Origin of the sequence: Ferrovibrio sp., assembly GCF_046297595.1 — a bacterium.
Lineage (GTDB): Bacteria > Pseudomonadota > Alphaproteobacteria > Ferrovibrionales > Ferrovibrionaceae > Ferrovibrio.
The window spans coordinates 160,916-214,899 of record NZ_JBKBHT010000005.1; the positions used below are offsets into that span (position 1 = coordinate 160,916).

Consider the following 53,984-nt stretch of genomic DNA (forward strand, 5'->3'; position numbering starts at 1 on the left):
GGGCGAGGATCTCGATCTGGCGGTCGTTGAGGCCGAAGCGCCGGTAGATCGCGGTGATCTGCGGTTCGATCGCGCGTTCGTTCGGCAACAGGAGCCTGGTCTGGCAGCTCTCGATGATGGCGGGCGCAATCGCCGAACCGTCGATGTCGGAGAGCGACTGGGTGGCGAAGACGACGGAGGCGTTCTTCTTGCGCAGCGTCTTCAGCCATTCGCGGAGTTGACCGGCGAAGCCCTCGTCGTCGAGCGCCAGCCAGCCTTCGTCAACGATGAGCAGCGTGGGGCTGCCATCCAGGCGATCCGCGATGCGATGGAACAGGTAGGCGAGCACGGCCGGTGCCGCGCCAGTTCCGATCAAGCCCTCGGTCTCGAACGCTTGGACCGAGGCTGCGCCAAGGTGCTCGCTTTCGGCGTCGAGCAGCCGGCCATAGGCGCCGCCGACGCAATATGGTCGTAGCGCCTGCTTGAGGTCATTCGATTGAAGGAGGACGGCAAGCCCGGTGATGGTGCGCTCGCCAACAGGCGCGCTCGCGAGCGAGGTCAGCGCCGTCCAGATATATTCCTTCACCTCCGGCGAGATCGTCACGCCCTCGTGCATCAGGATCGCGACGATCCAGTCGGCGGCCCAGGCGCGTTCCGGCACGTCGTGGATACGGCTAAGCGGTTGCAGCGACACGCTGTCGTCCGCGCCTTCGGTCAGTCCGCCGCCGAGATCGTGCCAATCGCCGCCCATGGCGAGCGCCGCCGCGCGGATCGAGCCGCCAAAATCGAAGGCGAAAACCTGCGAGCCCGAATAACGCCGGAACTGAAGCGCCATTAGCGCCAACAGCACGGACTTGCCGGCGCCGGTCGGCCCGACGACGAGCGTGTGACCGACGTCGCCGACATGAAGGGAAAACCGGAACGGGGTTGACCCTTCGGTTTTGCCGAACAGCAAGGGGGGCGCACCGAAATGCTCATCCCGTTCCGGCCCCGCCCACACCGCCGACAGCGGGATCATGTGGGCGAGATTGAGCGTCGAGATCGGCGGTTGCCGGACGTTGGCGTAAACATGGCCGGGCAGCGACCCGAGCCAGGCGTCGGCGGCGTTGATCGTCTCCGCCATCGCGGTGAAGTCGCGGCCCTGAACGATCTTCTCCACCAAGCGCAGCTTCTCGGCTGCGATGCGTGGATCGGCGTCCCAGACGGCGACCGTCGCGGTGACATAGGCCTGGCCGGCATAGTCGGCGCCGAGCTCCTGGAGCGCGAGATCGGCATCGGCCGCCTTGTTCGCCGCGTCGGTATCGATCAGCGCCGAGGCCTCGTTGGTCATCACCTCCTTGAGGATCGCGGCGATCGACTTGCGCTTGGAGAACCACTGCCGCCGGATCTTGGTGAGCAGCTTGGTGGCGTCGGTCTTGTCCAGAAGGACGGCGCGCGTCGACCAGCGATACGGAAAGGCGAGCCGATTGAGGTCGTCGAGCAGACCGGGCGTGGTCGCGGTCGGGAAGCCGACGATCGTCAAGATACGCAAGTGGGCGTCGCCCAGGCGCGGTTCCAGCCCGCCGGTGAGCGGTTGATCGGCCAGCAGCGCATCGAGATATATCGGCGTCTCAGGCACGCGCACGCGATGGCGTTTCGTCGAGACGGTCGAATGGAGATAGGTCAGCGTCTCGCCGTCATCGAGCCAGGCGCATTCCGGCATGAAATTCTCGATGAGCTGGAGCACGCGGTCGGTGCGATCAGCGAAGCCGCGCAACGCCTCGTAAGGGTCGATGCCGTTCTCGGCCTTGCCTTCATAGAGCCAGCTCTCGGCGCGGGCGGCGTCCTCCGCTGGCGGCAGATAGACGAAGGTCAGGAAATAGCTGGACTCGAAATGCGAGGCGTCTTCCTCGAAATCCGCCTTGCGTTCGGCGTCGACCAGGGCGGACGCGGCGTCGGGAAAGCGGCCCGCGGGATAGGCCCCGGCGCCATGGCGTTGCGCCTCGACGAAGATCGCCCATCCCGAGCCGAGGCGGCGGAAGGCGTTGTTCAGCCGGCCGGCCACGGCGACGAGCTCGGCGGGAACCGCAGAGTCGAGGTCGGGACCGCGAAACCGCGCGGTGCGCTGGAAGCTCCCGTCCTTGTTGAGGACGACGCCCTCGCCCGCGAGCGCGGCCCAGGGCAGGAAGTCCGCGAGGCGGCTTGACGTCCGTCGATATTCGGCGAGGTTCATCATGGGCCCACCTCAGACGTTCAGATGGCCGGGAATGCGCAGGTGGCGGCGCACGACATCGACGAATTGCGGATCGCGTTTGGCCGCCCACACGGCCGCGAAATGGCCGATCGCCCAGAGCCCGAGACCGACCAGCCAGAGGCGCAGGCCGAGGCCGAGCGCTGCCGCCAGCGTGCCGTTGAGGATGGCGATCGAACGTGGCGCGCCGCCGAGCAGGATGTGCTCGGTGAGCGCGCGATGGACCGGGACGGCGTAGCCCGGTACTTCGCCGGCGCTGTCGATCAGGCTCGCCATCAGACGAGCGCTCCACCGCCGAAGGAGAAGAAGGACAGGAAGAAGCTCGACGCGGCGAAGGCGATCGACAGGCCGAAGACGATCTGGATCAGCTTCCTTGCGCCGCCTGATGTATCGCCGAAGGCGAGTGTTAGACCTGTGATGATGATGATCATCACAGCGATGATCTTGGCCACAGGTCCCTCGATCGATTCGAGGATGGACTGCAGCGGCGCTTCCCAAGGCATGGACGAGCCGGAAGCATATGCGGCGGGCGCCATCATCATGCTGACGAAGGCGACGGCCGCCGCCGTCGAGATATGGCGGCGGAAGCGCAGGCAATGACGATTCATGGGAGATCTCCTGAGAGGGGCTGGGTTGTGGGGGTGACGCGGTAGTCGCCGTCCGGCTTGAGACCCTCGACGCGGGCGAGTTCGGCGAGGCGACGGGTCGAGCCTCGGCCGCTGAGCACCGCGACGAGATCGATGGTCTCGGCGATCAGCGCGCGGGGGACGGTGACGACAGCTTCCTGGATGAGCTGTTCGAGGCGGCGCAGCGCGCCGAGCGCGGTGCCGGCATGGATCGTGCCGATACCGCCGGGGTGGCCCGTGCCCCATGCTTTGAGGAGATCGAGCGCTTCGGAGCCGCGCACCTCGCCGATCGGGATGCGGTCGGGACGCAGGCGAAGGGAGGAGCGGACGAGATCGGAGAGCGAGGCGACGCCGTCCTTGGTGCGCATCGCGACGAGGTTCGGCGCGGCGCATTGCAGTTCGCGCGTGTCCTCGATCAGCACGATGCGGTCGGAGGTCTTCGACACCTCGGCGAGCAGCGCATTGGTGAGCGTGGTCTTGCCGGTGGAGGTGCCGCCTGCGACGAGAATGTTGCGCCGGTCGGCGACGGCCTGACGAAGGATCGCGGCCTGGTCGGCTGACATGATCTCGGCCGCGACGTAGTCGGCCAGCGTGAAGACCGCGACGGCTGGCTTGCGGATCGCGAAGGCCGGAGCTGCTACGACGGGCGGCAGCAGACCTTCGAACCGCTCTCCCGTTTCGGGCAACTCAGCAGAGACGCGCGGGCGACCGGAGTGAACCTCGGCGCCGACATGGTGCGCGACCAGGCGCACGATGCGCTCGCCATCGGCTGCGGACAGGCGCTCTCCCGTATCGGAAAGTCCCCCGGATAGGCGGTCGATCCAGAGCCGCCCGTCGGGATTGAGCATCACCTCGACGATCGACGGGTCTTCCAGGAATCCTGCGATGGCGGGGCCGAGAGCGGTGCGCAACATGCGCGCGCCGCGAAGTATCGCCTCGGATTGCTGGTGAGAAACCGCCATGTCGTCCCCGTTCCGTGCGGGACCGCCGACAAGCGGCCCTGGATCGGGGATGAGTAGAAGAGGCAGAAGTTGGGGCGTGGCAACAACCGGAATGTGGTCGTAGCACTCTGGCGTACAAAGACAGGGGAACGGCGGAACGGATGAATACTTGCGATGCCGCGAGCGATGATTATTGCGCGTCCGCGACGCCCGACACGTCTTCCGAAATTTCCTGACGCAGCTTTGGTCCCTTGGCGAGTCGCCGGCCGAGCGCAGCGACGAAGGCGTCATATCGCTCACCTGCCTGAGCACGCGCCGCGGCCTGGGCAGGTTCCGGCAACGGCGGATTGGTCGCCAACCAGAAGCGGACGAAGACGGCCAGCATTTCGACGGAGATGCCGAGGTCGCGTTCCATTCGCGTCATGCGCCGATCGACCTGGTCGAGACGCTTGGTGGTCGCTGCTTCCTGCCGTTCGGCGGCGTCGGGCGACAGGAAGGAAGCGATGGCCGCTTCGGCAATCAGGGAGCGTGATTGGTCACGCCGTGCGGCATAGACCGCCAGCGCCTTCATGACGTCTGGGTCGAGATAGACCGACAGGCGCTGCTTCTTTGATGGCTTCGTCATCGGCGCCTCACAGGTCCATGCCGTCATTGGGGTCGAGCGAGACCTGTCGGGCGACGCCCTGCATGACCTGGTTCATCCGGCTCATCCGGGCGCTGTCGTCTTCCTCGTCGTCGCCGAAATCGGCCGCGAACTCGTTGTCGATCGGCGCCTTCTTCTCGACGGTCCCGGCCTTGTTCAGCTCGGGCTGGTGGCGGCGTTCAGAGCCGGTCGGATCCTCGTCGTCGCCCTGGCCATCTTTTGCGCCGGCGCCCTCGATCTCCAGCCGCGGCGGCAGCGGCATCTTGCTCCAGTCGTCCGGCTTTGCCGCCGCTGTCTTTGCCAGCGCCGGCGGTGGCAGGATGCGTTCCTGAAACCGACGATCCTCGAAGTAGCGGGCCTTCTTCGCCCGGATCGGCGGCGTACCCGCCACCATGATGATCTCGTCCGCAGGTGGGAGCTGCATGACCTCGCCGGGCGTCAGCAGCGGCCGCGCGGTCTCAGAGCGCGAGACCATCAGATGGCCGAGCCAGGGACTGAGTCTGTGCCCGGCATAGTTCCGCATCGCCCGCATCTCGGTCGCGGTGCCGAGCGCATCGGAGACGCGCTTGGCCGTCCGCTCGTCATTGGTTGCGAAGCTGACGCGCACATGGCAGTTGTCGAGGATCGAATTGTTCGGCCCATAGGCCTTCTCGATCTGGTTCAGCGACTGCGCGATCAGGAAGCTCTTCAGGCCGTAGCCGGCCATGAACGCCAGAGCGGACTCGAAGAAGTCGAGGCGGCCGAGTGCCGGGAACTCGTCGAGCATGAGGAGCAGCCGGTGCCGCCCGCCCTTGGCCTGCAGATCCTCGGTCAATCGCCGGCCGACCTGATTGAGGATCAGCCGGATCAGCGGCTTGGTGCGCGCGATGTCGGAGGGCGGGACCACAAGGTAGAGCGTCGACGGCCGCACGCCGCCGACGATGTCGGTGATGCGCCAGTCGCAGCGGCGCGTGACGGCCGCCACGACCGGGTCGCGGTAGAGCCCGAGAAAGGACATGGCGGTCGACAGCACGCCCGAGCGCTCGTTGTCCGATTTGTTCAGCAGTTCCCGGGCGGCGGAGGCTATGACCGGGTGGGGTCCGGCCGCGCCGAGATGGGCGGTCTTCATCATGGCGGCGAGCGTCGACTCGATCGGCCGCTTCGGATCGGACAGGAAGGCGGCGACGCCTGCGAGCGTCTTGTCGGCCTCGGCATAGAGGACGTGGAGGATGGCCCCCACGAGGAGCGCGTGGCTAGTCTTCTCCCAGTGATTCCGCTTTTCCAGCGACCCTTCGGGATCGACGAGGATGTCGGCGATGTTCTGAACGTCGCGAACTTCCCATTCACCGCGACGGACTTCGAGCAGCGGATTGTAGGCGGCCGACTTCGCGTTGGTCGGGTCGAAGAGCAGCACCCGGCCATGCCGCGCGCGGAAGCCGGCGGTGAGCTGCCAGTTCTCGCCCTTGATGTCGTGGACGATGGCTGAGCCCGGCCAGGTCAAGAGCGACGGCACCACGAGGCCGACGCCCTTGCCGGAACGGGTCGGCGCGAAGCAGAGCACATGCTCGGGTCCGTCGTGGCGGAGATAGGTGCGATCGAGCTTGCCGAGCACGACGCCGTCGGGTCCGAGCAGCCCAGCGGATTTAACCTCGTCGGGTCGGGCCCAGCGCGCGGAGCCGTAGGTCTCGACGTTCTTGGCCTCGCGGGCTCGCCAGACCGACATGCCGATCGCGACCGCGATCGCGATGAAGCCGCCGGATGCGGCGATGTATGCGCCCTCGACGAAAATCGGCGGCGCGTAGGCATCGTAGAGGTACCACCACCAAAAGAAGGCGGGCGGATAGTAGATGGGCCAGCCGAACAGCTCGAACCATGGCCGACCGAGTTGCGGCTGGAAGCCGAGCTGCCAGGCCGTCCACTGCGTCGCGGACCAGGTTGTGACGAGCACGATCAGGAATACGGCGAGGATCTGGCCCCAGAGAATCTTGGTGGCGGACATTGCGGGGTCCTTTCTTCGTGAGGAGTGGTGGTCACAGGCCGAGCCCCCGCTTGCGGCCAAAGCTCCAGTCGATGCCGCCGTCGCCGCGCGCGAGGCCGGAGACATGGCGGCCGAGCTGCTTTTCGAGTGAGGGGGACCAGGGCACGAGCTGGAAGCCGAGGCCGTCGTCGATCATCGCGAACCGGCCGGAGGCGAGCGCGAAGCGCTGCCGGTAGGTGCCGGAGACATATTCGCCGGTCGAAGCGCGCGTCAGCGGCCGTCCGCTCTCCGACGCCAGCTTTTCTCCGAGCGCGTCCAGTTCGCGCCGGCGCAGGGTCTCGATAAGATTGCGGCTGAAGCTGACTCCGCGGCCCTGACGTTCGGCGAGGCCTTGCCCGATTAGATGTTCGGCGCGGCGGTTCATCGCCCCGCGCACCTCCGCGCCGAAGCCGCCACCACCGAGGGCGACCGGTTCGCGGGCAATAGCCTGACGGTCGAGCCAGGTGGCGCCGGTCGCTGTAATCTGCCGCTCGATCGAGAGGTCCGAGCGGACCGCCAGCGCCACGCGCCGCCGGCCCTGGGCGTCGTCGAACTTGCGCAGTTCGACGATCGAGCCCGGCGTGCTGTCGCCGGCGGCATCGAGATCGGGCAGCTTGATGTAGTGGGTGCGCCCGTCGGCGCCATCGACCACGGCATAGGCCGTGCCCTTCAGCTCGTCGTCAAGGCCACGAGCGACCAACCGGCCGACGACGGGATCGTCCAGGCTCTCGCCGGCAAGCACATAATTGGCCGCGCCACGCTCGATGCCCCGCTCGGCCAGGCCGCGATGAATGCGCTTGATGATGTCGCCGCGTTCGCCCAGCTCGCGCAGCGTCGCCTCAGCGTTCTCCGACATGGTCCATTGGCCGGGACCGATCTGGCTGGCGAGACCGAGCGATTCCAGCTTGCGTAGTCGCCCGACCTTGAGCGCATGGAACTCGTCGGGTTGGCGGTCGGGATACGGCGCGAGATCGATGACGCCGGTGCGGGTGCTGTCGCGCGCGAGCTGCCGGTCGAGGTTGGTCCAACGCTCGGCGGCTATCTGGCGTTCGAGCGTGCGGCGGATCTCCTGATCGGTGCGGGGGCCGAGCTCCTGGGTGATCAGGTCGCGCGCCCGATCGCGCATGCCCTCCTTGATGTAGTCGCGCGAGATAACGAGGTTCTCGCCGTCCTCGCGCACGCCACGCACGATCAGGTGGACGTGCGGATGCCCGGTGTTCCAATGATCGACGCCGACCCAATCGAGCTTCGTGCCGAGGTCCCTTTCCATCTGTCCGACGAGGTCGCGGGCGAAGGACTTGAGGTCGGACATCTCCAAGGCGTCGTCGGGCGAGACGATGAACCGGAAATGATGCCGGTCATCCTCGCACCGCTCCGCGAACGCCTGTCGATCGGCGTCGTCCGTGCCGGGGCCGAACAGCCGGGCCTTCTCTCCGTCCCGGGTGACGCCCTCGCGGCTTAGATAGCTGAGGTGGGTCGCGAGCGGCGCGCTCCGTCCGCCGTGACGGACGACACGCGCCTTGACGACGGCGCCGCGCGAGCGGAACGTGATGAACCGGTTTGCCTGCACCGATGCGCGCTGGCCTCGGCCGAACCGGGAGCGGTGATTCGGCCCGATCGTCCCCTTGCGGGAGACCGTTCCGCCGGCGCGCTGGGCCGCCGCCAGCGCCTGCGCGATGAAGGGTCGGGCGCGCTGCGCGCTCGTCGAGCGGATGCGGCCTGGCCGGATGCGGAAATCGTCCTCGCCGCTCATGGTGGCGATCCCGCACATCGCGCAACGGCACTGATTTTCTTCTGAAATTGCCGAAGCCGCAGGCTGCGCCGATCAGGCGCACCTCGCGAATTCGCTGCGCAAGCCCCTGAAAAAACACGACCGAAACGAAGCGCACATCGCGCCCCTTTATCCTGCCATCGTGCGGTCGTGTTGCCTCGCTCCCCCCTCAACGCTCTCCATGATGCGCCGGGGCACGCCAGACCGCGATCCGGTCGAGGCGCCGTCATCGCGGACCTCCAGCATCTGGTTGCACGACAAACAGGCCGGTGGACTGCGGCGTGATCGCGGAAACCTTGCGCAGCGGAGCCGCCGCCGGAGCGTCTTCAGAACGGCCCCCGGTCTGCGCCCGATCAGCAGAGGTCGTGCCATCGGCGCGCGCGATGAACAGCGGGGCGCGCGTCCACGCCAGCGGATCGGCAGTCGCGACAGTGACTGTTCCGGCGATCTCGCTGCCGCCGATGAGAGGTGCGAGGGCCGCGACATAGGCCCGCGTTTCCGCCGGCAACGCACGACCGTCCGCAAGATATTCGTCGTAGCGACCAGGACCGGCGTTGTAGGCCGCGAGGAAGCCCGGCGAGCCGTAGCGGTCGTGCATTTCGCGCAGGTAGGCCGCGCCTGCCAAGATGTTGTCGCGCGGGTCGTAGGGATCATTGCCGAGATTATGGCGGATGCGCAGCGCCGCCCAGGTATCGGGCATGATCTGCATGAGTCCCATCGCACCCGCTCGGGAGATCGCGCGCACATCGCCGGCGCTTTCGACGCGCATGACGGCGCGAATCCAGGCCGCCGGAACGCCGAAGCGTTGCGAGGCTTCGGTGACATAGGCGGCGATCGGATCGGCAGGATCGGTTCGCTCGACCGGCGCGCTCTGAGCCAAAGTAGCGGCCGGCATTCCGGCGCCGAAAAGCAGGCCGGAAAGGAGAAGGATGGCGAGATGCCGGGCGGCATGCGTCCGCCCGGTATCCACGAAACGCCTGCGCGGTGGGTGAAGCGTCCGCATGGCCTCAGTCCCGCTCGCCGCGCTTCGGCGGACGGTTCCAGTGGAGCCCCCAGGTCGTCTTGTCGTCGCCGGACTGGAACAGATTGGCGCGCACTGGCTGCGCGAAGACGGGATCGTCGAGGAGCAGCGAGACGTACTCGCCAGCCTTCTCGCCGGTCCGCTTCCAGCCGGCGCCGACCTCGGGGCCATCTTCGTCGCCGAGATGGACGCGGTAGTCCGGCGCGTTCTCGGCGTCGGAAGGTTCGGCCGGAAAGAGAGAAAGCGCGGCGTCGAGGGTGAGCGTGCGGACGTGTCCGGAATAGCCGGACTTCGTGCGGGTGAATTGACCGATCTGTGGCATGGGAAAGTTCCTTCTGCTGCATGTGGGGGAGAGGTTCGGCGCGCCCCTCAACGTGTTTGGGCGCGCCATTCGAAGTGGCCGCTGTCGTCTTCGTCGGTCCACACCGGCATCGCGCGGCCAATGATCGAGCTGGTGGGAATGGGACCGAAGTAGCGGCCGTCGAGGCTGTCACGGACGGACCAGTTCATGAGGAAAATCTCGCCGTCCGCGACGCGCCGGCAGCCCTGCCAGACGGGCAGATCACGGCCGAGGCGGTCACGCCGCAGCGCCTCTCCCATCGCGATGCCATCGACGGTGATGCGAGCGCCGGTTCGGCAGACCTGCTGCCCCGGAAGGCCGGCAACGCGCTTCATGAGCGGGACGCCGCGCGGCAGGTAGCCGCGCTCGGCCAGGAACGTGGCGAGCGGTTCGGGAGCGGCCACGGCGACCAGGTCGGTCACGTCGAGCCGGGATGATCGATCGATAGAATAGAGCCCGATCGGCGTGCTGGCCGAGGCGTTCCAAATCAGCTTCGGCGCAATGTGGATGAACGACAGGCCGCCGATCAGCATCACGGCGAAATACGTCGTCATGCCGTAACCGAAGCGGGTCATGGCTGGGCACTCCGGCGCTTCAGGAATGCCCGATGCTGCTCGAACGTGTAGGCACGAGGCTCGTAGCCTGCCGTCAGGCGGTTGTGGATGTGCCGCCAATGATCGGGCGAGACTGCTGCCGAATCGATGTTGAGCGCTTCGATGGCGTCGACGAGTTGGAGGACGTGCTCGACCTTCGGCCAGCCTTCGAGCTTGAGCAGGATGTCACCGCCCGGGCGCACGAACGGCAGCGTCTGATAGGGTTGGCGCGGCGAGACGGCGCGCACGATGTCGATGCGCGAGATGACCGTGCCGAAATCGTTGGAGGCCCAGCGGACGAACGCGAAGACGCTGCCCGGCTGGTAGGAGAGGATACGCCGGCGGCGATCCAGAATTTGCTCGTGGACGTCGTCTCCAAACCGGATCCAGTATTCGATCTTCTTCTCAATCCAGGTCAGTTCGACATGGGTCAGGTGGTCGGACGCGAGCGCGGACGGCGACGGGCCGCTGCGCACGCGCAAAGCCGCGGTGCCGGTCATGATGGGTCTCCTTCGGTCGGGGGAAATTCGCGCGTGAGCAGGTCGCGCAGCATGTCGGCGACCGTGACGCCGCGCCGGAATGCCGCGATCTTGATGCGCCCGCGCAATTCGGAGGTGACGTCGATGGTCAATCGCGCCGAGAACACGGCGGCGTCCGGGCCGCGCGCAGGCGGCGTCCCTGACGACTTGATCCAGTGTTCAGCGTCGCCGGGCCGGGCGGCGAAGCCGCGTTTCTGAGACGGCCCGGTCATAATCCGAGCCTCCCGACCTCGGCGCAAAGTGCGGCGATCTCGCGCGCGGCCGGGCTGTCGTCGTCGACCTCCGACACGAGGCGTCCGGACTGCGCCGTATCGGCGAAGGCGACGCGCTGGCCGATGGTGGATGCCAGCACCGGCGGATCGTGATCGGCGAGCGTCTCGGCTGTTTCGCGGGCGATGACGGTTCGCGCACCGCATCGGTTCAGCACGAAGCGGGCCGTGAGCTGCGGACGATAGATGCGTGCCTCACTGAGCAGTGCCAGCATCTCGGCCGAGGCCAGCCGTCGAATGGCGATGGCTGCACCGGGATCAGGATGAGATCGGCGGCGAGCAATGCGGAACGCATCAGCCCGGCGACGCGGGGCGGCCCGTCGATGACGATGTGATCGGCGTCGCGCGCCAGCTCCGGCGCTTCGCGATGGAGCGTATCGCGCGCCAGGCCGACGACGCCGAACAGGCGCGGAAGGCGCTCGCGTGCCCTTTGTTGCGACCAGTCGAGCGCCGAGCCTTGCGGGTCGGCGTCGATCACGGTGACGCGCTGACCGCGTCTCGCCCATTCGCCGGCAAGGTGCAGCGCCAGTGTCGTCTTGCCGACGCCGCCCTTCTGATTGAGGAACGCGACGATCATGACGCGCTCCCGGCCGCTGCTCGGCAGTTATCCGCAGGCGGGCAAAACGCGGGGTGCGTTAGAAAGATTCCGAAGGAATCTAGGTTAGAGAAGTTACGGACGCCGCAAGCTTTTGATTCGATGCGTGGAATCGACGATTCCGGTCCCCGATAGCACGATGATCGGGTCCCCGATGGCACGATAGGCGCGGTCCCTGATAGCACGAGGCAATTCACAGCTTATCCCCAGAGCGAGTGTTGGAACGGCGACGTCGCGGCATGCCGAGCGGCGCCGGATCGGTCGGTACGAAGGAAAGGCGTTCGGGGCCGCTGGCCGGCTGCTCGATGGTCAGCCGGTAACCGGGCAGCGCCTGGCGGCGGACGATGTCGCGCAGGTCGTAGGCGAAGTGCTTGAGCGGCGAGAGCGAGCCGGACTTGGCGTGGAGGTGGATGAAATCGAAGCTCCAGCCGAACTCCTGGCGGCCGCCATGCTTGCGCACGAGCCGGTAGAGCCAGCGTTCGAGCCCGCCCGTGAGATCGAAGTAGGCGCGGTCGATCGTCAGTACGAGCGCGTCGTCGAGGACCGCGGCGTAGAACCAGTCGGGTACGATCAGCTCGAGGCCAAGGGGCCGTCCTCGGCTGTCGGCTTTCTCCTTCCACTCGTTGATCCAGGAGAAGCGGTGCATCCGTCGCTCGGTGGGCTGGCGGATCGATGTGGCGATCGTGGTTGATTGTAGGCGGTCGAGCGCGGCCTTGAGGCGGTCGTAGTCGCGTAGCGACACGCCGCGGCCGATGAAGTTCAGGATCTCATACGGAGTGGTCCCCATGAGCCGCGACGGGCGTAGGCCGGCGTCGCGCGCTTCGACGATCTGGGAGGCTGCCCAGATCAGCACGTCCGCGTCCCAGATGGTCGCCATGCCATGCTCGGGGACGGCTTCGACGCGGATGACGATCGAGCCCGCCTTGAAGTCGATCGGCGCCAGGCGCTTCGATTTGGCGAGCGAGAAGAACGGATAGGCCATGAGGTCCTGCGCATCTCGCGGCGCGAGGTCGCCGGGCAGCGCTCGGAAGAGATCGAGCTGCTCGCGTTCGCTACTGTGATGGCGGGACGACATACCGGCACGTCTCAGCGCGCGTGGCGGCCGGATTGGACCGGCGCCGTCGGTTCATGGCGCTTGGCGGGAAGAACGGCGCCGCGGGGATCCGACGTGGATGTGACGGCGCCCCGATCGGCCCAGGCCTGCAGGTCGTCGATGGCGTAGACGACACGGCCGCCGAGCTTGCGATAGGCCGGGCCAGTCCCATAGGTCCGGTGCTTTTCCAGCGTGCGGCCGGAGAGACCTAGAAATCGGGCGGCTTCAGGAGTGCGTAGAAAGCGCGGCGGCAAGCCGGCGAGGTTGGCGGACATGATCGGGCCTCCGGGGTGTTCGTTGAGGCCGCTGGCGATCAGCGGCGGGCGAAGGCCACGGTGGCGAAGAGCTGCCGTCTGGGGGGATGGTGAAGATTGAGGGGGCTATTTCGCACCCCCCTGGATAGGCTCCGTCAGCGCCGTCTGCGCCGACGCAACAGGTCACGGTAGCCGCCATCGACCATGGCGAGGCCATCGCGAACGAGGCGAATGGTGGAATCACGGAGCGCCGATGTTTTCCAGGAGTCGGAGGCAACGCGGGACACGCCGAACATCACCTCGGCGATCTCCCGGTAGGTTGCGCGGCAAGCGCGGCCGTCGAAGGCCCGCAGCATGTGACGGAGGCGCTGCCGGCGCTGAAGCGTCACGCGCAGATCGGCGGGCGGAGGCGGCGCTTGGAGCCCGCCCCAAATGCGCGAGATGGCCTCGATCCGGTCTGGTGCATCAGTGTCCAGCGGGACGACCGCGGCTAGTGGCTGGTCGGGACCAATGCCGCCGAGCAACACGACATGGACTGCGTCGGCGCCGTCGCCATGAATTGCGTGGAGTTCGTGCGCGCTGCGGCGCGTTACGTTCGGGTCAAGCGCGGGCAGTGGTGCGCCGGCGGAGCCAAGGGATGGCGACGCGATCAGCAGAACCTTTCCAAGGTCGGCCTCCGTCGTCCAGTGAACGGGTTCCTCGATGGCGCTGTGGCTTGGGTGGGCAGGGAAATTGCAACCCCCAGCGCAGGCGGAACGACGCGGTCGCCTGCTCTGGGTCATCCATCTCTTTCAATGCTTTTGCATAGTCGCGCTGGTAGTCGACATTGCGGCGCAAGCACTCCCACGCCAGGTCGGAAATGCCGAGATCGTCGAAATAGTCGTAGCTGGTCGAAGCTCGCCACTGCGATGGGTCCGGCGCCATCGATTACCTCCTGGCTCACATGGTTCATGTATCCGGGCCGGATACGATTGCCGGTTGAGCTGGATCAGGGAAGACCCGGAAAAAGCGCCGCGTGATCGCTGCGGTGCATCGCGGACCCGTTCAGTGATGGCCGCGCCGAAGCAGGTCGCGATAACCGTGTTCGGTCATCCATCGGGCGCGCAGGAGATGGCATTCATGGATGTGCCGGGCGCGCTCGGGATCATCTCTGGGATCAATGCCGAACAGAATGGTAACCACTTCGCACCAGTCCGCTCCCTCGGCATCGGCATCGAGCAGGCGAACGTAGAGCTTCAAATGCTTGATGTCGTAGTCGGTCAGCGACGCGCCTCGGGGCGGTTCGTCAAGAAAATCCGGCGCGGTCACGATGGGTCCCCCGACACATCAATGGCGACAGCCATTCGATTCCGAGTCGATTTTATCGAAGTTTTGAATTGTCGTAAGCTGCGCGAGAAGACATCGCGTGATGCAGCGTAGACATCGCTGCGGGTCGTGCAATCAATCTTCGTCGGCGCTCTGCCGCTCGGTCCGTTCGAAAAACGCGACCGGATCGATTTCAAGCACGATCGCCAGCTTTTCCAGCATATCGATCGTCGCGGCGTGCTGTTCCCGCTCAAGCATGCCGACATAGTTGCGATTGATCTCGGCACGATCGGCAAGTTCCTCCTGCGACAAGCCCTTGGCGTGTCTCAGTCGACGCAAATTTCTGGCGACAAGCTCCCGCAATCTCATGCGGAGAGGTCGCCGTTTCCCCTAATATACTGCCACCTAGTAAACTAGGGATTCGTACATGAGAAAAGGCGCGGTGTCATTTTTCCGGGATGATCGGGAGTTTCCGGCCGGATCGCGGACTGGATTCCCACAGGCGCGATGCCCCGCCCGGCTGTCCGGGCGGGGCGTTGCTGGCGGCTCAGTCGCCGTTGCGGCGGCTGGGGCGAGACCAGATGAGGCTGAAGCCTTCGCCTTCCTCGTCGTCGAAGAGGTTGGCGTAGATCGGAGCGTTGAAGCTCGGGTCGTCCAGCTTGAGGCCGAGATAATCGCGGCCCTCGTTGGAGCGCTTGGACCAGGCGGCGCCGATCTCGGCTCGGCCGACGAAGACGCGGTGGCTGGGAGCGTTCTCGCCGGTGGAGCGGGCGTCGGGGACGATGCGGACGTTCTTGGTCTGGACGCTGAGGGTGACGATTTCGCCGGTGAACTCGTTCGAGCCGGTCTTCTTGAAGGTGCCGATGGTCGCCATGGGAAGTCTCCTTGATCACTGTCTTTCGAGCCCGCACCATTGCGGCCTCACATGAGAGATTTCCCGTCAAGGGGTGGTGAGATGAGCTGGGGCGCTCCGCCGGAAGCGGAGCGCCCACGTCGGGGTCAGCGCGACCAGATGAGCTTGTGTTCGCTCTGATCGCCCTGGATCAGGGTCGCGTAGATCGGCGCCGGGAAGGAGGGATCATCGATCTTGACCGAGAGGTATTCGGTGCCCGATTCCTTGGCCGCCTTGCTCCAGGCGGCACCCAGTTCGACGCCGTTGGCGGTGACCCGGAAGTCGGGCGCACGTTCGCTGTCCTTGGCGACGGGCTTGATGACCGCCTTGACGTTGATGTTGAGGGTGCGGATCGTGCCGGCGAAGGTGCCGTCGTCGCTGCGGGTAAAGGTGCCGATCTGAGCCATGTCGTATCTCCTGACTTTTGCCGAAGCCGCCCGATGCGGCCTCGTGGCTGTCGAGAGGCGACGGGTCGGACGGCTGCACCCAGCGGGCCGCAGCGTGAGCGAAGGACGGCGAAAGCCGGGCTTGTTGGCTCGCGAGGAATGCGGCGCAGCCGCAGGGGAAGAAGGTCGGCGAAGCCGTTGCAGGCATAGGCCGTCCCGGCGCCAGATCAGCCCCGAACAGAGGCCATCCGGCGGCTTCACCGGCACCGTCAGCCGGAACGACAATGGTCGGTACGCCTTCACAAATCAGCGGCGCGCCTTGCGTCGGTCTGCTTGAACTGACGAACTGAGGTCCGAGCCCGTCTCCTGATCCGCGCCTATGCACGTATCAACCTCACATCCGGTCGCCGCCCGTGCGGTCGAACCAATATCCCGCTTGCGGCGGCAAGGGCTCAGGAGGGCGATTCCAGACTCGATGACGGCATTGTTGCCAGGCCGCAGATACGGTCGCCCACCTCGATCCGCAGGGCTGATCAAGCCCCGACGGAACTCAAAATCTCCATTATGCGCGCACGGTGGCGCCTTCGATGACCACGCCGGCGGTGGCGTACTTCCACAGCGCCACCAGCAGCTTCCTGGCCAACGCGGTGATCATGGTCTTCTTCATGCGGCCGCCATTGCGTTCGACACGATCGCGAAACCACTTGGTGAGCTCGGAGCCCGGCTGATGCCGAATCCAGAGCCAGGCGAGCTGGATCAGCGTGCTGCGCAATCGGCCGTTGCCGGACTTACTGACGCCTTGTTCCCGGGCCACGGAGCCGCTTTGCCACGGCGTCGGCGCCAAGCCCGCATAAGCGGCGACCTGTCGTCGGTTGTCGAAGTGCCGAAACAGACCTTCCGACCATAGGACCGAGGCGAACTCGGGGCCAACGCCGACGACATTGGTGAGCATGCGGACGACCGACGTATCCTGGCATCCGTCCGTGGCAAGCATGGCGTCACGTTCGGCATCTACGGCCGCGAGCTGTTCGAGAATCTGCTCCAGCCGGCCGATCTCCCGCAAGATCTGCCGCTTCATATGCTCGGGGAGTGGACGGCCGTCGCCAGTCATAAGCGTCTCGAGGACTGTGCGCCGATCGCGGCGAAGGGGCGAATATGTCGTGATGCCCTGCGAGAACAGGAGGCCCTTGATCCGGTTGCTGTGCTGGATGCGCTCGCTCATGAGGATCTTGCGCTCGCGCCCGATGCGCCGACGATCTTCCTCTTCCGGCGTGGGCACCCGCAGCATCGGACACACGCGTGGTTCGCCGCGCTTGTAGGCGAGCAATGTCCTGACCAGCGTCTCGCCATCGACACGGTCGGTCTTTACCCGGCGTTTGCGGCGCGAGGTCGCGATCGAAGCCGCATCGACGATATGGCTCTCGACACCTTCGGACACCAGCACGCGGTGAATCCAGAAGCCGTCGAGCCCGGCCTCATGGATGGTGATGATCGGATAGTCGCGTTGCCTGAGCCGTTGGGCTTTGCTTCGCAACATAGCAAAACGCTCAAGGAGTGCCGCAATATCACCTGCCTCAACCGCATGACGCGACATCTTCTCGCCCGCTCCTGGCGACAATGATGTGATCAACCAACTGCTACGGCTCAGTTCCAGCGACACGAAGATCGCGTTCAGTTCGCCGGCAACGACATGATGCTCTCCAACCTGCATTACATGCTCCCATCAAAATCACAGAGGCCAGCCTTCTATCAAAGTCTGGCCCCGCCCATCTCCATGGGATCTCGATGGTGATCGACCGGCCGGAGGCGATCGACGGCGCACCCGCAGGGTTTCGGACAGCAAAGGAGGGACTTTCTTGTCCCGCGAGGAATGACGGCGCAGCCGGCAGGGGAAGAAAGTTTTGACGGCGCTGTTGCGCCATAGGCGATCGAGGCGAAGCCGCCCTTCGGCCAGATACACCCATCGAAGAGGCCGTTTTGGAGCGCTCGGCCGGACAGAACCGATCAATGGAGACGATAACGACCCCCTCGGTAACCGATAAAGAATCGGCTCTGTCACCGGTGCTTCTTCTCTCCCGATCCAGACCGCAACGGTCGCCCGGGGTTTTCCCACCACATGACTGAGCAGATCCCGAACCATCATCGTGGCCGGGTCATCGGCCCGCTGGTCAGGATTACTCAACGGGCCGCCGCCTTCCGGCCCGGATCTGATGGCCCATCGCCACCCTGATCCTTGTCTGCTCCGATGGCGATGCTGAGGAAGGCTTCGATACGGCCTGTGGTTCGCCGCGACATTGCCCTGCGGACGTCAGCCCCTAGCGAGGTTCCGCCCGGATCGAGCGGGCTCGGCGCCGACGATCCGAATCCAGGCCGTCGCGCCGATGGCGATTGCACCGAGCAGGGAGAAGATGAACTGCCAGGTCTCCGAAGGCATGGCGTGCTTCGCGATACCGTGAACGGCATGATAGCCGGCGACGGCCGCCGGTGCTGCGAAGACAAGCCCGATAGTCAGCCGGAGCCAGACCGGACGCACGAAGGCGAAGAGGAACTGGCCTATACCGAGCATCAGCCCGGCGGCGAGAAGCCCGACGACGATGCTGCCGGGCCAGCCCGCGCCAGTGCCATAGGCCCACGTGCCGACGGTGATGCCCGCGAACAAGGGCAGCGCGTAGATAGCGAGGGTGAAGAGCAGCCAGCAGACGACGCCGATGGCTGTGATGCTCAAGAGAATACCGAGTACCATGGTGGCGTACTCCGTGAGATGAATGTCTACGGTCGCGCCTTCCACCACCACCACGGCGCAGATGTCAGTATAGCCAAAGTTGAGTGATGGCGGCAGCGGAAATCCGTCCAGATTTCCGCTCGGCCGAGCGGACCGTCGCCCTCAAGGGGCGAATGGATCGACTTCGCGGATGATCGCCGAGGCGTCTCCGTCGTATTCGGAGGCAGGCATGACACTCATCGTGCCGTCGCCGGCTTTGAAGATGACGATCGCGACCATGAGCGTGGTGGCCAAGCTAAAGGCGAAGGCGTGAGCGTCGTTGAGGGACATTGTTCCGGCTCCTGTCTGGAGGCGGGGGACCATCCCCCGCGCGACAGGCGCCCGATGTGTCCGGCCGAGGGCCGCAATCACCGCGGAGGCGAAGCCGAAGCGGCGGCACGCACGCGTAGCCGACCCTTTACGGGTTGATGGCGTCAGGCCATCGATTGGACCAAGGATCAGCGCATTGAGAGCGGGGGTGGTGCTTCGTTCGGACAGACCCGGAAGGGGGGGTGGACTGCTGCGTGTGATGCTTACGCTTAGGCTGGCTAAATCGCGAGTGTCGCCGTCATGATGCCAGCGCGTCCAGAATCGGGCACTCTGGAACATCTTCGCCGGAGCATCGCGAGGCGGTCGCCGCCAGCACCTTTTCGATCCGCTTGAGGTCGGCGATCTTCGCTCGCACGTCCGCGAGGTGTCGCTCGGTCCGCTCCTTCACCTCGGCGCAGGTCTGGGTGCCGCCATCGACGAGTTCGAGCAGGCCGCGGATTTGCTCGATGGCGAAGCCGAGCTCGCGCGCGCGCAGAATGAAGCGCAGGCGAGAGACATGGCCCTCGTCATAGACGCGGTACCCTGATGCCGTGCGCGGCGGATCCGGCATCATGCCGATCTTCTCGTAATAGCGGATGGTTTCGAGATTGCAGCCCGTACGCCGGGCGAGTTTGGCCCGCTGCAACCCTCTGCCTGAAACGTGATCGCCCATCGCTCGAAAAAACCCCTTGAGCCTGTAGTTGCTACAGACTGTAGGCTCCGATCGAATGAAAATCGAGGGTCGAGTCGCATGAGCCATACGGATGTCGAAACAGCGCCGCTGAGCGCGGCCCAGAAAATCAAGGACCGCAGGAAGACTTGGTTCGCGGCCGGCGGCGTCATCGGCGCGATTCTGGCGTCGGCCTGCTGCATCGTCCCGCTGGTTCTGGTGACGCTCGGCATCTCCGGCGCCTGGATCGGCAACCTTACGGCGCTTGAACCCTACAAGCCCTATGTCGCGGCTGTAACGCTCAGCCTCATCGGCCTTGGCTTCTGGCATGTCTATTTCAGGCAGAAATCCGCATGCGTCGAGGGTTCCTACTGCGCGCGGCCGCAATCAGCAATCATCACGAAGTCGGCCCTCTGGATTGCAACAGCTTTGGTTCTACTGGCCCTGACGATCAATTGGTGGGCGCCCCTCTTTTACTAGGAGAAGTAACGATGAAACGAACCATCATGATTTCCGCGGCGGTGCTGGGTCTGGCAGTCGCCGGCGTCCTGTCCGCGGGCGCATTCCTTCCATCAACCGCGTTGTCCGCCTCGGCTCAGGCCGTAACCACCCAACAGCGGCAGATTTTCGCCATCGAAAACATGACCTGCGCGCTCTGCCCGGTAACCGTCAAGAAGGCCATGGAAAGCGTGCCAGGCGTGAAGTCCGTCGCGGTCGATTTCGACGCCAAGACAGCCACGGTCACGTTCGATCCTTCGACGGCGACGATTGCCGCCATCGCACAAGCCTCGACCAACGCCGGTTATACCGCGCACGCGAAAAAGGGCTGACGCGGTGAACGACCGGACGCTCCTCGGCTTCGGGATCGGCGGCGCGGCATTTGCGGCGCTGTGCTGTTTCACACCGGTGCTTGTGGTGCTGGCGGGCGTGGTCGGCCTATCCGCGATCACCGGCTACCTCGACTATGTCCTGCTGCCCGCGCTGGTCTTTTTCATCGGCCTCACCGTCTACGCCGTCTGGCGCCGGCAACGGCGCTTGACGAGATCATGATTGTCGAGCTCGGAACTGCCGCGCCGACCATGATGTGCCGACCCAATCCGATGAGGAAGAGACACGCATGAGCGACGCATATGACTTCGACCTGATAGTGATCGGGGCCGGAACCGGCGGCAACGGGGTTGCCCGGATGACCACGGCGGCGGGCTGGAAAGTCGCCAGCATCGACAGCCTGCCCTACGGCGGGACGTGCGCCCTGCGCGGCTGCGACCCCAAGAAAATGCTGGTGGCCGTGACCGAGGGCGTGGACTGGGCGCAGAACCTGAAGAGCAAGGGTCTTGAGGCTCAGATCTCTGTCGATTGGCCAGACATGATGGCCTTCAAGCGCAGCTTCACCGACGCCATGCCGCCGCGCATCGAGACCGGGCTTGAAAAAGCGGGCGTCGCGACACTGCACGGCGACGCGCGGTTCACCGGCCCCGACACGATCGAGCTGAACGGGGGAAGCCTGCGCGCGCGGCATTTCCACATCGCCACCGGCGCGCGGCCGATGACGCTGAACATCCCCGGCGAAGAGCTGTTGATCACCAGCACCGACTTCCTCGACCTGCCGGAGCGGCCGGACCTGGTCGTCTTTGTCGGCGGCGGATTCATCGCCATGGAATTCGCCCATATCGCGAAACGCGCCGGTGCGAGCGAGGTCACGGTCTTGGAGATGATGGAGCGGCCGCTCGGCAATTTTGATCCCGATCTTGTCGCAATACTGGTCGAGGCCACCGCCGAACTCGGAGTCGCTCTGCGGACCGAAGCGAAAGTGTTGAAGGTCGAGAAACGGGGCGGCGAACTCGCCGTCTCGTTCGAGACGCCGGGCGGCATCAAGGTGGTTACCTGCGATACCGTGGTCCACGCCACCGGACGTGTGCCCGATATCGACGGACTGAACCTCGCCGCCGCCGGGGTGGAGCATGGACCGCGTGGCATCAAGGTCAACGCCTCGATGCGCACCACCAATCCAAACATATTCGCCGCCGGAGACTGCGCCGACAGCGGCCCCAACCTGACCCCGGTTTCAGCCTACGAAGGCCGGATCGCCGCCAAGAACCTGCTGGCCGGCCACGACGAGCGCAGCGTGTCCTACCCGCCGATCCCGAGCGTCGTCTTCACCCTGCCCATGGTCGCGACCGTCGGACTGTCGGAGACGGCTGCGCGGGAGAAGGGGCTGAAGTTCGACACCCACTTCGAGAAGACACAGGGCTGGTATTCCTCGCTGCGGGTCGGGGCGAAATGGACGGGCTACAAGGTTCTTGTCGAACAGGAGACCGGCCGAATCCTTGGCGCGCATCTGATGGGGCCGGGGGCCGAGGAACAGATCAACCTGTTTGCTATGGCGATGGGGGCGGGCCTGACGGCCAACCAGATCAAGGCAATGATCTTCGCGTATCCGAGCTACGCCTCAGACGTCGGCTCGATGGTGTGACATATGACTTTTGGGGTATCGCCACAGTGGCGGTCCCCATGAATATAAAAGGAAAACGACAATGGACCAGCAAGTGGACACCCGTGACTGCTGCACTACCGGCGGGGCCGAAAGCCGAGCTTTCGACATCGCCGTGATCGGCGCCGGTTCGGCGGGGTTTTCCGCCGCGATCACCGCTGCGGAACAGGGTGCCAATGTCGCCCTGATCGGCCACGGCACCATCGGCGGCACCTGCGTCAATGTCGGGTGTGTGCCGTCCAAGACCATGATCCGCGCCGCCGAAGCTCTGCATGGCGCAGGCGCGGCAAGCCGGTTCGCTGGCCTCGCCGGTGAAGCCCATCTCACTGACTGGCGAGCTCTGATCGCGGCCAAGGACGATCTCGTCGGAACACTCCGGCAGAAGAAATATGTCGATCTGCTGCCCGAATATAACGGCATCGCCTATCTGGAGGGGGCAGCAAGGCTGGATAGTGCCGGTGTGCTTGTGAACGACAGCCCAGTCACTGCCGGCAAGATCATCGTCGCCACCGGCGCGTCACCGGCCATGCCGAGCATCCCCGGCATTGAGAATGTTCCCTACCTCACCAGCACCACGGCGCTGGAACTTGCCGAACAGCCGCGCTCGCTTCTGGTCATCGGGGGCGGTTATATTGGCTGCGAGTTGGCCCAGATGTTCGCCCGCAGCGGGACTGCCGTGACCATGGTCACGCGCTCGCGCCTGCTACCGGAGACGGAACCGGAAATAGCGCAAGCACTTGCTCGCTATCTGGCCGACGAAGGCATCACGGTTCGGACCGGACTGACCTATTCCAGGATCGAGCAGCAAGACGGTGAAATCACGCTGACCATTGATGTGGATGGTCGCGCCGAAATGCTCACCGCCGAGCAGGTTCTGGTGACGACCGGACGCATGCCCAACACTGCGGATCTTGGCCTGGAGGAGGCCGGCATAAGGCTGGCGCCCAATGGTGGGATCGTCGTCGATGACCGGATGCGCACCTCGAAATCCGGCGTCTATGCCGCCGGCGATGTGACAGGGCGCGATCAGTTCGTCTATATGGCGGCTTACGGTGCCAAGCTCGCGGCGCGCAATGCGCTAAACGGCGACAGCCTCGTCTATGACAACACCGCCATGCCCTGGGTGGTCTTCACCGATCCGCAAGTAGCCGGCGTCGGTTTCAGCGAGGCGCAGGCAATCGAGCGCGGAGTCGAGGTCAAGACGTCGGTGGTGTCGCTCGACCAGGTGCCGCGCGCGCTGGCTGCCCGCGATACGCGTGGGCTCATCAAGCTGGTGGCGGACGCAAAGAGCGACCGTCTCCTCGGCGGCCAGATTCTCGCTCCTGAGGGCGCAGACAGCATCCAGACCCTGGCGCTGGCGCTAAAGCACGGCATGACGGCGAAGGGCCTCGGCGAGATGATTTTCCCCTATCTCACCACCGTGGAGGGGCTGAAACTCACTGCCCAAGGATTTGCAAAGGATGTGGCAAAACTCTCATGTTGCGCCGGATAATAGTCTTCCCTTGCTGAAACAATAGCTTGTCGCAATGAGTTCCAGATTATGTCGGGACTTCGCGCCTGATATTTGCGCCGCCGTACAATTGGGACGCTTGCGAGGGCAATCCGCCGCCCTGCACGAAAGTTCGCAAACAGTTGTGGGCTGTGTTCCCGTTGTCGAATATTTGCAGGTGATGCTGGCGGCGCTTACGCGCCGCCGTTGCCGAACTTCCAGACCGGGATGCCGAGCTTGCGCGCTTTGTCGGCGAGGTTGTCCTGGATGCCGGTGCCGGGGAAGACCATCACGCCGATCGGCAAGACGGCCAGCATCTGATCGTTGCGCTTGAACGGCGCGGCTTTGGCGTGCTTCGTCCAGTCGGGTTTGAAGGCAATCTGCGGAACCTTGCGATGGTCGGACCAGCGAGCGGCGATGCGCTCCGCGCCCTTCGGCGACCCGCCGTGCAACAGCACCATGTCGGGATGCTTGGTGTGGACCTGATCGAGCTTCGCCCAGATCAGCCGGTGGTCGTTGAAGTCGAGGCCGCCGGTAACCGCGATCTTCGGACCCGCCGGGATCAGCACCTCGCTCTCGGCCCGGCGCTTGGCGGCGAGGAAATCACGGCTGTCGATCATCGCTGAGGTCATGGCGCGGTGATTGACCATCGATCCGCTGCGTGGCCGCCAGGATGATCCAGTGTGGCGCTCGAAGTGATCTGCGGCCTGATCGCGCATCAGCTCGAAGGCGTTGCGGCGCTCGATCATGGTCTGTCCTTCGGCAGTGAGACGTTCGAGTTCTACCGACTTCACCTCCGAGCCGTCCTGTTCGCGCTGGCCGCGGCGCTGCGCCTGCTCATTGTCGTCGAGTTCGCGTTCGATCCGGTCGGTGGCGCGATGGAAGAGGTTGACGGTCGACCAGAGGAGGTCATCGAGGTCGGGTTCGAGGCGGGTGTCCTCGAGGGTGGCGATCAGGGCGTCGAAGATGTCGGCGATGGCCCCGGCGACGGCGTGGCCTTCGGGAAGCAGCCTCGGATCGGGTTCGTTCTGGAAGGGACGAAAGCCGTAGAGTTGGAGTTCGGTCAGGACGTGGTCGGTGGGGGATGAGGCGTGGTGCGGTTCGAAGCCGTCGTCGTGTTCGCTCGCCATGGGATGCTCCTTCGTCGGTTTGACCGCGACCCTCGCGGCCTTCTGGCGACGAAAGCTGTCGGGCGGGCCGGACCTGCACCCGGAGCGTCAGCGCAGGGCCAAGCATCGCGCCGGATGGCGAAGGCCGGCTATTTTGTTTCGCGATGGAAAGCGCTCCTCTGGAGCGCGCCGGAAAATAGCCGGGCGCAGCCATTGTCGGTCCGGGCCGCTTGACGGCCGATCGCCCTCTCGAAGGCCGGGTCGTGGTCCTCTCCGGCGCAACGGGATGCAGCCTCGTGCGATACCGGCGACGGCTCTGCCGCTGCCCTATGCTTGCCCCTTCCGGCTATGCCGCCAGGGCGAGAAAACGGGCGACGTCCTCTGGGGCGAGTTGCTGACGGATCGCTGCCCGCAGCGCGCCGATGCCAAGGGTGCGGAGATCCTCGTTGAAGTCCCCAAGCGTTGGAGAAAGCACAATCGCCTCGATGCCGGCCGTCTGCGCCCGTTCGACCAAGCTATCGCGCGCGCCGTCACCGGCCGGATCGTCGTCGCGGGCGATGTAGAGTCGGCGAAGGGTCGCCGGGAACAGGATGGCGGAAAGGTGTGCGGCCGAGAGCGCAGCCGCCATTGGCAGGCCCGGTAGGGCCATGCGGAGTGACAGGATCGTCTCGATGCCTTCGCCGGCCGCGATCACATCGTGCGCCGTGCCGAACCGGACCGCATGGCCGAGGAGATCGCCCATTGCCCGCCGCGGTGTGTCGATTGGCGCCTTGCCGCTCCCTTCGGGGCTGAGCCAAGTGCGATGTGCGCCTGTGATCCGGCCGTCGAGATCGGTGACGGACGCGATCATCGCCGGCCAGGTCTCGGTCGGCGAATGTTCATCCGGCCGGTAGTAGCAGCGCGGATGGAAGCGGAGCGATCCGGTTCCGTGCAAAGCCGTGATGCCGCGTTTCCGTAGATACGACTCAACGACTGTGCCCGTAATCGGCTGCGACATCGCGAAGAGCCGTCGTGCGGCCTCCGGCGATCCGGCGGGCGCCGATGCCGGGCGTCGTTGGTGGTCCGGGTCTGGCTCCGGATGCGGCAGGCTCAGGAAGGTCCGCGCCTCATCGGCGACGTCCTTGAAGTCGATCAGCCCGCAGCTCTCGCGGATGACATCGAGGAGATCGCCGTGTTCGCCTGTGGCGGCGTCGGTCCATTTGCCCGCCGCACCCCTGCCAGAATCGGCCCCCTTCAGGCGGACGAACATCGAGCGGCCCGGCGTGTTGCGGACGTCGCCGACCAGCCAGTAGCGGCCCTCGCGATATCCGGCCGAGAGATAGTGCCGGCACACGGCCTCGGCCTGTCGTCCGAGACGCTGTGCCAGTTCGGATGCGTCATGACGGGCCATGCTACGCAGCCTCCCGCTCGGCGATCCGCTGGACCGGATAGCGCTCCATGACCTTCGAAAGCACGGCCGAACCACTCGCGTCCGTTGGCACGAACATGCGGAGCTTCCAGGAGATGATCTCATGGAAGAGGCCGTCAGCGCTGAGGCGCTCGCGCATCGTGTCGGTGAAGCCGGAGAGCTCGATGCGGTTGGCGCCCATGACGCGGACGCGGCGGAGTTGGAGGCCCTCGGCGAGGTCGAGGATGGTCTTGCCGTCGATCAGGGCCGCGAAGGCTTCATCCGGTGCCAGAGTGCCGGCTCCCATTGCAAGCGCGCCCGCGACCCAGGCGGGCGAAACCTTGCGGCCAATGATGCGTTCGCCGTCGTCGGTCTGGAGCCGGTAGACTCGCGTCGACTCGTTTGGCAGGCGCTTCCAGATCGGCAGCAATAGGCCCGAGACGACATGAATGGTGCTCTCGGAGAACGCCGGTACGTCGGCGACCTCGGCGTTCCACGCCGATGCGAACGCCGTGCGGTCGGCTTCGACCCAGTGGCTTTCCGCCATCATGGTCAGCGAGGCGTGATGCTGCTCCATCGGCCGGATCAGCCGGACGCGGCGCTCGATCTCGCCGTCATCCAACATCAGCGAAGACGCCGACACCTGAACGGCGGCGCGGCCGGAGCGGTCGTTGACCAGCAGCATCGCCCGCCGATCCGACAGCAGGCCCATCGCCTCGTCGAGTGTGACCGGTCGGTTGCGCACCCGCTGCGTGATCGTCAGCAGGCGGGTTTCCGCACCCGTACCCGGGTGGACATGAATAGTGCGCCGGTCGGTCACGACGAAGCTCTCCGCTCTCAGCGTTTCCAGTCCGACGTCGTAGGTGCCGCTGGTGATGGCGCCCTCGATCTTGGCGTTGAGGAGTTGCTCGAACGCAGTGAAGAGGATGCCTTGGAGTTCGATCGTCAGGGCGAGCAGGCGGTTGAGGAACGTCGTGATCGGCGGCAGCTCGTCCTTGATGCCGTTCGAGTCCATCAGCGAAAGGCCTGTCGCGTCCTCGAACATCTGGAGCGAGCAGCCCTCGACCTTGCCACGCACCAGCAGTAGGTAGAGCTGCCGCAGCGCATCGCGCGCATAATGGCTCTCCAAATTGTCCTCGGGGCGAAACAGGCCCTGGCCGCCGGTCTGGCGTTGGCCCCGCGTGATCGCGCCCAAAGTGTCGAGACGCCGGGCGATCGTGGAGAGGAAGCGCTTCTCGGCCTTCACGTCGGTCGCGATCGGGCGGAAGAGCGGGGGCTGCGCCTGGTTGGTGCGATTGGTCCGGCCGAGGCCCTGAATGGCGGCATCGGCCTTCCAACCCGGCTCCAACAGATAGTGGACGCGCAGCCGGCGATTTCGGGCGGACATTTCGGCGTGGTAGCTGCGGCCGGTCCCGCCCGCTTCGGAGAAGACGAGGATTCGCTTCACGTCGTCCATGAAGGCGGCGGTTTCGGCAAGATTGGGCGATCCCGCGCGAGTCTCGACGACGAGCCGGTCGCCTTTGCGCACGATACGACGCGAACGGCCGGTGACCTCGGCGACGATGTCCGTGCCGAAGCGCTGGACGATCTGGTCGAGTGCGCCCGGAACCGGCGCCAGCGATGCGAGATGCTCAATCAAGCGGTCGCGGCGAGCGACGGCTTCGCGGCTCTCGACGGGCTGGCCGTCGCGATAGACCGGGCGTGACGACAGATTGCCTTCAGAATCCGTGAACGGCTCGAAGAGCTGCACCGGGAAGGAATGGGCGAGATAGTCGAGCACGTATTCCCGCGGAGTGATGTCGACGCGCACATCGTTCCACTCGTCCGTCGGAATCTCCGCCAGACGGCGCTCCATCAGCGCTTCGCCCGTCGAAACGACCTGGATGACGGCGGCATGGCCCTCCGCCAGATCGCGCTCGATGGAGCTGATCAGGGTCGGCGTCTTCATGCTGGTGAGGAGATGACCGAAGAAACGCTGCTTGGCGGATTCGAACGCGGATCGAGCTGCGGATTTGGCCTGCGCATTGAGCGTGCCCTTGTCGCCCGTGATGTTGGCGGCTTCCATCGCCGCAGACAGGTTGTTGTGGATGATGGAGAACGCCCCGGCATAGGCGTCATAGATGCGCGTCTGCTCGGGCGTGAGCCGGTGCTCGACCAACTCGTATTCGACGCCATCGTAGGAGAGCGAGCGGGCGGTATATAGCCCCAGCGCCCGCAGGTCGCGCGCGAGCACTTCCATGGCCGCCACGCCGCCGGCCTCGATCGCCTCCACGAACTCGGACCTGGTCGAGAACGGAAAGTCCTCGCCGCCCCAGAGGCCGAGCCGCTGCGCGTAGGCCAGATTGTGGACAGTGGTCGCGCCGGTGACGGAAACGTAGACCACACGCGCGTTTGGCAGCGCATGTTGAAGGCGTAAGCCTGCTCGTCCTTGCTGCGATGCGGCCTGGTCACCGCGTTCACCCTTGCGGCCGGCGGCATTCTGCATGGCGTGGCTCTCGTCGAAGATGATCACTCCATCGAAGTCGGAGCCCAACCATTCGACGATCTGACGGACGCGGGAAACCTTCTCGCCACGCTCGTCGGAGCGTAGCGTGGCATAGGTGGTGAATAGGACGCCTTCCGGTAGCCGGATCGGCGTGCCCTGGCGGAAGCGCGAGAGCGGCGTCACCAGCAGCCGCTCCATGCCGAGCGCGGACCAGTCGCGCTGCGCGTCCTCGATCAGCTTGTCGGACTTCGAGATCCAGACGGCCTTGCGGCGGCCCAGCATCCAGTTGTCGAGAATGATGCCGGCGCTCTGACGGCCCTTGCCGGCGCCAGTGCCGTCGCCGAGCATGAAGCCACGCCGGAAGCGGACGGCGTTCGGGGCATCCTCGTGCGCGGCCGAGATGACGTCGAAGGTCTCGTCCACCGTCCACGATCCGGCGAGATAATCGCCGTGGGCCTCGCCGGCATAGATTACTGTCTCGACCTGGGCGTCGGACAGCAGGCCATCGGCGAGAAGATGTGCCGGCAAGCGTGGCCGGTAGCTCGGCTTGGGCGGCGCGACCGAGGCCATCGCAGCGGACTGCACCAGCTTCGTCGGATGGGCCTGAGATCCGGGAATACGGATCGACTGCAATCCGTATTCTTCATAAATCGCATCCGTGAGCCGGGTGCCCTCGGCCGGCTGCCAGTCGACGGTCTCATAGGCGAGATCGACGCCTTCGGGTTCGCTCAAAACGGTGACGTCGGGCGCTGACGAGCGTGGTTTTGCGAGGTAACCGCGCACGGTGCGGGGAACTGCGGGACGCGGCGCCGTCTGGGCCGCTGTGGATGCGGCGATCGGCAGCCGCGCTGGCATATCTCGGATCACCCAGCCGAGCAGCGTGGCGGCGTCCGGGGCGCTGCCGGCCGAGGTGGCGACGACCGTAGGATCGTCGGCTGGCCGCTTGTCAATGACAGTCAGCCGCGTGTCGATCGTCGTGCCATGCTTGGCGTAGACCGAGCCATTGATGGCGGCCGAGAACACGACGCGGCCATGCTCCTGAAGCCGAACGAAGGCCGCCGCCCACGCCGGCGCGTCGGGCGCGAAGCTGGCGCCCGTGATCGCGACGAGTCGGCCATCGTCGCAAAGACGCGCGAGCGCGGAGGCGATGTGGCGGTATGTGGCGTCGGCCATCCGGCCGGAGACGTTCGCCATCGCCGAGAATGGCGGGTTCATCAGCACCACACTCGGCACGAAACCGGCGTCGAGATGATCATGCATCTGCGCGGCGTCGAACCGGGTGACCGATGCCGAGGGGAAGAGGCAGTCGAGCAGTCCAGCGCGGGCAGTGGCGAGTTCGTTCAGCATGAGCGATCCGCCGGCAAATTCGGCGAGGACGGCGAGCAGACCCGTGCCAGCGGATGGCTCCAGAACGCGATCGGTCGCGGTGATCGCGGCGGCGGTAGCGGCCGCCAGACCCAGCGGGATGGGGGTCGAGAACTGCTGAAGGGCTTCGCTCTCCGCCGAGCGGCGGGTATGGGTCGGCAGAAGCTCCGCGATCTTCGCCAGCATCGGCAGCATGGCGGCCGGCGATGTGGCCTTGGCGCGGATTGCCGGGCCGAACTTGCGCAGGAACAGGACCGTCGCCGCTTCGCAAGCGTCATAGGCAGTTTTCCAATCCCAGGCGCCGGATGAATCGGAGGCGCCGAAGGCGGCGTCCATGGCGCCGCGCAGCGTGGGGGCGTCGATCCGCGCGCCACGTGCGAGATGAGGCAGGAGGAAACGCGCCGCTTCGGCAATACGCGGCGATGGGTCGGTGGCGGCCGCGAGTGGAAGGGCTGGAGCCAGGGCGGTTCCTGATGCGAGAAGATGCGTCATGGAGGGTCCTTCAGGAGAGCGGGAAAGGTCCGAGCCGCTCGGCTCTCTCTCTCTCGACCGCACCGGCTCAAACCCGTCCCGGCCGTCCTCTCCCTCTGATTCCAAAGGCTTGACGCGCAGCGCTGCCGCACAAACCGCTCGTTACAGCGCGACCAAGATGCGTGGGGGGTTTCGATCGTCGGGCGGCGTGACTACACTCCGTCGACAATCTCAAGGCGCGTATCCCCTTCGGCCTCCGAGGCCTGTCCGCGTCTTCGGTGCAACGCGGTCAAGGAGGCAAAGGATGAAAGCAAGCGCAGTCGGGATCGTCGCCGTGGTCGCCCTGGCGGTGGGATTTGGCGCAGGGTTCGGCCTGCGGCCGGTCTTCATGCCCACGACCTCGGCCGCCGCGGGCGTCGCACAGCCGACCGAGCAGGAAGCGACGGACGCCGTCCGGCGTCACAAGCTCTTCACGGGTACGTCGCTGGCCAACGCGACGCTGAAGCTTGGTGATTGCTCTCCGGGCGGTGTCGGCCCCGGCGTCACGTGCATGACGCAGCTTACGATGGACCCGACGCGGCCCAATGCTGCGCCCCAGAACCGCCCGATCGGGTTCGCGCGCGTCAACGGCCAATGGGAAGTGGCTGTCTGGTAGAGGGACGGCATGCCGCCGGTCGGTGGGGCGTCAGCGCCAACCGCAAACAAAGAAAAAGCCCGGCTGATCCCTGTGGCGCAGGGGGCCGGGCTCAAGTTTATCGGCATATAGGAGCTGGCAGCGATTGCCGCCGGACAGTGTCGATCATTCGGCGGCGACCAGGTGCGCTGGGTCATCCTCGCTGTCTGCCGAGGCCTCGTCGTTGCCCGCGAGGAAATCCGGCAGCGCCTCGGTTTCCCCATTGGCCTCGGCCGCCGGCCCGGTGGCCGGATCGACCTCGGCGAGGCGCAGCGGCTCGGGCAGCCAGCCGCTGTCGGCCAGTAACCGTTCGGCTTCCTTGGCCATGTCGCCCTTCTTCAGATGGTCGATGAGCTGTGCGGCCCGCTCGCCAGCCCCTTCGCGCACGGCTTCGAGGATGCGCGGCTTGGTCACGCGGCCGAGATAGTTATCGACAGTAGGCGTCCAGCCGACCTCCACCATGTCGAGCCGAACCGCACGGGCCAGCCGATCGGCCTGACCGAGGCGGCGTTCGAGGCTGTGCTGCGAGACGCCGGAGCCGCCATAGCGGTCGACCTTCTCGAACAGCGCGTTGACGCCGTAGCTGACGCAGTGGGCGAGCAGTGCCAGACGGCTGGCCTCGTCCAGTCCGTCGAGCCACTCCCACAGCGCCTGATCCTCCTGCGGGATGTCGGTCTTCCAAGCCTCCTGCCGCTCGCTGACAGCATTGGCGGATGCACTGTCCTTCAGGTCGGCGGCCTGCACGGGGAAGAAGACGTGCCGGACGCTGGCTTCCAGGCACCCGCCGGTGGTCGAGCTGCGCTGGAAAGTGTCGGTGACGAGCTTGTGCAGCAGCGCCGTCAGCGCGACATGGGGATTGTTCGCCAGTGCGTCGCGTAGTGCCAGCGTGCGATAAGCGGTCAGCTCCATCACGAGCCGCTCGGGCAAGGGCTTGATCGTCTCCTCCTCGTTATCCTCGCTCTCGGCCGACTGGCCGCCGATGGTGATCACGGCCCGCTGCGCCGACGGAGCGGCCGGATCGGAGCCCTCGGCGCCCTGGCTGGCGTCACCGCCATCGGTTTCGATGGTCACCGGCGCTTCGTCCTCCGGACGCACATGGCCGCGATCGATCGAGAGCGAGCCGTCGGCGTCGATGCTGATGAAGGTGCCGGCGCGGGCGATGTCGGCCGGATCATAGATGGCGGGCCGCTGGTCGAAGGCGTTCAGCGCCGTCTCGATCTCGCCAAGCCGCTCGTCCACATCGTCGGGCAGCTCGTCGGCGCCTTCATATTCCGCTTCCAGCCTGGCGTATTCGGCGTTGAGGGCCTCGAACGTCGTCCGTTCCTCGTCGGTCAGATCGGTAGGCGTGCCGGTGATCTCGCGCAGTCCGCGCGCGACGTCGTAGGGGTGGCTGACATCGACCTCGATCCATTTCCAGCCTTCGCCCGCAACCTCGTCGGCGATGATCTTCAGCTTCTCGGAAACCAGGCGATCGAGCAGCGCCGGGTCCTGCAGCCATCCGCCGTCGTCGGCCTGGAACAGATCGCGCATGATGCCGCCGCCGGCGGCCTCATAGGCGTCGAGCCCGACGAAGATCGCCCGCTTGTCGGACGCGCGCACGGTGCTCTCGGTCAGCATGCGACGGATCTGATAGGGCTCCTTGGACCAGGAGTTGCGGATCGACTCCCAGACCTGGACCTGACGCGCCTCGTCGGCCGAGACGGTGAAGGCCATGAGCTGCTCCAGCGTCATGCCGTCCTCGGCATAGACATCGAGGAGCGACTGCGCGACCGCGGCCAGGCGCAAGCGCTGCTTCACGACGTTGACGGGAATGAAGAAGGCCGCCGCGATGTCCTCCTCGGACTGGCCCTTCAAGCGCATGTCCTGAAACGCACGGAACTGGTCGAGGGGATGCAGCGGTGCGCGTTCGATATTCTCGGCGAGCGAATCCTCCTCGGCGAGGATGGCGGTTGAGGGATCGCGCACCACGCAGGGCACCGCGGCGGTCTTGCCCAGGCGCTTCTGCTTCACCAGAAGTTCCAGGGCCCGGAAGCGGCGGCCGCCGGCCGGGACTTCGAACATGCCGGTCTCCTGGCCCTCGGCATCGAGGACGGGGCGGACGTTGAGGCTCTGGATGAGGCCGCGGCGGGCGATCGAGGCCGCAAGTTCATCGATCGAGACGCCAGCCTTCACGCGCCGGACGTTCGACTGGCTCAGCACCAGCTTGTTGAAGGGAATGTCGCGCGAGGACGACAGGGTGATCTTCTGAACGGCAGTAGCCATGGGGATTTACTCCGCGACGGGCGGCCGAAAGCCTCTCTCTCGGCCTCCAACCCGTCACGAAAATCCCTCGGCCCTCTTCCTCTCAGGGGCTCGATGACGAGCGTCCGCCGAGCCCGGAACCATCGGGAGATGCGGCGCGGACGTCGCTCAAGAGTTCCTCTGTCGCCGTGAGCGCCTGTTGCGGCGACAAGAGCGCCGGCTCGTGCGCCGCGAGATCGCGAATACGATGACGGCAATAGTACGGCGAGAGGATCGCGACGAGTAGTGGCAGGTCTGGGGAGCTCGGATGGAAGCCGAACCGTGCGGCGGCATCCAATGCCTTGGTCAGATCGTGCCGGATTTCGAGCCGGCACCGTTCATCGCTCCAACCTCGGAATTGCAGGAAGGATTTGAGCGACAGTTCGATCGCACAGGCGATGTGGTGCAGCAGGATTTCACGGGCGTGGCGGTCATCCCGGGATAGGAGCTGGGCGCCGGCCAGAAATCTGGCGGCGTTCTCGAGCAGATGCTCGCCGCGGAATTGCGTTGTCATCAGGCCGCCTCCCGCTCATCGGTGTGGGCGGACGCTGGCACGAGCCGTTCGTCCTCGGGCAGAAAGCCGAGAATGTAGTCCGCCGCTTTGCTTGCCCGAGAGGCGGCGCGCACGATGGCGCGGTTGTCTTCGCGCAGCACCTCCAACCAGGCGGCAATGTAATCGGCATGGCGCACGGTCGGCACGATCCCGAGCGAGGCGCAGCAAAAGGCGGCGTTCATCTCGGCAATCAATTCCTCGAAGGCATATTTCTTCGAGCCGAAGGAGCCCGAGAGATCACGGCTCAGCCGGTGCGGCGCGCCGCTGGCATGCCCGAGCTCGTGCAGGGCGGTCCTGTGCCAGTTGATCGGCTCGAAATAGGCCTGCGGCGGCGGCACCTGCACATAGTCAAGAGCCGGCATGTAGAAGGCCCGATTGCCGCCGATCCGGAAGTCGATGCCGGTGGCCTCGATCAGCGCTTCGACCCTCGGTTCGATCAGACCAGGCGGCGGAGGCGGCGCGATGACGGCGACCTCTTCGGGCAGCCCGTCACACTGCGCGGCGTTGAACACCGTGAAGCGCTTAAGGAAGGGGATGGCCTGGGCTTCCTCGCCGGTTTCGCGGGCTCGCTTCTTCTCCTCGTCGGGAATGAAGCGGTCCGCATAGACGACCGTGGTGCCGCGCTCGCCCTTGCGGACGTTGCCGCCAAGGCCGAGGGCCTGCCTGAAGGTGAGCCAGCTCTGGCCGGGGAAGCCGTGCTCGATCACGGCGCCCCAGAGGATCAGCACATTGATGCCGGAATAGCCTCGGCCAGTGGCCGCGTTCCTCGGCATCGCGAGCGGTGCCTTCGCCGCCGCAGTGCCCCAGGGCTGGACCCAGGGCACGCGACCGGCTTCCAGTTCGGCGATGATCTTGCCGGTGATTTCGTCATAGAGGCTCGTCCGGCCGGAGCCGGACCGAGCGCTGCGGTCATGTCTGGACATCGCGGATCTCCGCGACGGGCGCCGGGAGCCTCTCTCCCGACCCTCAACCCGTCACGGCAAACCGGTCCGCACTCTCCCTCTCGCCGGGTCCGGGCTAAGAGCGCAGATCGCATCTACGGGAACACGGCTGTCCGGTTTCCCACGTCAGGGATGGAAGCCCGGAGGGGGAAGACCCGCTTGCCGGGGCTTCAGCTCTGCCGACAGCCCGGCCCGAAGGGCGACGTTCAGAATTCCTGCTGCCTGAAAACCTTGCAGCCAGTCTCGATGGGATTATCGCGTATCTGAGATGCGCGATAATCCTTGATTGCCTGCGCGAGATATGTGAATATCGCGCATCTGAGATACGGGACAATTCATGGCGATCCACCTTGTGGGCGAAACCATCGACGCGAAGCGGGCGCACCATCGTGCTCAAGCAGGGGAACTGACCCAGCTCGTCCGCGGGGTCTATGTCGAGAGCGATAGCAATATCGAAACCGAGATCCTCGGTCACGCCGTCCGCGTCGCCCATTATCTCTACCCCAACGCCTATCTGTCGTCAGCGAGCGCCGTTCTGCTGGGGCCAGCGCCAGACGGACGGCTGTTTATCAGCGGACGGCGTAATCAACGCACGCGCCTTCGCACTCTTGAGATCATCCAGAACGAAGCTCCGCCCAATCCATCGACGGCAAGCGCCGTGATCGGCGACGATCTGGGCGAATTGCGGGTGGACGTGTCCTCGCCGCGCCAGCGGTTTCTGGAAGCTTTTCGTCTGAGGAGCGAACACGCCAGCGCGATCACGGCCGAGATGCGCACTCAAATGGCGGCGCGCCTGGTCGAGGAGTTTGGTTCGCCACAGGCCGCAGCAGATGCGGTTTGGGCGCTGGCTCGCGAGAATGGCTGGTATCGCGAGGGCGAGAATGCCGAGCGTTTCCTCTTGGTGCAGCCCGGCGCGGGCAAGGCCCCGGTCAACAAGGCTGCGCTTGATCTTCTGGTTGCTTGGCACGGCGAGCTGCTTGGACGACTGATCCATGACGGCTTCGAGTGGCGCTGGAAGCCCCGGAAGCGGAGCGGGCCGCCGCTTGTACGCGAGACCACGCCGGGAAAGCTTCCAGCTTTCATCGAATCACTTTTGCCCGAAGGCTGGCTTGCCCAGGTTCTGCACGAACGCGACGAACGCGAGGCGCTTCGGAGCGGCCGACGCTATATGTCCAACATCGCGATCGTCCAGAGTTCCGACGAACTGGCGACCTTACCGGCGGATATTCTCGTGACGCCGCTCGCAGCGTTCTTCGAGAAGGGCCGCTTCACGGGACGCTATGCAGGACCGGCGCGCGGCGAGATTGAGGAGACTTTCGAACAGAAGCTCGCGCAAATCTTCGCGCGGGCGGAGACGCCACGCCTGTCGGGCGTCCAGATCAAAGCGCCGATGAGCCTGCTCTCCGATGGCGCTCTCGTGCCGGCTGTCGACGAGCCGTTCACGCATATCCTCAAACCCGCTGGCACTGCAGGGTTCGAGACGCTGCCGATCGTCGAATGGCTCTGCCTCGAATTGGGCCGCGCCGCTGGCTTCGACGTGCCGGAGGCGGCGTTGATCGAGATGCCCGATGGGATGCCGCCAGCTTTGCTGGTTGAGCGTTTTGATATCCGGCGCGGCGTCGAGGACCAGCGCCGTTTTGCGCTGGAAGACTTCTGCTCGATCCTCGATCTGCCGACCTCGGCCAAATATGACGGCACCATCGAACGCATGGCGAAGGGTCTCCGGCCGCTATCGACAGATCCGGCGGCCGACCTCACCATTCTTTTTCGTCGCGCCATTTTCGCTTGGCTGATCGCCGATGGCGACATGCACCTGAAGAATCTCGCGATGCTGAAGACGGCCGACGCCGGAGCCAAGACATTTACGTCAGTCCGGTTTGCGCCGCTTTACGATGCCGTCACCACCCGGGTCTTTCCTGGCCTTGCCGGTGACCGCATGGCCCTGAAGCTCAATGGCAAGGATGACCGACTGGGCCAACAAGATTTCATCGCTCTGGCGCGGACGATCGGTCTGGCGGCAGGCGAAGCGGAAGCCGCCTTGGCGGAGCTGGCCGAACGTCTGTCGGAGGGCGCGGCCGCACTAACTCTGCCGGAATTTGCGGGTCAGTCGGAGGCAGCGAAGGCAACGCGAGACAAGGTGATCGGTATCGTCGCCGAGCGATCGAGAGGCTTGATGGAGACCCGGTCTTGACGAGAGTTTCTGCGGCCGAACCAGCATTGGGCTGGTCATATCTCTCGCGCGACGCCCTGGCGCGGGCAAAGGCGCAAGTGGAGGAGACCAAGGGTGCCCGCAAAAACCGCCCGCGACCGCATCGCCCTGCCGCCGATTGTAGGTATTTGCGCTTCGCCACGACGCACCATGCTTCGCCAATGGAGCCGAGCGCAGCCGGGAGCGTCCGATATTTCGCTGCATGTTTCTCACGCAACCAACTGAAACTGTTCAATTTCGTGTGGTTCGATGCAATAATCGCGGCATGTCCGCCAACGTGTTGCAGTTCCCAGCGTCGCAGGGCGACGCCGACCTTTACGACTACGTCCGTCCGGTCCGGTCGGCGGCGCCCGAGCTGCGGTCACGCGCTCGGAAAGGGGTCGAGCACCAAGCGAGCCGCAAAGTCTCTGACGACTGGCCCGGTCACGTGCCGGTCACTGAGGCTGAGCTGGACCTTTTCGAGGTCCATTTCGGGCAGATTCTCGACGAGCTGTTGGGCTCGAAAAACTAATATTGTGAACGGAGGTTCCGCATGAATGCCAAAGCGACCCCCGCCTTGGCATCGCCGGGGCGTGCCGCACTCTATTTGCGTGTTTCGACCGGCCGGCAGGCTGAACACGATCTTTCGATTCCGGACCAGCGCCGCCAACTTCAGGCCTATTGCCAAGCGAAGGGGATCACCGTCGTCGCCGAGTTTGTCGAGCCGGGCGCATCGGCGACAGACGACCGGCGGCCTGAGTTTCAGCGGATGATGGATGCCGGAGCGCAGAAGCCTGCGCCGTTCAACTTCATCATCGTCCATTCTTTCTCGCGCTTCTTTCGCGATCAGTTCCAGCTCGAATTCTACTTCCGGCGGCTGGCGAAGAACGGTATCCGTCTGACGTCCATCACGCAGGATCTCGGCGACGATCCGATGAGCGTGATGATGCGTCAGATCATGGCGTTATTCGACGAGTACCAGTCGAAGGAGAACGCCAAGCACACGCTCCGGGCCATGCGCGAGAACGCCCGCCAGGGCTATTGGAATGGCTCGCGGCCGCCCTTCGGCTACAGGATCGTGGCGGCCGAGCAGCGGGGCGCGAGGACCAAGAAGAAGATCGAGCCCGATCCGGGCCAGGTCGAGACGGTCCGCCTTATGTTCCGCCTCGCACGGGTCGGTGCCGACGACGGTCCAATGGGGTCCCGCCAGATCGCCGACTATCTGAACACGCGCGGTATCCGGACGCAGACCGGGGGGCGCTGGGGTGTCGGGGCGGTCCACCAGATCCTGACGCGGGAGACCTACATCGGCCGCCATCGCTTCAACGTCTCGGGTAAGCGCAAGGGAGAGCAGAAGTCGGAAGACGAGATCGTCGATGTGGCGGTCGAGCCGATCCTCGACGAGGAGGAGTTTGCCGAGGTCCAGGCAGTGATGCGCTCTCGCAGCCCGCAACTGAAGGCCCCACGGTTCGTGACGGCCGGGACGCTCCTCGGTGGCGTGTGCTTCTGTGCCGACTGCGGGGGAGCGATGACGCTCCGTACCTCCGGCAAGGGCGACCAATACCGCTACTACACCTGCTGCACGACGGCACGGCAGGGGAAGACGGCGTGCCGCGGCCGCACGATCCCGATGGACGAGCTGGATACGATTGTTGTGTCGCATCTGGAGGAGCGACTTCTTGCGCCCGAGCGGCTTGAGGAGCTGCTCGCTGGCCTGCTTAAGCGCAGGGAGGAACACGCCGGACGCCTAAAGGGGCGGATCGCCGAGCTGAGGAAGCAGGCTGCGGACGCGGAAGCCAAGCTGACCCGGCTGTATGAGGCCATTGAGAATGGTCTCGCTGAAATGGACGATTCCAACCTCAAGGGACGGATTGTCGAGTTGAAGCGGATCCGTGATTCAGCGCGGGCCGATGCGGACCGGGCCGAAAACAGGGGAGAGGGCGACGACAATCGAGTGACGCCGGAGCTGCTCCGTCGGTTCGGCATTGAGGCTCGTAAGAAGATCAGGGATCGAGAGGGCGGTTTCCGGCGCCATCATCTCCAGGCGCTAGTTCAGCGGGTGGAGGTCGGAGCCGACGAAATTCGGATCAGGGGATCGAAGCCAAGGCTCCTCCAGACGCTTGTGGCGTCTGGAGGAAACTATGGAGTGGAAACTGCGGCGCACGGCGTTCGCAGTTTCGTTCTGAATTGGCTCCCAGGGAGGGATTCGAACCCCCGACCGGGCGGTTAACAGCCGCCTGCTCTACCACTGAGCTACCTGGGATCAGTGCGGCGCGCAACCTAGCCACCCAGGCCCGCCGCCGCAAGCCTTGTGTTCAAAAATTTCGCCCCGCCGTCCGGGCCCGCCGCAACCCGCTTTTCCCCAGCCGCGTCAGATGCTAAGCGGGAAGGAGGGGAGCCCGAGAATGAAAATGACCACGGCCGAACTGGCCGCCTTCCTAGACCGTGAATTCCCGCAGATGGCGCCGCTGCGGATGCGAATCGAACATTGGGACGGCACGGCCCTGCGCCTGGCCATGCCCATCGGCGAGGCGCAGCTGCGCCCCGGCGGCACGGTGTCGGGCCCCACGATGATGACGCTGGCCGACTGCGCGGCCTATCTGCTGCTGCTCGGCCTCATCGGCCCGGTGGCGCTGGCCGTCACCACGAATCTCAATATCAACTTCCTGCGCAAACCGGGCACGGGCGAGCTGTCGGCCGAGGCCACCATGCTCAAGCTGGGCAAGACGCTGGCCATCGTCGAGATCGCCATCCATTCGGCCGGGGTGGACGAGCCGGTGGCCCATTCCGTGCTCACCTACGCCATCCCGCCGGCAAGGTAAGCACCGGCTGGCGACACCAGACAGCGGGCAGGGGGTGCCGGGCCGGGCTTGACCGGCGGGATATTGTTCCTACATTGTTCCCTGCGCGTGTGGTGGCCCGGCCGTAAACCCGCCCAGACTGAAATGGACGTGAATGGGCCTGAATCGACCCGAATGGACCTGAACGGACCCAGATGGACCTGAATGGACCCAAACGGACCTGAACGGTTCAGAATGAGCTGAAACCGGTGGTTTTTGGGTCGATGCGTCAGCGGGCGGATGAAAAAAGGCACGCAGGACTGCCGGCATGCGGATGAGCGGTCATGTTAAGCGATTGATTTATATGGAATGACGCGGTGGTAAAATAATACCGTTATCTAAATCGTTGATTTATATGATGAGAAGGGGTTTGACAGCGCGCCAGAAATCGCCATAGTGCGCGCCGATCCGGCCGCCGGTTTTCCGGCGGTTATTTCCATCGTCAGGAAGTCCGATGAAGACCTACAACGCCAAAGAGTCCGAAGTGGACAAGAAGTGGGTGCTGATCGACGCCGAAGGCCTGGTTCTGGGCCGTCTCGCGTCGCTCATCGCCATGCGTCTGCGCGGCAAGCACAAGGCGATTTTCACGCCGAACGCCGATACCGGCGATCATGTCGTGGTGATCAACGCCGAGAAGGTGCGCGTCACCGGCCGCAAGGAACAGCAGAAGGTATTCTACTGGCATACCGGCCATCCGGGCGGCATCAAGGGCCGTTCGATCGGCGAGAGCCTGTCCGGCCGTTTCCCCGAGCGCGTCATCATGAAGGCCGTCGAGCGCATGCTGCCGAAGGAGAGCCCGCTGGCTCGCCGTCAGCTCACCAAGCTCAAGGTCTACAAGGGCCCGACGCATCCGCATGAGGCACAGCAGCCGGTGAAGCTGGATGTCGCCGCGCTCAATCCGAAGAACAAGAGGAACGACTGATCATGGCCGAGGGACGTACACTCGCCGATTTGAGCAAGGCCGACGCCGCCACCAAGGCTGCCGTGGCCGCCAAGGCCAATGGTGAAGAGCGCAAGCTCGACAAGTTCGGTCGCGCCTACGCCACCGGCAAGCGCAAGGATGCGGTTGCCCGCGTGTGGATCAAGCCCGGCTCGGGCAAGTTCACCGTGAACGGCAAGGAAAGCAACGACTACTTCGCCCGTCCGGTGCTGCGCATGCTGCTGCAGCAGCCGCTGGTGGTCACCAACCGGGTCGGCCAGTTCGACATCATGGCCACCGTCGTCGGCGGCGGCCTGTCGGGCCAGGCCGGCGCGCTGCGCCATGGCATCTCCAAGGCCCTGACCTATTTCGAGCCGGGCCTGCGCCCGGCCCTGAAGGCCCAGGGCTTCCTGACCCGCGATCCGCGCGTGGTCGAGCGCAAGAAGTACGGCAAGCCGAAGGCCCGCCGCAGCTTCCAGTTCTCGAAGCGCTAAGTTTTTCCGGACCATCGGTCCGGGACGAAGAGGGCCGGGAGACAATCCCGGCCCTTTTTTACGCCCGGTTAACCGTATCGGGCGGATTCTTCATGTGAAATTCGTTCGGAATCCGCCATCCGCCATGACACTCACCGACGCCTTCATCCTGGTGATCCCGGCCCTGCTGCTGCTGCTGGCCGCCGGTGGTCTGGCGCCGCATATCGAGCGCATGGCCTATTACCTCCATGACTCGGGCGACCTTCGCCAGATCAACGGCATGACGCCGGCACAGCTCGAGGCCCGTCACGGCGAATGCCGGCGCGAGCAGGAGCGCCTGCGCGTGCTGATCGCCGACATGGACGACCACATCGAGGGCCTGCAGCGCGAACGCGCCAACCTGCTGGGGCAGGAGCGGGCGCTGGCCGACATCACCGCCAATTTCGTCGCCGAGGCGGGCTATCCCACCGTCGGCGCGCTGGGCTATTTCATCAAGCTGGAAGGCCCGTCGAAGGAGATGCCCTTCGCCGGCCTCGCCTCCACCGCCACCGCGCTCAGCGGCCGGCGCCAGGTGCGGCTGGTCACCTGGGGGCTGGCGCAGCTCGAGGCGCAGAATTTCGCCATGAACTGGGCCGGCGATGGCGCGCGGCTGGTGGCGGTGCGGCCCTTCGAGGGCCGTCTGCTTTGGCACGAGGCCTGAGATGCCCGATCTGGTCTCCATCCTCGCCATTATCATCATCCTCGCGCTGGTGGGCCTGACGCTCGCCATCGTGATCGACCGCGGCCGCATGGGCTGGGCGCGCGCCGCCGCCGAAACCACCGCGCGCCGCCGCCAATACGAGGACATGGCCGAGCGCATCCGGCATATGGATCGCGTGATGGAGGAACAGAAGGCCGACCTGGTGAACAAGGAAGGCAAGGCCGCGGAACTGGCGCGCGAAATCGAGACCATCAAGGCCCAGCTAGACAACCGCGAATTACCGTTCCGCTACACCACGGTGCCGATCGCTAGCGGCGACATGTATGGCCCCACTTGGCGGTTCGTGGCGCGCCAGCCGGCCCTGGCCGAGGGCGCGCCCGCCGATCATCCGGCCGCCCAGTGGGATACCGGCCGCACCTATATCGTCGCCACCGTGAACCAGTCCGAGGCACGGTCGGTGATGGACCGTCTGCTGCCGCGCCATCGCGGCTTCACCATCGTGGCGGTCGGCGCCATCGTCTCCAACGCGCCCACCGCCAGCTAGGCCTGGCGCGAGTTATGGTTAAAGGCGCCCATTGGCGAGTCGGCGGTAAATGATCCGTTGATTTGGCCCGGGCTTTGCCCGACAGTTGCTCCAGGGAAAATGTCTGGGGCCGCGGGATGGATCCCGTCGATATCGTTTTTGCGCTGCTGCCGTCGCTGCTGATGTTCTTCGCCGTGTCGCTCGGGGCCAACAGCCTGGAGCGTTACGTCTTCAACTATGCGCGCGGCCGTTTCGAACTCGACCGCCTGGCCGCCGAGGTGGAGCAGGTGCGTGGCCGCATCGGCAATATTCGTATCGAATATGATGCCCTGCTGGAAGAGAAGGCCGAGCAGGAGCTGCGCCTGGGCGAACGCCAGTCGGCCTATGGCAGCATCATGGCCCGCGAGGTGGAATTCAACGATCCGCGCAACATGGTGGTCTACGAGATCGGCACGCCCAAGCCGCGCATGACCGGCTGGTATGTGAAGGCGATCGGGCCCGAGATGCATGAGATGTTCAGCGGCCCAGGCTCCACCGTCTGTCCATTTCCCGGCCGCCGCGCGGCGCGGCTGGTGATCTGGGGCCTGCCGAACGAGGAAGCCGTGCGCCTGCGCGCCAAGAAGACGTTCGGCGCGTTGTCGGAAATCATGGTGATCCGCCCCTTCGACGGCAAGCTGCGGCTCGGCGATGCCTGATTTCACCCTTCCGCAATTCATCGGCGTTCTGGCCGCGGCCGCCAATATCGGCATCGCCGTGATGATCATCATCCTGCTGGGCGAACGCTCGCATGCCGCCTGGACCAAAGTGCGCCTGCGCGCCGACGAATTCGTCGCCATGCGCGCCCAGATGGAAGTGACGGCGGCCGAGAGCGAACGCGCCGTGCAGCAGCTGCGCGACGACATCGCCGGCCTGCAATCCCAGGTGCAGCGTGCCGAGCAGGATATCGAGGCGCTGCACAAGCGCCACCGCGAGACCGACCTGCCGATGGGCTATGTCGCGACGCCGGTGGATGTGGTCGACCGCCGCTATCGCACTTGGCGGGTGATGGTGCGCAATCCCGACCTGGGCGCCGATGCGGGTTCGTTCAGCCATCCGGCCTATCGCTGGATCGAGGGGCGTCTGTTCGACGTGCCGGCGGCAAACATGGAATATGCCGTCGAGATGATGCAGGCCCGTTTCCTGGCCCGCGACGGCTATACGGTGGAACCCGCGCGCGAACGGCCGGCCGCCACCAGCATCGAAGCCGCCGAAGCGATCTAGCGGTTCAGCTCCCGCATGCCGCGCTCCAGGCCTTCCAGGGTGAGCGGGAACATGCGCTGGCCCATGATCTGGCGGATCACGCCCACCGATGGCGTGAAGTCCCAGTATTTTTCCTGCACCGGATTGAGCCAGATCGCCTTCGGGTAGGCGTCCAGCAGGCGCTGCAGCCAGATCGCGCCGGCTTCCTCGTTCCAGTGTTCCACGCTGCCGCCCGGTTGCACGATCTCGTAGGGGCTCATGGTGGCGTCGCCCACGAAGATGATCTTGTAGTCGTGCTGGTAGGTGCGCAGCACTTCAAACGTGGGCGTGAACTCGCTGTGGCGGCGACGGTTGTCCTTCCACAGCTTCTCGTAGACGCAGTTGTGGAAGTAGAAGAACTCCATGTGCTTGAACTCGGCGCGCGCCGCTGAGAACAACTCTTCCGTCACGCGGATATGGTCGTCCATCGAGCCGCCGATATCGAACAGCAGCAGCACCTTCACCTTGTTATGCCGCTCGGGCACCATCTTGATGTCGAGATAGCCGGCATTGGCGGCCGTCGACTTGATGGTGTCGGGCAGATCGAGCTCCATGTCGGCGCCTTCGCGGGCGAATTTGCGCAGGCGGCGCATGGCAACCTTGATATTGCGGGTGCCGAGCTCGACGGTGTCGTCCAGGTTCTTGTATTCGCGCTTGTCCCATACCTTCACGGCACGGCGGTTGCGCGACTTATCCTGGCCGATGCGCACGCCTTCGGGATTGTAGCCATAGGCGCCGAAGGGGGAGGTGCCGGCAGTGCCGATCCACTTGTTGCCGCCCTGGTGGCGTTCCTTCTGTTCTTCCAGACGCTTCTTGAGCGTCTCCATCAGCTTGTCCCAGCCGCCCAAGGCCTCGATCTGGGCTTTTTCTTCCTCGGTCAGCACCTTCTCGGCCAGCCTGCGCAGCCATTCCTCGGGGATCTCGGCCGTGATCTCGTTGCCGGCACCGATGAAGGACAGGCCGTTGAAGCACTGGCCAAAGACGCGGTCGAACTTGTCGAGGTTGCGCTCGTCCTTCACCAGGGCGGAGCGGGAGAGGTAGTAGAAATCCTCGACCCGATACTCGGGCACGCCCTTGTCCATCGCCTCGATCAGCGTGAGGTATTCCCGCAAAGTGGCGGGCACCTTGGCCTTGCGCAGTTCGAGAAAGAAATTGATGAACATGGCGTCCTCCCTGGACAGCCTAGAAGCGACTAGCCGCGCTCGCGGCGCGCGATGAAGGCCAGCCGCTCGAACAGATGCACATCCTGCTCGTTCTTGAGCAGGGCGCCGGCCAGCGGCGGGATCAGCTTGCCCTGGTCCTTGGTGCGGAGCGCGTCGGCCGGCAGGTCTTCCGCCATCAGCAGCTTGAGCCAGTCGAGCAGTTCGGACGTGGAGGGCTTCTTCTTCAGGCCCGGCGTTTCACGGATGTCGTAAAAGACATTCAGCGCATCGCGCACCAGGTTCTTCTGCACGCCGGGATAATGCACCTCGATGATCTCTTCCATCGTCTCGCGGTCGGGGAAGCGGATATAGTGGAAGAAGCAGCGGCGCAGGAAGGCGTCGGGCAGTTCCTTCTCGTTGTTCGAGGTGATGATCAGGATCGGGCGCACGGCCGCCTTGATCGTCTCGCCTGTCTCATAGACGAAGAATTCCATACGATCGAGTTCGAGCAGCAGATCGTTCGGGAATTCGATATCGGCCTTGTCGATCTCGTCGATCAGCAGCACGGGACGCTGCGGCGCCGTGAAGGCATCCCACAGTTTGCCTTTCTTGATGTAGTTGCGGATGTCCTTCACCCGCTCGTCGCCCAGCTGGCTGTCGCGCAGGCGCGACACGGCGTCGTATTCATACAGGCCCTGCTGGGCCTTGGTGGTGGATTTCACATGCCAGGTCAGCAGCGGCGCGTTCAGCGCCTTGGCGATCTCGATGGCCAGCACGGTCTTGCCGGTGCCGGGTTCGCCCTTCACCAGCAGGGGGCGTTCCAGGGTGATGGCGGCATTCACCGCCACCTTCAGGTCATTGGTGGCGACATAGGACTCGGTACCGGTGAACTTCATATGACGTTTCCCAGGCTTTTCTGTGGAGGCTGCGATCAGCCCAGAACGCTAGGTCGCACACGGCGGCAGTGCAAGCCGTGACGTTACGTCAAGTGCGTTCAACGGTAACGCTGCCCGCGGGCCGATAGGCCTGATATCGGATTTAGCTGACGGTCTTGTAGTTGATGCAGATTTTCGACTTCTCGACCGCGTCGATAGCCTCGCCGGTCGAGCCGCAGACGCCATTATCGGCATCCAGGCTGCCATTGCCGGAATTCACGCAGAACAGCGAGCATTCCTGACAGACACCGAAGCCGCCGACTTGATGGCGGGCCTGCAGGTCGTGCAGCAGGCGGGTGAGGCCTTTCACCATGGCGCTGCCCAGTTCGCCCGCGATTTCCTGGCTCGTGTGCTGCAGCGTCTGCATCGGATCCTTGGCCAGCATGGCCTGGCCGGCATCGGTGAGGCAGAGGTCGACCTGGCGGCGGTCGCAGGTTTTTTTGCAGCGGGTGATCAGGCCCTTGTTTTCCAGGGCGATCAGGGTCTGGGACACGGTTCCCTTGGTGGCGCCGAGGTATTCGGCCAGGGCCGTGGGGGAGCGGGAATACTTGTTGGCCTGGGCGATGAACCGCAGGGCTTCCCACTGGGCCGGGTTCAGGCCATCGGCGAACTGCAATTCGCGGGTGAGGCGGCCCAGGCGGTCCAAGAGGAGGATAACCCTTTGAGCCAGCGCATCTTTTTCATGCGGAAAAGAGCCGGAGAGGGCGGTGGTGCCCGGCTGTTTGGCCGTGGCGAGCGATGGTGCGGTGACTGGCATCACAGTTTTGTTTCGACTCGCTATTAAGCCTTGCGGCGGATCGGCGGCGCGGCGTAGAGTTATTTCGTATCGACCCGATACCAAAGCCCCCGCCCGGCAGCCAGTCGACACAATGGTAGTGTAGGCCCGGGCGAAAGTCGATGGAGGACCTGACCAATGGCCATCGCATCTGCCCCCCGGACCCTCGATAGCGCCGACCGGCGCTACCTCTCGACCGTCATGACCAAGGCCATGCTGTCTGAGGAAGAGGAATTAAGCCTTGCCCGCGGCTGGCGCGTTGATGGAGATCAAAGAGCCATGCAGAAGCTGGTGACGGCTTATCTGCGGCTGGTGGTCGCCACAGCCACGCGTTTCCGCAATTACGGCCTGCCGATGCCCGACCTGATCCAGGAGGGCAATATCGGCCTGATGCTGGCCGTGAACCGCTTCGACCCCGAGCGTGGCGTGCGGTTCTCCACCTATGCCTCCTGGTGGATTCGTTCCTCGATCCAGGAATACGTGCTGCGCAACTGGTCCATCGTGCGGTCCGGTACCTCGGCCGGCCAGAAGGCGCTGTTTTTCAACCTGCGCTGGCTGCGCGCCAAGCTGGAGCGGGCCGGCGGCGGCACGCTGACGCTGGACAATGCCACCCGCGACGAAATCGCCACCGCGCTGAAGGTCTCGCCGGCCGACGTGACGGCCATGGCCCAACGCCTGGCGGCCCGCGACCACTCGCTGAACGAGACGGTCGGTGGCGAGGAAGGCGGCGATGCCTTCCAGGATTTCCTGGTCGATCCCGGCCCGACCCCGGAAGAGATCGTCACGACCAAGGTGGATGGCGGCCAGCGCCGCGCCTGGCTGGCGGAATCGCTCAAGGAACTGAGTCCGCGCGAACAGCTCATCATCGTCGAGCGCATGCTCAACGAGGAGAAGGCGACGCTGGAGGAACTCGGCGGCCGGCTCGGCGTGACCAAGGAGCGCGTGCGCCAGATCGAGACCAAGGCTTTCCGCAAGCTGCAGGGCGCGGTGCAGCGCCGCGCCCGTCAGGCTGGCGAGAAGCTGGTGGGCAAACTGGAAGAACTGACCGCGCTGGAGCCGACCCACGCATAATTCTGCCGGAATTGCTCCGGCGGCCCGGGGCCGTGCTTGACATCGGAATGGGCGAAGGGTAAACCGCCGCCTGCCGCGGGGGTGTAGCTCAGTTGGTTAGAGCGCCGGCCTGTCACGCCGGAGGTCGCGGGTTCAAGTCCCGTCACTCTCGCCATTTCCGCGCAATACGGAAAAACAAAAACCCGCCCAATGATTTGTGGCGGGTTTTTGTTTGTTTGTATCAAGGAGCGGTCAGGCGATATCCTTGTCTGCCGGCGCCAGATGGCTGATGCCAATCACCGGCAAGTGGCGGTCGCTGGCGACCAAGGCTTCGAACCGCTCAATATTCGGGCTGCGCTTGCCGGTCGGGCGCGGATGCCACAGGTGCAGCACAACTGCGGCGAAGCGGCCGGATTTGCGGCGCACCCCGGTGCGTAGCAGGCGCAGGACAAAATCCGAATCCTCCAGGCCATGGCCTGTATAAGTGGCGTCAAAGCCGTCTACCCGGTCGATATCCGTTCGCCAGACCCCCAGATTGCAGGTCTGCGCCTTCTGCCAGGATTCTGGTCGGCGATAACGCCGCCAGTCGCCGGGCAGGCTGAGCATCTGGAACGGACGATTGGCCTGGGCGAACAGGGCCAGGATGAACCAAGCCAGCCGGTTGGGCCGGCTCCAGGCCTGGGGGCGGGCGAGCATCCTGCGGGTCTGCGGCTGCCTGATATAACTGCGTGAGCCAGCCACGAACCAACCCGGTTCGGCCAGGCGGGCATGGGTGGCTATGAAATCGGGCGGCACCATGCAATCGCCGTCGATGAACACGATATAATCCCCGCTGGCCTGCAGCAGGGCATTATTGCGGGATTCGGCAAGACGGAAGCCTGTATCGGGCTGCCAGGCGTGCAGCAGGGGGCAGGGCACCTCGGGGCGCAGACGCGCGATCAGGGCCCGGGTTTCCTCGCCCGACCCATCATCCGCCACCACGATCTCATAAGCGATCCGGCCATCGAGGCGCTGCCGCGCCAGGCTACGCAGCACCATTTCAAGGAAAACCGGAGAGTTATATGTGCTGACGATAACGCTGATTTTTGCCGGTGCGACCCCCACCCGGCTCCCCCAATTTTTGTATTTCGTTGTTCAACCTGTATGCAGGGTATGCGATTCGCGTCGCCGATGCCAGTAATCCCTCGCATGATGCGCTCCCATACGATCCGTGGACGGAGTCGCTACCACCGACGATAGACGATTTATTTGATGACAATCAGGAAAAGCGATGAAAGCGCCGTGACTTGCCATTTATTTGCGCCGGGCCAGCGTGTTGCAGCGCGAGAAGGAAACGGCTAGAACAGCCACCGACCTTGGGCGGGGTGGGACCGGTCCGGGGAGAACCGTTTTTTCGGAGGGGAATGACCGTGGACGCCCTGCTGCGGGAATATCTGCCGATACTGCTATTCCTTGGCCTAGCCATCGTGCTGGCCGTCATTCTGGCCCTGCTGCCCTTTGTGGCGGCCAAGCGCGCGCCGGACCCGGAAAAGAATTCCACCTACGAATGCGGCTTCGAGCCGTTCGGCGACAGCCGCAAGCAGTTCGATGTGCGGTTCTACCTGGTGGCCATCCTCTTCATCATTTTCGACCTGGAAGTCGCCTTCCTGTTCCCCTGGGCCATCTCGCTGGGCGAGATCGGCGTATACGGCTTCTGGTCCATGGTGGTCTTCCTGGGCGTGCTGACCATCGGCTTCATCTATGAGTGGAAGAAGGGGGCGCTGGAATGGGAGTGAGCAACGCCATGCAGACGGCGCCCCAGAAAACCGATACGGCGGTACAACTCGGTTCCTCGCAGGATGCCTTCTTCAAGGACCTGTCGGACGAACTGGCTGACAAGGGCGTGGTGATCTCCACGCTCGACAAACTGGCCAACTGGGCCCGTACCGGCTCGATGTGGCCGATGACCTTCGGCCTGGCCTGCTGCGGCGTCGAGATGATCCACGCCTACATGGCGCGCTATGATCTCGACCGGTTTGGAGCGATGCCGCGGGCTTCGCCCCGCCAGTCCGACGTGATGATCGTGGCCGGCACGTTGACCAACAAGATGGCGCCGGCCCTGCGCAAGCTCTACGACCAGATGGCCGAGCCGCGCTATGTGATCTCGATGGGCAGCTGCGCCAATGGCGGTGGCTACTATCACTATTCCTATTCGGTGGTGCGCGGCTGCGACCGCATCGTTCCGGTCGACGTCTACGTCCCGGGCTGTCCGCCGACCGCCGAGGCGCTGGTCTATGGCCTTCTGCAGCTGCAGAAGAAGATCTGGCGCACCGGCACCATCGCCCGCTGAAGGAATTGAAGCGATGAGCGAAGCCAAGGCCCTTCTGCGCGAACAGGAACAGGCGCTGCGCGACCTGGCAGACCACCTGTCGGCCGGTCTGGGCGCCGACCTGCTCGAGACCTCGGTGACGCGCGGCGAACTCACGATCCGCGTGCCGACCGAGCGCATCGTCAAGGTGCTGACCTTCCTGCGCGACGACGGCAACTGCCAGTTCGCCGAACTGGTCGATATCACTGGCCTGGACTGGCCGCAGCGGCCGCAGCGTTTCGATGTGGTTTACCACCTGCTCAGCCTCAAGCTGAACCAGCGCATCCGCATCAAGGCGAGCACCGACGAGGAAACGCCGGTGCCGTCGGTGACCGGCGTCTACGCGGCGGCCAACTGGTTCGAGCGCGAGACCTGGGACATGTTCGGCGTGATGTTCTCCGGTCATCCGGACCTGCGCCGCATCCTGTCGGATTACGGTTTCGAGGGGCATCCCCTGCGCAAGGATTTCCCGCTCACCGGTTATGTCGAGGTGCGCTACGACGAGACGCAGAAGCGCGTGGTCTACGAGCCCGTGCAGCTGAACCAGGAATTCCGCCGTTTCGATTTCATGAGCCCGTGGGAAGGCGCGAAATACGTGCTGCCGGGCGACGAGAAGGCCGGCGAGGGGCAGAAGTAAGATGGCTGAAGTCTCCATTGCCAACTACATGGTCAATTTCGGGCCGCAGCATCCGGCGGCCCACGGCGTGCTGCGCCTGGTCATGGAGCTCGACGGCGAGATTGTCGAGCGCTGCGACCCGCATATCGGCCTGCTGCATCGCGGCACCGAAAAGCTGATCGAACACAAGACCTATCTGCAGGCGGTGCCGTATTTCGATCGCCTGGATTACGTCGCGCCGATGAACCAGGAGCATGCTTTCGCGCTCGCCACCGAGCGCCTGCTGGGCCTGGAAGTGCCGGCGCGTGGCCAGGCCGTGCGCGTGCTGTTCGCCGAGATCGGCCGCCTGCTGAACCACCTGCTGAACGTGACCACGCATGCCCTCGATTGCGGCGCCATGACGCCGGCTTTGTGGGGCTTCGAGGAACGCGAGAAGCTGATGGAATTCTACGAGGGCGTTTCCGGCGCCCGCATGCATGCCGCTTATTTCCGGCCCGGCGGCGTGCACCAGGACCTGCCGAAGGGCATGGCCGAGGACATCGTCAAATACCTGCCGCGTATGCTGAAGGTGATCGACGATATCGAGGGCCTGCTGACCGAGAACCGGATTTATCGCCAGCGCAACGTCGATATCGGCGTGATCGGCGCCAAGGATGCGATGGACTGGAGTTTCTCGGGCGTGATGCTGCGCGGCTCGGGCATCGCTTGGGACCTGCGCAAGTCGCAGCCCTATGACGGCTACGAGAAATACGATTTCGACATTCCGGTGGGCAAGAACGGCGACTGCTTCGACCGTTACCTCTGCCGCATCGAGGAAATGCGCCAGAGCGCGAAGATCATCGAGCAGGTGGTTGCCAACCTGCCCGGCGGCCCGATCGCCTCCGACGATCGCAAGGTGGTGCCGCCCAAGCGCGGCGAGATGAAGCGCTCGATGGAAGCGCTGATCCACCACTTCAAGCTCTACACCGAAGGTTATCACGTGCCCGAGGGCGAGGTTTATGCCGCCGTCGAGGCGCCGAAGGGCGAGTTCGGCGTGTATCTGGTGTCGGATGGCTCGAACAAGCCGTATCGCTGCCGCATCCGCGCTCCGGGTTTCCCGCATCTGCAGGCCACCGACTTCATGTCGAAGGGCTACATGCTGGCCGACGCCGTCTCCATCGTCGGCAACATGGATATCGTGTTCGGGGAGATCGACCGATGAGTGGCGTCCATATCGCACCCCCCGAGCTGCAGCCCGCCAGCTTCGAGTTCACGCCGGAGAACATGGCGCTGGCGAAGACGCATATCGCCAAGTATCCGGAAGGCCGGCAGCAGAGCGCGGTGATGCCGCTGCTCGACATTGCCCAGCGCCAGCACAACAACTGGGTGCCGCAGGCCGCGATCCGCTACATCGCCGACCTGCTGGGCATGCCGGCGATCCGCGTGCTGGAAGTGGCCAGCTTCTACACGATGTACAATCTGGCGCCGGTGGGCACGCATTTCGTGCAGGTCTGCACGACCACGCCCTGCTGGCTGCGCGGCTCCGACAAGGTGCTGAGCGCCTGCAAGAAGCATCTGGGTGTCGGCCCGGGCGAGACCACGCCGGACGGCAAGTTCACCGTGATCGAGGTGGAATGCCTGGGTGCCTGCGTGAACGCGCCGATGCTGCAGCTCGGCGACGACTTCTACGAGGATCTCGACGAGGAAAGCACCGGCAAGATTCTCGAGGCGCTGAAACGCGGCGAGACGCCCAAGCCCGGCCCGCAGAACGGCCGGCTGTCGTCCGAGCCGCTGGGCGGCGCGACTACTCTCACCACTTTCAATCCTGCTGCCCCTTCGGGCGGCAGCGACGACTGAGGCGGAGCCAGCCCCATGCTTCAGGACAAAGACCGCATCTTCACCAATCTCTACGGCCAGCAGTCGTGGCGATTGGAATCCGCCCGCAAGCGCGGCGACTGGGATAATACCAAGGCCATCATCGAAAAGGGCCAGGACTGGATCATCGAGGAGATGAAGAAGTCCGGCCTGCGCGGTCGTGGCGGCGCGGGTTTCCCGACCGGCCTGAAATGGTCGTTTATGCCCAAGCAGTCGGATGGTCGCCCCAGCTATCTGGTGGTGAATGCCGACGAGGGCGAGCCGGGCACCTGCAAGGACCGCGACATGATGCGGCACGACCCGCACAAGCTGGTCGAGGGTTGCCTGATCGCCGGCTTCGCCATGCGCGCCAAGGCAGCCTACATCTATATTCGCGGCGAGTTCTACCGCGAGGCCGAGAACCTGCAGGGTGCCATCGACGAGGCCTATGCGGCCGGCCTGATCGGCAAGAATGCCTGCGGTACGGGCTTTGACTTCGACGTCTTCGTGCATCGCGGCGCCGGCGCCTATATCTGCGGCGAGGAAACGGCTCTGATCGAAAGCCTGGAAGGCAAGAAGGGTCAGCCGCGCCTGAAGCCGCCTTTCCCGGCCAACATGGGTGTCTGGGGCTGCCCCACCACGGTCAACAACGTGGAAAGCATCGCGGTGGTGCCGACCATCCTGCGCCGTGGCGGCGAGTGGTTCGCCGGCATCGGCCGCCCGAACAACACCGGTACCAAGGTTTTCTGCATCTCCGGCCACGTGAACAAGCCGTGCAACGTGGAAGAGGAGATGGGCATTCCGCTGAAGGAGCTGATCGAGAAGCATGCCGGCGGCGTGCGCGGCGGCTGGGACAACCTGCTGGCCGTGATCCCGGGCGGTTCGTCGGTGCCGCTGCTGCCCAAGTCGATCTGCGACGACGTGCTGATGGATTTCGACAGCCTGCGCGCCCAGCGTTCGGGCCTGGGCACCGCCGCGGTGATCGTGATGGACAAGTCCACCGACATCGTGCGCGCCATCGCCCGCCTGTCGAAATTCTACAAGCATGAATCCTGCGGCCAGTGCACGCCGTGCCGCGAAGGTACCGGCTGGATGTGGCGCGTGATGGAGCGCCTGGTCGAAGGCCGCGCCGAGAAGCGCGAGATCGACATGCTGCTCGAAGTCACCACGCAGGTGGAAGGCCATACGATCTGCGCGCTGGGCGATGCCGCAGCGTGGCCGATCCAGGGTCTGATCCGGCATTTCCGCGGCGAGATCGAGCGCCGCATCGACGCCTACCATTCGGGTTCGCCGGTTCTGCCGGCGGCGGCCGAGTGACGGCTGGCTGAGTAGGCGGGGAAGGGTACAAGCATGCCCAAGTTGACCATCGACGGCATCGAAGTGACGGTTGATCCCGGCACCACCGTGCTGCAGGCCTGCGAGCTGGCCGGCAAGGAAATTCCGCGCTTCTGCTATCACGAGCGCCTGACCATCGCCGGCAATTGCCGCATGTGCCTGGTCGAGCAGGAGAAGGCACCGAAGCCGATCGCGTCCTGCGCGATGCCGGCCGCCGACGGCATGGTGATCCACACTGACTCGCCGATGGTCAAGAAGGCCCGCGAAGGCGTGATGGAATTCCTGCTGATCAACCATCCGCTGGATTGCCCGATCTGCGACCAGGGCGGCGAGTGCGACCTGCAGGACCAGGCCATGGGCTATGGCCGCGGGGCCTCGCGCTACGACGAGAACAAGCGCGCGGTCAAAGACAAATACATGGGTCCGCTGGTCGAAACGGTGATGACCCGCTGCATCCATTGCACCCGCTGCGTGCGCTTCGTCACCGAAGTGGCCGGTGTGCCGGAACTCGGCGCCATCGGCCGCGGCGAGGACATGCAGATCACCACCTATCTGGAAAAGGCGATGACGTCG

58 protein-coding genes, 2 tRNA genes and 1 pseudogene (2 of these 61 running past the window's edge) are annotated in these 53,984 nt (G+C 65.0%); 25 read left to right on the forward strand and 36 right to left on the reverse strand.

From position 1 onward, the window contains the following. The 25 genes and pseudogenes from trbE to ACK4FJ_RS14840 form a co-directional block, all read right to left on the reverse strand. A protein-coding gene (gene trbE / locus ACK4FJ_RS14720; RefSeq protein WP_409767472.1) for a conjugal transfer protein TrbE crosses the window boundary here: on the reverse strand, positions 1–2,194 show its 5' portion. It extends 245 nt beyond the left edge of the window; 2,194 of the gene's 2,439 nt are visible here — the first part of the coding sequence; it begins with the start codon at positions 2,192–2,194; the stop codon falls past the left edge of the window. Positions 2,195–2,203: 9 nt separating this feature from the next. Then, positions 2,204–2,485, reverse strand: a complete 282-nt coding sequence (locus ACK4FJ_RS14725) for a VirB3 family type IV secretion system protein (protein ID WP_203192640.1) — start codon at positions 2,483–2,485, stop codon at positions 2,204–2,206. Next, complete coding sequence (locus ACK4FJ_RS14730) at positions 2,485–2,817, reverse strand: TrbC/VirB2 family protein (RefSeq protein ID WP_409767473.1); 333 nt, start codon at positions 2,815–2,817, stop codon at positions 2,485–2,487. Before ACK4FJ_RS14730 ends, ACK4FJ_RS14725 begins: the two co-directional genes overlap by 1 nt. After that, positions 2,814–3,797 carry a P-type conjugative transfer ATPase TrbB gene (trbB, locus tag ACK4FJ_RS14735; protein WP_394002943.1) on the reverse strand — a complete coding sequence of 328 codons (984 nt, stop codon included), beginning with the start codon at positions 3,795–3,797 and terminating at the stop codon, positions 2,814–2,816. Before trbB ends, ACK4FJ_RS14730 begins: the two co-directional genes overlap by 4 nt. Positions 3,798–3,966: 169 nt before the next feature. After that, entirely contained in the window at positions 3,967–4,401 is a 435-nt protein-coding gene (locus ACK4FJ_RS14740) for a ribbon-helix-helix protein, CopG family (RefSeq protein WP_409767475.1), read from the reverse strand. 7 nt (positions 4,402–4,408) lie between these two features. Next, a complete protein-coding gene (locus ACK4FJ_RS14745) occupies positions 4,409–6,397 on the reverse strand; it encodes a conjugal transfer protein TraG (RefSeq protein WP_409767476.1) in 1,989 nt (662 codons plus the stop codon). A gap of 31 nt (positions 6,398–6,428) precedes the next feature. Next, entirely contained in the window at positions 6,429–8,168 is a 1,740-nt protein-coding gene (locus ACK4FJ_RS14750) for a relaxase/mobilization nuclease domain-containing protein (RefSeq protein WP_409767477.1), read from the reverse strand. 244 nt (positions 8,169–8,412) lie between these two features. Next, positions 8,413–9,189 carry a lytic transglycosylase domain-containing protein gene (locus ACK4FJ_RS14755; RefSeq protein ID WP_409767478.1) on the reverse strand — a complete coding sequence of 259 codons (777 nt, stop codon included), beginning with the start codon at positions 9,187–9,189 and terminating at the stop codon, positions 8,413–8,415. 4 nt (positions 9,190–9,193) lie between these two features. Beyond that, the gene (locus ACK4FJ_RS14760) at positions 9,194–9,529 is read right to left on the reverse strand and encodes a DUF736 domain-containing protein (protein ID WP_409767480.1); all 336 of its coding nucleotides are present in this window, start codon (positions 9,527–9,529) and stop codon (positions 9,194–9,196) included. A 47-nt stretch (positions 9,530–9,576) separates the two neighbouring features. Next, complete coding sequence (locus ACK4FJ_RS14765) at positions 9,577–10,122, reverse strand: S26 family signal peptidase (RefSeq protein ID WP_409767481.1); 546 nt, start codon at positions 10,120–10,122, stop codon at positions 9,577–9,579. Continuing rightward, positions 10,119–10,640, reverse strand: a complete 522-nt coding sequence (locus ACK4FJ_RS14770; protein WP_409767482.1) for a DUF2840 domain-containing protein — start codon at positions 10,638–10,640, stop codon at positions 10,119–10,121. Before ACK4FJ_RS14770 ends, ACK4FJ_RS14765 begins: the two co-directional genes overlap by 4 nt. Beyond that, positions 10,637–10,891: a hypothetical protein gene (locus ACK4FJ_RS14775; RefSeq protein WP_409767483.1), complete on the reverse strand. Its 255-nt coding sequence runs from the start codon at positions 10,889–10,891 to the stop codon at positions 10,637–10,639. Before ACK4FJ_RS14775 ends, ACK4FJ_RS14770 begins: the two co-directional genes overlap by 4 nt. Beyond that, positions 10,888–11,525: pseudogene (gene parA / locus ACK4FJ_RS14780) on the reverse strand (ParA family partition ATPase). The gene ACK4FJ_RS14775 and the pseudogene parA overlap by 4 nt, the downstream one beginning before the upstream one ends. Positions 11,526–11,736: 211 nt before the next feature. Continuing rightward, on the reverse strand, positions 11,737–12,618 hold the full coding sequence (locus ACK4FJ_RS14785) for a replication initiator protein A (RefSeq protein ID WP_203192652.1): 882 nt from the start codon (positions 12,616–12,618) through the stop codon (positions 11,737–11,739). An 11-nt stretch (positions 12,619–12,629) separates the two neighbouring features. Continuing rightward, a complete protein-coding gene (locus ACK4FJ_RS14790; RefSeq protein ID WP_409767484.1) occupies positions 12,630–12,911 on the reverse strand; it encodes a helix-turn-helix transcriptional regulator in 282 nt (93 codons plus the stop codon). A gap of 134 nt (positions 12,912–13,045) precedes the next feature. After that, complete coding sequence (locus tag ACK4FJ_RS14795; RefSeq protein ID WP_409767486.1) at positions 13,046–13,417, reverse strand: DUF2285 domain-containing protein; 372 nt, start codon at positions 13,415–13,417, stop codon at positions 13,046–13,048. A 73-nt stretch (positions 13,418–13,490) separates the two neighbouring features. After that, positions 13,491–13,814: a transcriptional regulator domain-containing protein gene (locus ACK4FJ_RS14800; RefSeq protein WP_203196840.1), complete on the reverse strand. Its 324-nt coding sequence runs from the start codon at positions 13,812–13,814 to the stop codon at positions 13,491–13,493. Positions 13,815–13,934: 120 nt separating this feature from the next. Next, on the reverse strand, positions 13,935–14,198 hold the full coding sequence (locus ACK4FJ_RS14805; protein WP_409767487.1) for a DNA -binding domain-containing protein: 264 nt from the start codon (positions 14,196–14,198) through the stop codon (positions 13,935–13,937). Between the two features lie 132 nt (positions 14,199–14,330). Next, on the reverse strand, positions 14,331–14,564 hold the full coding sequence (locus ACK4FJ_RS14810; protein ID WP_409767489.1) for a helix-turn-helix domain-containing protein: 234 nt from the start codon (positions 14,562–14,564) through the stop codon (positions 14,331–14,333). Positions 14,565–14,742: 178 nt separating this feature from the next. Next, positions 14,743–15,069, reverse strand: coding sequence for a DUF736 domain-containing protein (locus tag ACK4FJ_RS14815; RefSeq protein WP_409767490.1), 327 nt, complete (start codon positions 15,067–15,069; stop codon positions 14,743–14,745). 125 nt (positions 15,070–15,194) lie between these two features. Further along, positions 15,195–15,494 (reverse strand): DUF736 domain-containing protein, encoded by a 300-nt coding sequence (locus tag ACK4FJ_RS14820; RefSeq protein WP_409767491.1) that lies wholly within the window; start codon positions 15,492–15,494, stop codon positions 15,195–15,197. A 541-nt stretch (positions 15,495–16,035) separates the two neighbouring features. After that, positions 16,036–17,184, reverse strand: coding sequence for an IS110 family transposase (locus ACK4FJ_RS14825; RefSeq protein ID WP_409767492.1), 1,149 nt, complete (start codon positions 17,182–17,184; stop codon positions 16,036–16,038). A 597-nt stretch (positions 17,185–17,781) separates the two neighbouring features. Continuing rightward, positions 17,782–18,216 (reverse strand): hypothetical protein, encoded by a 435-nt coding sequence (locus ACK4FJ_RS14830; RefSeq protein ID WP_409767572.1) that lies wholly within the window; start codon positions 18,214–18,216, stop codon positions 17,782–17,784. A 141-nt stretch (positions 18,217–18,357) separates the two neighbouring features. Beyond that, the gene (locus ACK4FJ_RS14835) at positions 18,358–18,525 is read right to left on the reverse strand and encodes a hypothetical protein (RefSeq protein WP_203192657.1); all 168 of its coding nucleotides are present in this window, start codon (positions 18,523–18,525) and stop codon (positions 18,358–18,360) included. Between the two features lie 277 nt (positions 18,526–18,802). Next, on the reverse strand, positions 18,803–19,216 hold the full coding sequence (locus tag ACK4FJ_RS14840) for a MerR family transcriptional regulator (protein WP_409767493.1): 414 nt from the start codon (positions 19,214–19,216) through the stop codon (positions 18,803–18,805). A gap of 78 nt (positions 19,217–19,294) precedes the next feature. Here ACK4FJ_RS14840 and ACK4FJ_RS14845 point away from each other — a divergent pair, with 78 nt between their 5' ends. The 5 genes from ACK4FJ_RS14845 (at position 19,295) to merA (ending at position 23,196) form a co-directional block, all read left to right on the forward strand. Further along, on the forward strand, positions 19,295–19,693 hold the full coding sequence (locus ACK4FJ_RS14845; RefSeq protein ID WP_409767494.1) for a mercuric transporter MerT family protein: 399 nt from the start codon (positions 19,295–19,297) through the stop codon (positions 19,691–19,693). 11 nt (positions 19,694–19,704) lie between these two features. After that, positions 19,705–20,043, forward strand: a complete 339-nt coding sequence (locus ACK4FJ_RS14850; protein WP_409767495.1) for a heavy-metal-associated domain-containing protein — start codon at positions 19,705–19,707, stop codon at positions 20,041–20,043. Between the two features lie 4 nt (positions 20,044–20,047). Then, positions 20,048–20,263, forward strand: a complete 216-nt coding sequence (gene merF / locus ACK4FJ_RS14855) for a mercury resistance system transport protein MerF (RefSeq protein ID WP_409767496.1) — start codon at positions 20,048–20,050, stop codon at positions 20,261–20,263. A gap of 67 nt (positions 20,264–20,330) precedes the next feature. Next, positions 20,331–21,686 (forward strand): dihydrolipoyl dehydrogenase family protein, encoded by a 1,356-nt coding sequence (locus tag ACK4FJ_RS14860; protein ID WP_409767497.1) that lies wholly within the window; start codon positions 20,331–20,333, stop codon positions 21,684–21,686. A gap of 61 nt (positions 21,687–21,747) precedes the next feature. Then, positions 21,748–23,196: a mercury(II) reductase gene (gene merA, locus ACK4FJ_RS14865; RefSeq protein WP_409767498.1), complete on the forward strand. Its 1,449-nt coding sequence runs from the start codon at positions 21,748–21,750 to the stop codon at positions 23,194–23,196. Between the two features lie 191 nt (positions 23,197–23,387). Here the strand turns inward: merA and ACK4FJ_RS14870 are convergent, their stop codons facing one another. The 3 genes from ACK4FJ_RS14870 to ACK4FJ_RS14880 form a co-directional block, all read right to left on the reverse strand. Continuing rightward, positions 23,388–24,323: a DUF2493 domain-containing protein gene (locus ACK4FJ_RS14870; RefSeq protein ID WP_409767499.1), complete on the reverse strand. Its 936-nt coding sequence runs from the start codon at positions 24,321–24,323 to the stop codon at positions 23,388–23,390. A 325-nt stretch (positions 24,324–24,648) separates the two neighbouring features. After that, positions 24,649–25,692: a toprim domain-containing protein gene (locus ACK4FJ_RS14875; protein WP_409767500.1), complete on the reverse strand. Its 1,044-nt coding sequence runs from the start codon at positions 25,690–25,692 to the stop codon at positions 24,649–24,651. A gap of 1 nt (position 25,693) precedes the next feature. Continuing rightward, positions 25,694–30,031, reverse strand: coding sequence for a strawberry notch-like NTP hydrolase domain-containing protein (locus ACK4FJ_RS14880; protein ID WP_409767501.1), 4,338 nt, complete (start codon positions 30,029–30,031; stop codon positions 25,694–25,696). Positions 30,032–30,314: 283 nt separating this feature from the next. On the opposite strand from ACK4FJ_RS14880, the gene ACK4FJ_RS14885 reads away from it, so the two are divergent. After that, positions 30,315–30,665 (forward strand): hypothetical protein, encoded by a 351-nt coding sequence (locus tag ACK4FJ_RS14885; protein ID WP_409767502.1) that lies wholly within the window; start codon positions 30,315–30,317, stop codon positions 30,663–30,665. A gap of 144 nt (positions 30,666–30,809) precedes the next feature. Here the strand turns inward: ACK4FJ_RS14885 and ACK4FJ_RS14890 are convergent, their stop codons facing one another. The 3 genes from ACK4FJ_RS14890 to ACK4FJ_RS14900 all read right to left on the reverse strand — a co-directional run bounded on the left by ACK4FJ_RS14890 (position 30,810) and on the right by ACK4FJ_RS14900 (position 34,439). After that, entirely contained in the window at positions 30,810–32,945 is a 2,136-nt protein-coding gene (locus ACK4FJ_RS14890; protein ID WP_409767503.1) for a ParB/RepB/Spo0J family partition protein, read from the reverse strand. Between the two features lie 82 nt (positions 32,946–33,027). Next, entirely contained in the window at positions 33,028–33,477 is a 450-nt protein-coding gene (locus ACK4FJ_RS14895) for a hypothetical protein (RefSeq protein WP_409767504.1), read from the reverse strand. Further along, positions 33,477–34,439 (reverse strand): ArdC family protein, encoded by a 963-nt coding sequence (locus ACK4FJ_RS14900; protein ID WP_409767506.1) that lies wholly within the window; start codon positions 34,437–34,439, stop codon positions 33,477–33,479. Before ACK4FJ_RS14900 ends, ACK4FJ_RS14895 begins: the two co-directional genes overlap by 1 nt. Positions 34,440–34,794: 355 nt before the next feature. Between ACK4FJ_RS14900 and ACK4FJ_RS14905 the strand changes: the two genes are divergently transcribed. The 3 genes from ACK4FJ_RS14905 (at position 34,795) to ACK4FJ_RS14915 (ending at position 38,875) form a co-directional block, all read left to right on the forward strand. Beyond that, on the forward strand, positions 34,795–36,648 hold the full coding sequence (locus ACK4FJ_RS14905; protein ID WP_409767507.1) for a HipA domain-containing protein: 1,854 nt from the start codon (positions 34,795–34,797) through the stop codon (positions 36,646–36,648). Between the two features lie 283 nt (positions 36,649–36,931). Continuing rightward, positions 36,932–37,177: a hypothetical protein gene (locus tag ACK4FJ_RS14910; protein WP_409767508.1), complete on the forward strand. Its 246-nt coding sequence runs from the start codon at positions 36,932–36,934 to the stop codon at positions 37,175–37,177. A gap of 21 nt (positions 37,178–37,198) precedes the next feature. Then, complete coding sequence (locus ACK4FJ_RS14915) at positions 37,199–38,875, forward strand: recombinase family protein (protein ID WP_409767573.1); 1,677 nt, start codon at positions 37,199–37,201, stop codon at positions 38,873–38,875. Here ACK4FJ_RS14915 and ACK4FJ_RS14920 read toward each other — a convergent pair. Further along, a tRNA-Asn gene (locus ACK4FJ_RS14920) sits at positions 38,834–38,908 on the reverse strand. The genes ACK4FJ_RS14915 and ACK4FJ_RS14920 overlap by 42 nt on opposite strands. Positions 38,909–39,050: 142 nt before the next feature. On the opposite strand from ACK4FJ_RS14920, the gene ACK4FJ_RS14925 reads away from it, so the two are divergent. From ACK4FJ_RS14925 to ACK4FJ_RS14955, 7 genes are all read left to right on the forward strand, one after another. After that, positions 39,051–39,467, forward strand: coding sequence for a PaaI family thioesterase (locus tag ACK4FJ_RS14925; protein ID WP_409767509.1), 417 nt, complete (start codon positions 39,051–39,053; stop codon positions 39,465–39,467). 472 nt (positions 39,468–39,939) lie between these two features. Next, positions 39,940–40,407, forward strand: coding sequence for a 50S ribosomal protein L13 (rplM, locus tag ACK4FJ_RS14930; protein WP_409767510.1), 468 nt, complete (start codon positions 39,940–39,942; stop codon positions 40,405–40,407). A gap of 2 nt (positions 40,408–40,409) precedes the next feature. Beyond that, the gene (rpsI, locus tag ACK4FJ_RS14935) at positions 40,410–40,898 is read left to right on the forward strand and encodes a 30S ribosomal protein S9 (protein WP_409767511.1); all 489 of its coding nucleotides are present in this window, start codon (positions 40,410–40,412) and stop codon (positions 40,896–40,898) included. A gap of 124 nt (positions 40,899–41,022) precedes the next feature. After that, positions 41,023–41,577 carry a hypothetical protein gene (locus ACK4FJ_RS14940; RefSeq protein ID WP_409767512.1) on the forward strand — a complete coding sequence of 185 codons (555 nt, stop codon included), beginning with the start codon at positions 41,023–41,025 and terminating at the stop codon, positions 41,575–41,577. A gap of 1 nt (position 41,578) precedes the next feature. Then, a complete protein-coding gene (locus tag ACK4FJ_RS14945; protein ID WP_409767513.1) occupies positions 41,579–42,121 on the forward strand; it encodes a hypothetical protein in 543 nt (180 codons plus the stop codon). A gap of 116 nt (positions 42,122–42,237) precedes the next feature. Beyond that, complete coding sequence (locus ACK4FJ_RS14950) at positions 42,238–42,795, forward strand: hypothetical protein (RefSeq protein ID WP_409767514.1); 558 nt, start codon at positions 42,238–42,240, stop codon at positions 42,793–42,795. Next, positions 42,788–43,360 (forward strand): hypothetical protein, encoded by a 573-nt coding sequence (locus ACK4FJ_RS14955; RefSeq protein ID WP_409767515.1) that lies wholly within the window; start codon positions 42,788–42,790, stop codon positions 43,358–43,360. The genes ACK4FJ_RS14950 and ACK4FJ_RS14955 overlap by 8 nt, the downstream gene beginning before the upstream one ends. Here ACK4FJ_RS14955 and ACK4FJ_RS14960 read toward each other — a convergent pair. The 3 genes from ACK4FJ_RS14960 to ACK4FJ_RS14970 all read right to left on the reverse strand — a co-directional run bounded on the left by ACK4FJ_RS14960 (position 43,357) and on the right by ACK4FJ_RS14970 (position 46,212). After that, a complete protein-coding gene (locus ACK4FJ_RS14960) occupies positions 43,357–44,541 on the reverse strand; it encodes a vWA domain-containing protein (protein WP_409767516.1) in 1,185 nt (394 codons plus the stop codon). The two genes, ACK4FJ_RS14955 and ACK4FJ_RS14960, sit on opposite strands and share 4 nt — an antisense overlap. Before the next feature lie 29 nt (positions 44,542–44,570). After that, positions 44,571–45,416, reverse strand: a complete 846-nt coding sequence (locus ACK4FJ_RS14965) for an AAA family ATPase (protein ID WP_409767517.1) — start codon at positions 45,414–45,416, stop codon at positions 44,571–44,573. A gap of 142 nt (positions 45,417–45,558) precedes the next feature. After that, positions 45,559–46,212 (reverse strand): MarR family winged helix-turn-helix transcriptional regulator, encoded by a 654-nt coding sequence (locus ACK4FJ_RS14970; protein WP_409767518.1) that lies wholly within the window; start codon positions 46,210–46,212, stop codon positions 45,559–45,561. Positions 46,213–46,368: 156 nt separating this feature from the next. On the opposite strand from ACK4FJ_RS14970, the gene ACK4FJ_RS14975 reads away from it, so the two are divergent. Then, positions 46,369–47,301 (forward strand): RNA polymerase factor sigma-32, encoded by a 933-nt coding sequence (locus ACK4FJ_RS14975; RefSeq protein ID WP_409767519.1) that lies wholly within the window; start codon positions 46,369–46,371, stop codon positions 47,299–47,301. A 77-nt stretch (positions 47,302–47,378) separates the two neighbouring features. Then, positions 47,379–47,455: transfer RNA gene (locus tag ACK4FJ_RS14980), tRNA-Asp, on the forward strand. 77 nt (positions 47,456–47,532) lie between these two features. Here ACK4FJ_RS14980 and ACK4FJ_RS14985 read toward each other — a convergent pair. Further along, complete coding sequence (locus ACK4FJ_RS14985; RefSeq protein ID WP_409767520.1) at positions 47,533–48,384, reverse strand: glycosyltransferase family 2 protein; 852 nt, start codon at positions 48,382–48,384, stop codon at positions 47,533–47,535. A gap of 305 nt (positions 48,385–48,689) precedes the next feature. Between ACK4FJ_RS14985 and ACK4FJ_RS14990 the strand changes: the two genes are divergently transcribed. The 7 genes in view from ACK4FJ_RS14990 to nuoG are tightly spaced (at most 33 nt apart) and all read left to right on the forward strand, a layout consistent with a single transcriptional unit that may run on beyond the window. Next, positions 48,690–49,055: an NADH-quinone oxidoreductase subunit A gene (locus ACK4FJ_RS14990; RefSeq protein WP_409767574.1), complete on the forward strand. Its 366-nt coding sequence runs from the start codon at positions 48,690–48,692 to the stop codon at positions 49,053–49,055. After that, positions 49,046–49,609 (forward strand): NuoB/complex I 20 kDa subunit family protein, encoded by a 564-nt coding sequence (locus ACK4FJ_RS14995; protein WP_409767521.1) that lies wholly within the window; start codon positions 49,046–49,048, stop codon positions 49,607–49,609. Before ACK4FJ_RS14990 ends, ACK4FJ_RS14995 begins: the two co-directional genes overlap by 10 nt. Positions 49,610–49,622: 13 nt before the next feature. Then, positions 49,623–50,264, forward strand: a complete 642-nt coding sequence (locus tag ACK4FJ_RS15000; protein WP_409767522.1) for an NADH-quinone oxidoreductase subunit C — start codon at positions 49,623–49,625, stop codon at positions 50,262–50,264. A gap of 1 nt (position 50,265) precedes the next feature. After that, complete coding sequence (locus tag ACK4FJ_RS15005; RefSeq protein ID WP_409767523.1) at positions 50,266–51,444, forward strand: NADH-quinone oxidoreductase subunit D; 1,179 nt, start codon at positions 50,266–50,268, stop codon at positions 51,442–51,444. Continuing rightward, positions 51,441–52,079, forward strand: coding sequence for an NADH-quinone oxidoreductase subunit NuoE (gene nuoE / locus ACK4FJ_RS15010; RefSeq protein ID WP_409767524.1), 639 nt, complete (start codon positions 51,441–51,443; stop codon positions 52,077–52,079). Before ACK4FJ_RS15005 ends, nuoE begins: the two co-directional genes overlap by 4 nt. 15 nt (positions 52,080–52,094) lie before the next feature. After that, the gene (gene nuoF, locus ACK4FJ_RS15015) at positions 52,095–53,393 is read left to right on the forward strand and encodes an NADH-quinone oxidoreductase subunit NuoF (RefSeq protein WP_409767525.1); all 1,299 of its coding nucleotides are present in this window, start codon (positions 52,095–52,097) and stop codon (positions 53,391–53,393) included. A gap of 33 nt (positions 53,394–53,426) precedes the next feature. Then, positions 53,427–53,984, forward strand: the start of a protein-coding gene (gene nuoG / locus ACK4FJ_RS15020) for an NADH-quinone oxidoreductase subunit NuoG (protein ID WP_409767526.1). 1,506 nt of this gene lie beyond the right edge of the window; only the first 558 of its 2,064 coding nucleotides appear in the window; its start codon is at positions 53,427–53,429; its stop codon lies off the right edge, out of view.

Excerpts from the sequence above, each read along its gene's own strand:
- ACK4FJ_RS14725 (WP_203192640.1), bottom strand. The coding sequence starts at position 2,485 with ATGGCGAGCCTGATCGACAGCGCCGGCGAAGTACCGGGCTACGCCGTC.
- ACK4FJ_RS14730 (WP_409767473.1), bottom strand. The coding sequence starts at position 2,817 with ATGAATCGTCATTGCCTGCGCTTCCGCCGCCATATCTCGACGGCGGCG.
- trbB (WP_394002943.1), bottom strand. The coding sequence starts at position 3,797 with ATGGCGGTTTCTCACCAGCAATCCGAGGCGATACTTCGCGGCGCGCGC.
- ACK4FJ_RS14740 (WP_409767475.1), bottom strand. The coding sequence starts at position 4,401 with ATGACGAAGCCATCAAAGAAGCAGCGCCTGTCGGTCTATCTCGACCCA.
- ACK4FJ_RS14745 (WP_409767476.1), bottom strand. The coding sequence starts at position 6,397 with ATGTCCGCCACCAAGATTCTCTGGGGCCAGATCCTCGCCGTATTCCTG.
- ACK4FJ_RS14750 (WP_409767477.1), bottom strand. The coding sequence starts at position 8,168 with ATGAGCGGCGAGGACGATTTCCGCATCCGGCCAGGCCGCATCCGCTCG.
- ACK4FJ_RS14755 (WP_409767478.1), bottom strand. The coding sequence starts at position 9,189 with ATGCGGACGCTTCACCCACCGCGCAGGCGTTTCGTGGATACCGGGCGG.
- ACK4FJ_RS14760 (WP_409767480.1), bottom strand. The coding sequence starts at position 9,529 with ATGCCACAGATCGGTCAATTCACCCGCACGAAGTCCGGCTATTCCGGA.
- ACK4FJ_RS14765 (WP_409767481.1), bottom strand. The coding sequence starts at position 10,122 with ATGACCCGCTTCGGTTACGGCATGACGACGTATTTCGCCGTGATGCTG.
- ACK4FJ_RS14770 (WP_409767482.1), bottom strand. The coding sequence starts at position 10,640 with ATGACCGGCACCGCGGCTTTGCGCGTGCGCAGCGGCCCGTCGCCGTCC.
- ACK4FJ_RS14775 (WP_409767483.1), bottom strand. The coding sequence starts at position 10,891 with ATGACCGGGCCGTCTCAGAAACGCGGCTTCGCCGCCCGGCCCGGCGAC.
- ACK4FJ_RS14785 (WP_203192652.1), bottom strand. The coding sequence starts at position 12,618 with ATGTCGTCCCGCCATCACAGTAGCGAACGCGAGCAGCTCGATCTCTTC.
- ACK4FJ_RS14790 (WP_409767484.1), bottom strand. The coding sequence starts at position 12,911 with ATGTCCGCCAACCTCGCCGGCTTGCCGCCGCGCTTTCTACGCACTCCT.
- ACK4FJ_RS14800 (WP_203196840.1), bottom strand. The coding sequence starts at position 13,814 with ATGGCGCCGGACCCATCGCAGTGGCGAGCTTCGACCAGCTACGACTAT.
- ACK4FJ_RS14810 (WP_409767489.1), bottom strand. The coding sequence starts at position 14,564 with ATGAGATTGCGGGAGCTTGTCGCCAGAAATTTGCGTCGACTGAGACAC.
- ACK4FJ_RS14815 (WP_409767490.1), bottom strand. The coding sequence starts at position 15,069 with ATGGCGACCATCGGCACCTTCAAGAAGACCGGCTCGAACGAGTTCACC.
- ACK4FJ_RS14820 (WP_409767491.1), bottom strand. The coding sequence starts at position 15,494 with ATGGCTCAGATCGGCACCTTTACCCGCAGCGACGACGGCACCTTCGCC.
- ACK4FJ_RS14825 (WP_409767492.1), bottom strand. The coding sequence starts at position 17,184 with ATGCAGGTTGGAGAGCATCATGTCGTTGCCGGCGAACTGAACGCGATC.
- ACK4FJ_RS14830 (WP_409767572.1), bottom strand. The coding sequence starts at position 18,216 with ATGGTACTCGGTATTCTCTTGAGCATCACAGCCATCGGCGTCGTCTGC.
- ACK4FJ_RS14835 (WP_203192657.1), bottom strand. The coding sequence starts at position 18,525 with ATGTCCCTCAACGACGCTCACGCCTTCGCCTTTAGCTTGGCCACCACG.
- ACK4FJ_RS14840 (WP_409767493.1), bottom strand. The coding sequence starts at position 19,216 with ATGGGCGATCACGTTTCAGGCAGAGGGTTGCAGCGGGCCAAACTCGCC.
- ACK4FJ_RS14845 (WP_409767494.1), top strand. The coding sequence starts at position 19,295 with ATGAGCCATACGGATGTCGAAACAGCGCCGCTGAGCGCGGCCCAGAAA.
- ACK4FJ_RS14850 (WP_409767495.1), top strand. The coding sequence starts at position 19,705 with ATGAAACGAACCATCATGATTTCCGCGGCGGTGCTGGGTCTGGCAGTC.
- ACK4FJ_RS14860 (WP_409767497.1), top strand. The coding sequence starts at position 20,331 with ATGAGCGACGCATATGACTTCGACCTGATAGTGATCGGGGCCGGAACC.
- merA (WP_409767498.1), top strand. The coding sequence starts at position 21,748 with ATGGACCAGCAAGTGGACACCCGTGACTGCTGCACTACCGGCGGGGCC.
- ACK4FJ_RS14870 (WP_409767499.1), bottom strand. The coding sequence starts at position 24,323 with ATGGCGAGCGAACACGACGACGGCTTCGAACCGCACCACGCCTCATCC.
- ACK4FJ_RS14875 (WP_409767500.1), bottom strand. The coding sequence starts at position 25,692 with ATGGCCCGTCATGACGCATCCGAACTGGCACAGCGTCTCGGACGACAG.
- ACK4FJ_RS14880 (WP_409767501.1), bottom strand. The coding sequence starts at position 30,031 with ATGACGCATCTTCTCGCATCAGGAACCGCCCTGGCTCCAGCCCTTCCA.
- ACK4FJ_RS14885 (WP_409767502.1), top strand. The coding sequence starts at position 30,315 with ATGAAAGCAAGCGCAGTCGGGATCGTCGCCGTGGTCGCCCTGGCGGTG.
- ACK4FJ_RS14890 (WP_409767503.1), bottom strand. The coding sequence starts at position 32,945 with ATGGCTACTGCCGTTCAGAAGATCACCCTGTCGTCCTCGCGCGACATT.
- ACK4FJ_RS14895 (WP_409767504.1), bottom strand. The coding sequence starts at position 33,477 with ATGACAACGCAATTCCGCGGCGAGCATCTGCTCGAGAACGCCGCCAGA.
- ACK4FJ_RS14900 (WP_409767506.1), bottom strand. The coding sequence starts at position 34,439 with ATGTCCAGACATGACCGCAGCGCTCGGTCCGGCTCCGGCCGGACGAGC.
- ACK4FJ_RS14905 (WP_409767507.1), top strand. The coding sequence starts at position 34,795 with ATGGCGATCCACCTTGTGGGCGAAACCATCGACGCGAAGCGGGCGCAC.
- ACK4FJ_RS14910 (WP_409767508.1), top strand. The coding sequence starts at position 36,932 with ATGTCCGCCAACGTGTTGCAGTTCCCAGCGTCGCAGGGCGACGCCGAC.
- ACK4FJ_RS14915 (WP_409767573.1), top strand. The coding sequence starts at position 37,199 with ATGAATGCCAAAGCGACCCCCGCCTTGGCATCGCCGGGGCGTGCCGCA.
- ACK4FJ_RS14925 (WP_409767509.1), top strand. The coding sequence starts at position 39,051 with ATGAAAATGACCACGGCCGAACTGGCCGCCTTCCTAGACCGTGAATTC.
- rplM (WP_409767510.1), top strand. The coding sequence starts at position 39,940 with ATGAAGACCTACAACGCCAAAGAGTCCGAAGTGGACAAGAAGTGGGTG.
- rpsI (WP_409767511.1), top strand. The coding sequence starts at position 40,410 with ATGGCCGAGGGACGTACACTCGCCGATTTGAGCAAGGCCGACGCCGCC.
- ACK4FJ_RS14940 (WP_409767512.1), top strand. The coding sequence starts at position 41,023 with ATGACACTCACCGACGCCTTCATCCTGGTGATCCCGGCCCTGCTGCTG.
- ACK4FJ_RS14945 (WP_409767513.1), top strand. The coding sequence starts at position 41,579 with ATGCCCGATCTGGTCTCCATCCTCGCCATTATCATCATCCTCGCGCTG.
- ACK4FJ_RS14950 (WP_409767514.1), top strand. The coding sequence starts at position 42,238 with ATGGATCCCGTCGATATCGTTTTTGCGCTGCTGCCGTCGCTGCTGATG.
- ACK4FJ_RS14955 (WP_409767515.1), top strand. The coding sequence starts at position 42,788 with ATGCCTGATTTCACCCTTCCGCAATTCATCGGCGTTCTGGCCGCGGCC.
- ACK4FJ_RS14960 (WP_409767516.1), bottom strand. The coding sequence starts at position 44,541 with ATGTTCATCAATTTCTTTCTCGAACTGCGCAAGGCCAAGGTGCCCGCC.
- ACK4FJ_RS14965 (WP_409767517.1), bottom strand. The coding sequence starts at position 45,416 with ATGAAGTTCACCGGTACCGAGTCCTATGTCGCCACCAATGACCTGAAG.
- ACK4FJ_RS14970 (WP_409767518.1), bottom strand. The coding sequence starts at position 46,212 with ATGCCAGTCACCGCACCATCGCTCGCCACGGCCAAACAGCCGGGCACC.
- ACK4FJ_RS14975 (WP_409767519.1), top strand. The coding sequence starts at position 46,369 with ATGGCCATCGCATCTGCCCCCCGGACCCTCGATAGCGCCGACCGGCGC.
- ACK4FJ_RS14995 (WP_409767521.1), top strand. The coding sequence starts at position 49,046 with ATGGGAGTGAGCAACGCCATGCAGACGGCGCCCCAGAAAACCGATACG.
- ACK4FJ_RS15000 (WP_409767522.1), top strand. The coding sequence starts at position 49,623 with ATGAGCGAAGCCAAGGCCCTTCTGCGCGAACAGGAACAGGCGCTGCGC.
- ACK4FJ_RS15005 (WP_409767523.1), top strand. The coding sequence starts at position 50,266 with ATGGCTGAAGTCTCCATTGCCAACTACATGGTCAATTTCGGGCCGCAG.
- nuoE (WP_409767524.1), top strand. The coding sequence starts at position 51,441 with ATGAGTGGCGTCCATATCGCACCCCCCGAGCTGCAGCCCGCCAGCTTC.
- nuoF (WP_409767525.1), top strand. The coding sequence starts at position 52,095 with ATGCTTCAGGACAAAGACCGCATCTTCACCAATCTCTACGGCCAGCAG.